Origin of the sequence: Caballeronia sp. dw_19, from assembly GCF_018449515.1 — a bacterium.
Lineage (GTDB): Bacteria > Pseudomonadota > Gammaproteobacteria > Burkholderiales > Burkholderiaceae > Caballeronia.
Window position 1 is genome coordinate 114,826 of the sequence record NZ_JAAVUQ010000012.1, and the last position, 57,671, is coordinate 172,496.

The following is a 57,671-nucleotide window of genomic DNA, read 5'->3' on the forward strand; positions in this document are numbered from 1 at the left end:
TAGGTTACGAGGCATGGCGAGCGGTTTTCGAAGAAGTCCACAGGCCTGACGATTCGATACGCCGCATGGTCCGTCCCTGTGGATAACTCGCGCCGCGGTTGCATTTGGCGTTAGAATCTCCGCTCAATCCGACGTAACCGCACGTTGTCCCGGTCCGCTGTACCGCCTGCAAAAGCATGGTGGACAAGGCTCTGGGGCACGCTTGCCCGCGCGCACCGGGCCTTGTCGCCGAGTGGCGGCGAGGGCGGCGGCAGGACTCGCGGTAAACCCTAACGACTGCATTCGATGAACGATTTTTGGCAACACTGTTCCGCATTGCTGGAGCGCGAACTTACGCCACAGCAGTACGTCACATGGATCAAACCGCTGGCCCTCGTCGACTTCGATGCCGATGCGAGCACGCTGCGCATCGCCGCGCCCAACCGGTTCAAGCTCGACTGGGTGAAGAGCCAGTTTTCCGGGCGTATCGCCGATATGGCCCGGGATTTCTGGCACGCACCCGTAGATATCCAGTTTGTTCTGGACCCCAAAGCCACCGCGCGCAAGGCGATGGGCGGCGCGCCTGCGCCGTCCGCTGCATCCATGCCCGCTGGCGCGCCGGCTTCCCAGCCCATGCAGCGCCCGGCGCCGCAGCCCGCCGAAAGAAGCAACGGCGGACACGCGAACGCGAGCGCCCACATCAACGCGCTCGCGGCGGAAGCCGCGCAGCACGCGCAATCGCTGCAACATAACGACCAGGCCGACAACGGCGATCTCGACCTGCCGAGCCTCGACGCCAACGAAGCTGCCGCAGCGCGCCGGACCTGGCGGCCGGGCGGCACGGCGTCGTCGAATGGGGAAAACGATTCGGCTTACGAGCGTTCGAAGCTCAATCCCGTCCTCACCTTCGATAACTTCGTCACCGGTAAAGCGAATCAACTCGCCCGTGCCGCCGCGATCCAGGTCGCCGATAACCCCGGCATTTCGTACAACCCGCTGTTCCTGTACGGCGGCGTGGGTCTGGGCAAGACCCACCTGATTCACGCAATCGGCAACCAGTTGCTGCAGGACAAGGCCGGCGCGCGCATTCGCTACATCCATGCGGAGCAATACGTGTCGGACGTGGTGAAGGCCTACCAGCGCAAGGCTTTCGATGACTTCAAGCGTTACTACCATTCGCTCGACCTGCTGCTGATCGACGATATCCAATTCTTCTCGGGCAAATCGCGGACGCAGGAAGAGTTTTTCTACGCGTTCGAGGCGCTGGTGGCGAACAAGGCGCAAGTGATCATCACGAGCGATACGTATCCGAAGGAGATTTCGGGTATCGATGACCGGCTGATTTCACGCTTCGACTCCGGCCTGACGGTCGCCATCGAACCGCCGGAGCTTGAAATGCGCGTGGCCATCCTGATGCGCAAGGCGCAATCGGAAGGCGTGAGTTTGTCGGAGGATGTGGCATTTTTCGTCGCCAAGCATTTGCGCTCGAACGTGCGTGAACTCGAAGGCGCGTTGCGCAAGATCCTGGCGTTCTCCCGGTTCCACGGCCGCGAGATCTCGATCGAGTTGACCAAGGAAGCGCTGAAAGACCTGCTAACGGTGCAGAACCGGCAGATATCGGTGGAAAACATCCAGAAGACAGCGGCGGATTTCTACAACATCAAAGTCGCCGACATGTATTCCAAGAAGCGGCCGGCGAACATCGCGCGGCCGCGTCAGATCGCCATGTATCTGGCGAAGGAGCTTACGCAGAAGAGTCTGCCGGAAATCGGCGAACTGTTCGGCGGCCGTGACCACACCACGGTGCTGCACGCCGTGCGGAAAATTTCGGCGGAACGCGGCACGGACGCCCAGTTGAACCACGAACTGCACGTGCTCGAGCAAACGCTGAAAGGTTGAGCGTTCTGCGCACCGCACGATGCAAAAGACACTAAAGGTGCGGGAAAATGGCGGCTGTACGTGGGCGCCGGCGATGAACAGCCAGAAACCAACGCCGAATCAAAGCACCACGGTGCGGCCGGCGAAAACGCCTGGAACGGCCGCTGATGATCGTGCACTCGTCCGTTTGTCGCCTGCGCCGAAAAGCGCCACAAAAAGCGTCAAACAATGGGCCTGTTTATTGACGAAATTGCCCCCATTTTCAGGGAGCGGTCAGGTTTTGAGGCACAATACGGGTTTGACCGTCCAGCGGCGCTGGGCGGCGTTTTGGCGCAAGCCTGGCACGTGCGAGCGGTAATCGCCGCAAGCGCGTGACACGAGACCGTCCGAAGGTCATCCATGCGGTGGCAAACGCTTCTCAAAAAGCGGAGGCAAAAGTGGTGACGAATGCGGTGACACTCGCGGCGGGCGGCCGTCACATCAACGAAGGAACTCTATGCAACTGGTCAAGACCGAACGAGATAATCTCCTAAGGCCGCTGCAAACCGTGAGCGGAATCGTCGAACGCCGTCATACGTTGCCGATCCTCGCCAATTTGCTGATCACGAAGACTGGCGCCGACGTGTCGTTCCTCTCGACCGATCTCGAACTTCAGATCACCACGCGTGCCGACTTCGGCACGGGCAGCGATCAGGTCGCCACCACGGTCGCCGCGCGCAAGCTGCTTGACATCCTGCGCGCCATGCCGCCGGGTGAAGTGTCGCTCGATCTCACCGACAAGAAGCTGACGGTACGCTCCGGCAAAAGCCGCTTCGCGCTCCAGACGCTTGCTGCCGATGAGTTCCCGACCGTCAACCAAGCTACAGAGTTCGGCGCGAGCCTGTCGGTTCCGCAAAAGACCTTCCGGCAATTGCTCGGCATGGTCCACTTCGCCATGGCGCAGCAGGACATCCGCTATTACCTGAACGGCATGCTGCTGGTCGTCGACGGCGACCAGTTGATGGCAGTTGCAACGGACGGCCACCGGCTCGCGTTTTCATCGATGAAAATCGAGGGATCGTTCGCGCGCCAGGAAGTGATCATCCCGCGCAAGACCATCCTTGAATTGCAGCGCCTGCTGGAAGACATTGACGACGCGCTGGTTATCGACATTGCCGCGAGCCAGGTCAAGTTCACGTTTGGTCAGGTGGAACTCGTATCCAAGCTGGTGGAAGGCAAGTTCCCGGACTTCCAGCGCGTGATCCCGAAGTCGCACAAGAACACGTTCCTGATCGGCCGTGAAGAATTGCAGCGTTCGCTGCAGCGTGCGGCCATTTTGACGTCGGACAAGTTCAAGGGCGTGCGTTGCCTGATCGAGCCGGGCCAGTTGAAGATCATGTCGACCAACGCCGACCAGGAAGAAGCACAGGAAGAGCTGGAAATCGCGTATCAAGGCGACAGCGTGGACATCGGTTTCAACGTCACGTATCTGCTCGACGTGCTCGCGAACCTGAAGATCGACATGCTGCAAGTGAGTCTCGGCGACGCTAGCTCAAGCGCCTTGATCACGATTCCCGAGAACGACGAATTCAAATATGTGGTGATGCCAATGCGCATCTGACGCGGCCAAAACTAAAAACTTTCCAAGGGGCGCATTGCCCCTTTGGCATTTTTAAGGTGTTTCGAAAAGTCTCATGCAGCGACCGCGCAGCAACCCCGCAGTGACCCAGTAGCGACCCCGTAGTGACGCAGAACCGGAAAAAAACCCATGACTGAAAACCCAATTTCGCAACCCGACAATGCTTATGGCGCATCCTCCATTCAGATCCTTGAGGGTCTGGAGGCGGTCCGCAAGAGGCCGGGTATGTATATCGGCGATACGTCGGATGGCACGGGTCTGCACCACCTCGTTTTCGAAGTGCTGGACAACTCGATCGACGAAGCGCTCGCCGGACATTGCAACGACATCCACGTCACCATTCACGCTGACAACTCCATCTCCGTGACCGACAACGGCCGTGGCGTGCCGACCGGCCTGAAGCTCGACGACAAGCACGATCCGAAGCGCAGCGCCGCCGAAATCGTGATGACCGAGTTGCACGCCGGCGGCAAGTTCGACCAGAACAGCTACAAGGTGTCGGGCGGCTTGCACGGCGTGGGTGTGTCGTGCGTGAACGGCCTGTCCGAATGGCTGCGCCTCACCGTGCGCCGCGACGGCAAGAAGCACTTCATGGAGTTTCATCGTGGCGTGGTGCAGAACCGTGAGCTCGTGACCGAAGACGGCATCACGTACTCGCCTATGCCCGTGGTTGGAGATACCGAAAACCGCGGCACCGAAGTCCATTTCATGCCCGACATCACCATTTTCGGCAACGTGGAATTTCACTACGACATCCTCGCCAAGCGTATGCGCGAATTGTCGTTCCTGAATAACGGCGTGCGGATTCGCCTGACCGACCAGCGTGACGGCAAGGAAGACGATTTCGCGTTTATCGGCGGCGTGAAAGGTTTTGTTGAATACATCAACAAAGCGAAGCAAGTGCTGCATCCGAACGTGTTTCACGCGATTGGCGAGAAGGACAACGTCACGGTCGAAGTGGCCATGCAGTGGAACGACAGCTACAACGAAAGCGTGCTGTGCTTCACGAACAACATTCCGCAGCGCGACGGCGGGACGCACCTGACCGGCCTGCGCGCGGCCATGACGCGGGTGCTGAACAAGTACATCACCGATCACGATATCGCGAAGAAAGCGAAGATCGAGACGAGCGGCGACGACATGCGTGAAGGTTTGTCGTGCGTGTTGTCCGTGAAGGTGCCCGAGCCGAAGTTCAGTTCGCAGACGAAGGACAAGCTGGTGTCGTCGGAAGTGCGCGCGCCGGTGGAAGACGTGGTTGCCAAGGCGCTCGAGGAGTTCCTGCAGGAAACGCCGAACGACGCGAAGATCATCACGAACAAGATTATCGATGCAGCGCGGGCTCGCGACGCCGCGCGTAAAGCGCGTGAAATGACGCGGCGTAAAGGCGTGCTCGACGGCGTTGGTTTGCCGGGCAAGCTGGCCGATTGTCAGGAGAAGGATCCGGCGAAGTCGGAGATTTACATCGTCGAGGGCGACTCGGCAGGCGGATCGGCGAAGCAAGGGCGTGACCGGAAGTTCCAGGCCATCCTGCCGTTGCGCGGCAAGGTGCTGAACGTGGAGCGCGCGCGTTTCGACAAGCTGATTTCATCGGAGCAGATCGTGACGCTGGTCACGGCGCTCGGGACCGGGTTGGGTAAGGACGACTACAACCTTGAGAAGCTGCGCTATCACCGCATCATCATCATGACCGACGCGGACGTGGACGGTGCGCACATCCGTACGCTGCTGTTGACGTTCTTTTATCGGCAGATGCCGGAGATTGTGGAACGCGGGTTTATTTATATCGCGCAACCGCCGCTTTACAAGATCAAGGCGGGTAAGGACGAGCGGTATCTGAAGGACACGCACGAGCTGAATCAGCATATGTTGAAGCTCGCATTGCAGGGCTCGGAGTTGACTGCTGCTGAGGGCGCGACACCGATTACCGGCGATGCCCTCGGTGAATTGGCGCGTGCCTATTTGCTCGCGCAAGCGGTGGTGGATCGTCTCAGCCGGTTTTACGACGTCAATGCGCTTGGCGCGGTGATGGATGGCATCGAGCTGGACTTGTCGACGCAAGAATCCACCGTTGCTTCGGCTGCCGCTTTGCAGGCGGCTTTGCGTGCCGATCCGTTGAAGCCGGAAGTGACGGTCGAGCCGGCTTACGACGCGGTGCGCGAGATCCGGTCGCTGCATATCAATCGCCGGCATCACGGGAACGTGAAGGTTTCGGTTATCGATGAAGACTTCCAACTGACTGCGGATTACAAGCAACTGCAGACGACCGCGAATACGTTCAAGGGTTTGATCGGACCGGGAGCGATGATCAAGCGCGGCGAGCGGTCGATGGCGGTGACTGACTTCAAGAGCGCGATGAAATGGTTGATCGCGGATGCGGAGCGTAACGTAACCAAGCAGCGGTATAAGGGCTTGGGCGAAATGAACCCGTCGCAGCTGTGGGAAACGACGATGGATCCGACCGTAAGGCGTTTGTTGCGCGTTCAGATTGAAGACGCAATTGCAGCCGATGGGATCTTTACGACGCTGATGGGCGATGACGTTGAACCGCGTCGCGCGTTTATTGAATCGAACGCGTTGCGGGCGGGGAATATTGACGTTTGAGATTGTGACTATCTTGAGATAGTCGGCAGGACAATCAACAACTCGCTTGAAAAAAGCCAGTCACATCTTTGGATGTGACTGGCTTTTGTTTGTGGGCCTCGGCATAGCCACGATCCCGGCAGTGCAGCGACGATATAGCCCCTCTTGCTTGTCGCCTCAGACAACGGCATTCCAGAAGTACCAAGGTACAGAAATATTGTCGATTTCTATGGATTCCGAACTTATTTCTTGCAAACGTTTATCTCGAAAATGAGAATGCCCCTTCATGGCGGTGCTTATCGCCAAATCATATGGGGACAATAAGGTGGATTTCATCGACGAAGTTAGAGCGCTCGCATCTCGTGTCGGACTCGCCAAAGATTTGTTACAAACTGAAGAGGCCACTAAGAATGCCATGGTGATGCCGTTTATTCAGCTGTTGGGGTACAACGTATTTGATCCGCTGGAGGTGACGCCGGAGCTTATTGCGGACGTCGGAACCAAAAAGGGTGAAAAGGTCGACTATGCAATCTTGAAGGATGGCCGACCCATCATGCTGTTTGAATGTAAGAAAAGCGGTGCTGACTTACATATCAACCACGCTAGTCAACTCTTTCGCTACTTCCATTCCACGGAAGCGCGATTCGGCGTATTGACCAACGGTACCGTGTATAAGTTTTTCACTGATCTCGAAAAACCGAACATGATGGACGACAAGCCGTTTTTTGAGTTCAACATTCTGGATTTTCGTGACCAGGACGTCGACGAGTTAAAGAAATTTGCCAAGACCATCTTCGATCTCGAAATCATACTCACCACTGCAAATCACCTGAAATACACCCGCTCTATTCAGAACACGTTGAGCACCTGGATGTTCAACCCACCTGAGGAGTTTGTTCGTCTCGCGTCGGCTGAGTTTTTGATTGGCAAGCACTTTAAAAATGCAGTCAAGGACCTGTTCACGGAAGTCACCAAGCAGGCATTTCAGCAACTCGTGAGTGACAAGATCAACGAGCGACTAAAAGGGGCCATGACTCCAGAGCTAAGTATCCCTTCAGCGGTACAGGTAAACATCACTGAGACTACCCCCGAGTCGGATCAGGTGTTCACTACCTCGGAGACAGAATTGGAAGCGTTCCAGATCATACGAGCCATCCTTCGCCCGGTCGTGAAGCCCGGCCGCATTTTCATACGCGTCTCGGCAAGCTATTGCGCAATCCTATTCGACGACAACAATCGCAAGCCGATCTGTCGACTAAGGTTCAACAACGAAAGCCGTCTAGTCGTGGGCTTTTTCAACGAAAACAAAGAGGAAGAAAGAGTTCCTATTGTCAATCTTGATCAGCTTTTCGACTTTGGCGAACGCCTCCAGGCGTGCGTCGGGGCTTACTTGAAGTCAGCACCGGTCAAAGAAAACGTTAGTGACGTAGTGGCTGTTTGAAAGAACGTTGTCTCATTCGAACGGCTTGACGAAGGGCAGACTGCCAAGCCGTCAAGCCGGTTGAATGACATTGATGGGTTGTGTCCCATAGAGTTGTCTGCGCCCTGCCGGTACTCCGGACGCATGATGGGTAGAACGAGAGAGACGTTGATTAGCCCGGCCAGTAAGCCCTTCAAGTGAGGAGAGGGCGCTTTCGCAATGACTCACAGGGAAGAGTTCCCCATCCGCGGGGTGTCTTCGGACCCGACCTCAAGCACCGCTTTCGTTGCCTTCTCGATAGCCTCGAACACAGCCTCCGGTACGATTCCGACGAACTGTTTGCGGCGGTTTTTCGAGACCACGCCGCCGTTGTCCAGACACATCATCACGAGCGTCGAGAGCGTACTGCCGCGTACATCGAAGCGGTCATTCACGGCGCGCAACACCGTGTCGTAGTGACGAAGAAACTGCGTCTCGCGCCGCAACTCGACTTCAAGGGCTTCATCTGCCATTCGCAGGACGAATTCAACAGCCGACGTGGCGTCCCAGTACCGGTACATGGAAGGATCGCCAAGAAACTCGAACTCAAAGTTTGCGTCGTCGATCCAGAGGACTCGCCAATGCTCGCGCAGAGGCTTGGAAAAACCCTGGAGTGCTTCCAGGTACGCCAGCTCATGACGCTTCATCGCGATCGAAACGGGGAGCAACAGTCCGTGTTGAAGTTTCGTGGACGAGCACAACGCTTGATGAATGAGAAAGCGTGAAAGCCTGCCGTTGCCATCCATGAAGGGATGGAGGAACACGAAGCCGAATGAAGAAATACTTGCCGCAACGATTGGATCAATCTGAGTCGGAGCGGCATTCGCAAACGCCATCCATTCGTCCATCAGTTCAGGCAGCATCTCGGGAGGAGGAGGGACGTACGTCACCCCGGCCGCACCTCGCAGGCCGTTTTGCAGATGATTCTGCTGGCTCCGATATCCCGCGGCCTGTTCGAGCGGATTGGTGACGCAGATATTCTGCAACTCGACCAGATACTCCTCATTCAACGGGTGGCGTTCATGAGCCTGCCGCAAAAGCGCCACGAAGCGGCGCGCCTTGTCTTCGGAGGGGGATTCTTTCTCAATGGCGAACGAATCCTGCGTCTCGTGAAGATAGGCCCAGTTGATAGCCCGATCCATCATCTCGGCCGGCAGTGACGCCATGAATTCTTGGGCGCGACCAAGAATGTCTGAATCCAGCAGACTAACGATCGCAGGTGTTTGTTCGACCGTTGCGCAATAGCGTAACGACCCGAGTCCGTTGAAATCGACGCGCCAACGTGCATTGCGGACCGAAGGGCCAGTTATGTAGCGCTCCGAGTCGAAGAGTCCGACGGCTGCGCCGCCAACCGCGGGGGCGTCGGGTAGCCGCTCGCCAGTGAACGCCTCCCAGAGAAAGCAGGCTTTTCGGATAAAAATGCCGTTTGGCGCACGCTTTAGTTCCGCGATCAGAATGTCTGCGCTAATCGTCGGCAATGCTTGCGCGAGAATACCTAAGTTGGTGCCCTCGTGTTTCAGCGCGAACAGGACATGCTCAAGGTAGGCGTCGTCAGGCGGCGCAATATGCCGCGGTACCGCCAGGCATCCGTTGATCTCCGTCAAACGGGTAACTGGCTTGATGAGCGCAGGCCGTCGCGGCGCTTGCGCGCCTGCGGCCAGCTTCTGGTGTAAGTATTGATAGCCAACGGCCGTCATCCTGGCTCCATAAAAAATTTGCAAACACAGGGGCGCGTGCAGATTTTCTTATCCGAACACAGATTTTCTTACGAATCGGCCCTCCGTGCCATTTTTTCTTACGAAGGCAGCTCAAAACCCGCAAAATCCAGTGGCGCCGCAGATTTTCTTATCCGCACACAGATTTTTTTACGATTCGCCATCCTTTCTCAGATTTTCTTATGACGGGCGAGGCTCGCTAGCCGGCCGCTTCAGTGCGCATAGGATTCGTGTGGATTAGCTAAAGCCAAGTCACGTGCGAGTCCCGCGGCTACCGGCACCCGTTGATTACACGCCGCGAAATTGTGAAAAACGATCTCAAGCGTCGGCAATGGGCATCGCTCCATATAAAGTCCACGGTTACCTCCGAGCAGTTCGGCGCTGCGGCACAAGCGCGCGTACGAACAATGCCCGTTCGCTAATAACCGATAAGACTTCATGGCCCGACCTAATTTTCAACAAACGAAACAATCCGTCAGCGCGCGCCAGAACAATGCGGCCGCCCAGGCGCGGCTTGTCAGCATCGCAGAGAAATTTCGCGCGGCTTATTCAATCGGCGATTTTCAAAGCGGCGCGAAATTCGCGGAAGAAGCGCTTCAGATCACGCCCGGCAACATGTCTATCCTGCCGGACTACGCCTTGTGCCTGATGCGTACCCAAGCTTTTGATCACGCGTACCAGGTCTATATGAGCATCCACAATGCACCGGCGAGCCAGCGCAAGCTGGCGTCGGCGACGTGGCTCGATGGCTTGGTGGAAGTGTGCGGCTGGCTAGGCAAAGCCGACGAAATGCGCGAGTACGGACTACGCTCGTTACGCGCTTCCGACGCTAAATGCGGCGCTAATCCGAGCGAGCCGATTCCCGATTCCCCACCGCCCGCATTCAACCCCGCGAACCCCGCAGCAAACGTGATCGCCTACTCGCTGTTCGGATCGAATCCGCGATACTGCGAGCCCGCTGTCATGAACGCCGAGATAACGCGCGACGTGTTCGAGGGCTGGACGTGTCGCGTTTATCTCGATGCAACGGTGCCCGAACACGTTCAACGCAGGCTGAAAGACGCCGGCGCCGAAGTCGTTTTCATGGAGCGCGACTCGGGCGTTCATCCGCTGATGTGGCGCTTTCTCGTGATCGATGATTCGAGCGTGAAACGCTTCCTTCTCCGCGATGCCGACGCGCTGCTGTCCGAGCGCGAATATGCAGCGGTACAGGAATGGGTGAATAGTCCGTATTACTTCCACATCATCCGCGATTACTTCACCCACACGGAATTGATTCTCGCGGGTTTGTGGGGCGGATGTGCAGGCATCCTGCATAACGCGGTCGGCTCGATGCAGCAATTCGTTGCGAAGAACACGGAGAGCGGGCGCTTCATCGACCAGCATTATCTGCGCGAGAACGTGTGGCCAACGTTACGTAAAAGCGTACTGTCTCACGACGACCTGTTCGGCTTCCACGATGCCAAACCGTTCCCACCGCACGCGCCAAACAGATGGAACACGGAAAAATTCCATGTCGGCAGCAATACGAGCTATCAGGCGATCGGCGGCAAAAGCATGCTGCTCGAAGGCACCGAGCAACGGCTGATTTTCAGTTCGGCAGATGGCAAGCCATTGTTCGATTACCATGCAACCGTTCGGAATGGCGAATGGCGTCTGGACATGCCGTTCTTCGTGGTTGAGAAGATTGCGTCGCAGGAAATCGTGCTCAGCCTCGACAAATAAGCCACTAATAGGCGCTTCTCATGCGCCCACCACTTCCACTGTCGAAAAGCCGATTCCCACGCTTTTCGTCACTCTGATCTGCAACGGAATGCGCTCTTTGAGCGCTTCCACGTGACTGATCACACCGATCATCTTGCCGCTTGCGTTCAACGAATCGAGTGCGTTGAGCGCAATCTCCAGCGTCTCGCCGTCGAGCGTGCCGAAACCTTCATCGAGGAACAGCGAATCGATGGAAGTCTTGAAACTCACCAGATCCGATAAAGCCAGCGCCAGCGCAAGACTCACCAGGAAGCTTTCACCGCCCGATAACGTGCGCGTGTCGCGCGCAATATCGCCTTGCCACATATCGAGCACTTCCATTTCCAGATCGCCCGCAAGTTTGCGGTTCAACTGGTAACGCCCATGCAGTTGCGTGAGTTGCCGATTCGCAAGGTAGATCAAGTGATCGAGCGTCAGGCCCTGCGCAAACTTTCGATACTTCGCGCCATCGGCGGAACCGATCAGACTGCTCAAGCGTTGCCACAAGTCGTAACGCGTGCGTTGAGCATCGATCTGTTCAAATAAAGCCTGCTTTTCCACACGCAGCCGATCGTCGTTCTTGAGCGTTGCGCGAAGTTCGCCTTGCTTTTCGCTGAGTGTCTTTAACGTTGCAAGCAGTTCATCAACCGTGCGTTGCAATGCTTCTGCATCTTGTTCGGTCTTCGGCTCTTTCAGCAATTCCGCACGATGATTTTCCGCGTTCGTGCGCAGCGTGCGCACCGTCGTCAACAGATCATCGAGTTCGCGTTTCAGCGTTTGCAAGCGCTCGCGTTCTTCGTTCGGCAGCAGCGCTTCGGTGAACGCTTGTTCATCGGCGAATACGCTTTTGGCTAACGCACTCGTCCATGCCGCCGATGTTTTCTCCGCCCGTTCGATGTCTTCGCTCAGACGTATCGTCAGCGTTTGCAGCGTGCCTTCGAGCGCGCTGGTTTTATCGCGTGCGATTTCGTAGCGCTGTATTGCCGATGAAAACGCTGCATCGGGATCACTGGTCGCTGCAACAACCTCAGTCTGCAATTCGATAAAATCCGCTTCGCAAGCGGTCCATCGCGTGGACCATTTTTCTGCTTCAGATGCCGCCGCTTCAAGCGCCTGCCGCGCGCGATCGGCTTGCTGTGCCAACACGCGATTTTTATCCGATGCCGTCTGCCACGCCTTCCATTCAGCGTCGCGATCCGTGAGCCACGTTTGCCATGAAGTCCACGAATCGGGACGCGCGTAACCAACGGAAGTGACCGATTCATCGAGCATTTGTTCTCGTTTAACCAGCGCGTTCTGCAGCGACGCCGAGTGATCCGCGGTTTCCTTAAGCGATTTTTCCGCAGAGCTTTGTTTCTCTTCAAGCAGCTTGAGATCGTGTTGATGCTGGAGCGACTTCCGCTCCGCCGCATTCGCGGCGTTCGCGTGCTGCTCGATCACCGTCTTCTGTCGATCCACCGCAGCAAGCGTTTCCTGCGCCTGCTTCAACTTGGTCGCGTGTTCGTGCGCATGGGTATCGAGCGCGTTTTGCTCAATCGCTTCCAGTTCAAGTTCGGCGCATAACTGCGTCCAACTTGCGGCGTGCAAACCGGCGTCGATGAGCCATGTATCGATACGTTTTCCGAGTTGTTCAATCGCCACGCGCAATCCCGCGATTCCGACATCGATCGCCAACGCTTCCTTGCGTTTGCTATCCAACGCGAGTTGCTTTTCTTTCAACGCTTGCCCGGTCGCAGAGACGTCGAGCGCTTCATACGCGCTGATCGACGGGTGTTCTATCGAACCGCACAAAGGACAGGCTTCTCCAGGCTGTAACGCCGCGCGATGACCGGCGAGATCAAGAATGCGCTGTTCCTGAAGCAGTAATTTGCGTTTGTCCTCGATCTGCTCAACGAGCGTTTCAATCTCTTTGGCGAGACGATCGCGGTGTTCCGGCAGAGGCTTGAACGATGCGTTTTTCTGCGCAAGTTCTTCGCGATCCAGCGCGAGTTGCCTGGTCCCGCGAGCAATCGTTTCGCCGATATGCGCAAGCTTGCCGAACACTTGATGTTGATCCTGAAGCCGCTGACATCGCGTCTTCAAAGCAGTTTCATGCTCACCGTTCAACAGCGTCAAAAGCTTCGCGCGCTGCTCGGCTTCGCCTTTGCGCGCGGACTCGGCTGCGGTCGTTGCGTCGCGTACGGCAATACGCTGAGCATCGATCGCCTGGGCTTGCTTACCGATCGTGAGCACTAACTCGTCGCGCCTTTTGCCGGTCGCTTCGATGTCGCTCAGCGTCTGCTGGCGCACCGTGAACTGCTGCTGCCACAACACAATCTGCTCGCCCAGTTTGCCTCGATGCGGATGTTCATCGAGTGCGGACTGAATGGCTTTTGCGTCGGCCAGAATCTCGCTTAGTGTGCGTTGTCGAAGCTCGACAATCCTTCCACTTATCACCGATGCCAGACGTAAACCACGCGCCGCATCGAGCGATGCAGCCTGCTTGTCCGCCTTGGCGCTCGCAAGCTGACCAGACGTTGCCACATGCCTGTCGCGTGCTGCGAGCATAGCCATATGATCAGCGCGCAGCTTTTCGGCAGGCTCGCTTGCGGCGAGACGATCGAGCGAAGGCTTGGCATCGGCGATCTTCAATTCAGCTTGCCGTTGGTTCGTCAACGCCTGCTCAAGCTGCAGGTCCGCCGCCGATAACGCCGCTCGCCAAGCCAGCATCGCGCGCGTTGTATCGAGTTGCTTGCCGAGTGCCGATTCCTGTTCGCCAACCGCGGTCTGTTCCTGCTGCAAGGCGCTCCGCTGTTCCTCAGTCAGCAACTGAACACCGTCAGCACGCGCCAACAACGTATCCAGCGCAAGCTTCTCGTTGCGCGTCCGCTCGAATACATTCTGCGAGATCGTGCCGTAGATATCGGTGCCGGTGAGCTCTTCGAGCAACTCGGCGCGCTCGTTCGCCTTCGCTTCGAGGAACGCGGCGAAGCCACCTTGTGCGAGCATCATGGACTTCGTGAAGCGGCCGAAATCGAGTCCCGTGATGCTCTCGACGAGCCGCAGTTTATCCACGATACGCTCGGTCATGATCGTGCCATCCAGACGCGCGAGCTCCACCTTGGGCGCTTGCAGATTCCCGTCGGTTTTGTCGCGTGCGCGACGCTGGCTCCAGAACGCCCGATACCCTTCGCCCTTCACTTCGAACTCCACTTCCGCGAGGCATTCAAACGTGTGCCGCGTCATCAGCTCGTTCGTCCCTTGCGAGACGGTGTCCATGCGCGGCGTGCGGTGATAGAGCGCAAGGCAGATTGCATCGAGCAAGGTGGTCTTGCCCGCGCCGGTCGGGCCGGTGATCGCGAACAAGCCGTTATCGCGAAACGGCGGCTGGCTGAAGTCGATCTTCCACTCGCCCTTCAGCGAGTTCAGATTCCGCAAACGCAACGACAAGATCTTCATGCTGCATCCGCCTCGTCAATCTCAGCGACGACCTGGCGATACATCGATAAAAGCTGCAAGCGCGTCTCCTCATCGATGGTTTCCGTTTGCAGGCGGCGCGCGAATACATCGTCGGGCGTGAGCTCGTTCAAGGTTTCCTTTGCTTGCGATTGCAATGCGGCGGAGACAGAAGAACGCTCGCGGCGAATGCGCAGCACTTCAACCGGCAGGTCTGCGGTGATCTTCTGGATGCGCGACTGGAGATCGCTGAGGTAGTCATCGGCGGAGACTACGATTTCGAGCCACACGGTCTCGCCTTCAACAGCCTGAGACGCAGCAGCGGAGACCGCAGCCTCAAGCTCTTTCAACGATCCTTTCACCGACAACAACGGCTGAAAGCACGGCACGTTGAGCACGGTCACGCGTTCAAGGCCGTTCGTCGATACATCCACAAGCAGCATCTCTTTCTGTTGCCGCGCTTCGTCGAAGCTCAATGGGATCGGCGATCCGCTATAGCGAATGTGATCCAGCCCGCCCACTTTCTGCGGCCGATGAATATGCCCGAGCGCGATGTAATCGGCTGCCGGAAACGCGCTTGTCGGAAAGGCTTCCAGCGCGCCCACATAAATCTCCCGCACCGATTCACTCGCGCTCGCACCAACCGTCGTTAAGTGCCCGGTCGCGATAATCGGCAAATGCGCGCCAAGCGTCGCGCGCTTCTGCTCAGCGAGCGCGAACAGCGCCTGATAATGCGCATGAATCGCGTCTTGCAGCGACTCCTGTTTATCGCGTGCGCTCTGTCCCGCGATGCTCTGCAGCACATCACGCGGACGGATGAACGGGATGGCGCAGACGATCGCGCCGGGCTTGCCGTCGCGCGTGGTGAGCACACGAACCTGTTCGTCGGGATCGTCCTGCACGGAAGGAATGACGACGGTATTCAACGCCGTCAGCAAATTGCGCGACTCTTCGAGCACGGCGACGGAATCGTGATTTCCCGCCAGCAGCGTCAAGCCGACGCCCGCGTCGCGCAACGCGAGAATCAGCGTGTAGTAGAGCTCGCGGGCGTAGCTGGGCGGCGCGCCGGTATCGAAGATATCGCCGGCTATCAGCACCGAATCGACCGCGTGCAGCCGCGTCTGCTCGACCAGCCACGCAATCAGCTTTTGATGTTCGGCCTGGCGTGAATGCCCAAGAAAGTACTGGCCGAGGTGCCAGTCCGAGGTGTGCAGGATTCGCATCGGGGAGTAGGGTGGAAGGCGTTGCCGCGCATCGTTTTAGTGGCTGCCAGTTTAGCCGATCGACCCGCCCCAAGCCGCGAAACGGACCGGTAGGACCCCGGAAAACGCCGTAAAACGAGGCAATCGCGCCGTGTACGCGTACACTTCGGCTTCTAATTGCGCGGAAACAGTACGCGCTGGCCTCGCCGGCGCCCTTTTCACGCCGCAACCCCATCAATTACGCTCAAATCAATCATGTTTATCTGCCGAAACCAGCCGTGCGGCGCCGAATGGCAACTCGCCGACGTGCTCATCAAGAACGAAGGCCAGGGCCTGATGTTCCGCTGCCCCATGTGCGGCGCGCGCAACAAGGTGCTGCGCCACGACGCGCCCGACGGCACGATCACCTACGAGCAGGACAATTCGGTCCCGCCGAAACCTGCCGCAAAGTAACAACATAAGCTCATGACCACCCCAACTTCATTTAGCGCCCTGCCGCTTTCGCCGGCGATGCTGGCGAACCTCGAACAACTCGGTTATCTGACGATGACCCCGATCCAGGCCGCCAGCCTGCCGATCGCGCTCGCAGGCCACGATCTCATCGCGCAGGCCAAGACGGGTAGCGGCAAGACGGCCGCGTTCGCGTTGCCGCTGCTCGCGAAGATCGATCCGCGGCTTTTCTCGGTGCAGGCGCTTGTGCTGTGCCCGACGCGCGAACTCGCCGATCAAGTCACGCAGGAAATCCGCCGCATCGCGCGCGCGGAGGACAACATCAAGATCCTGACGCTATGCGGCGGCTCGCCCATGCGCCCGCAGATCGCGAGCCTTGAACATGGCTGCCATATTGCCGTGGGAACGCCCGGGCGGATCATGGATCATCTGGAGCGCGGCACGCTGCCGTTGACCGCGCTGAAAACGCTGGTCCTCGATGAAGCCGACCGCATGCTCGACATGGGTTTTTTCGACGACATCGTCGCGGTCGTCAAACAATGTCCGAAGGATCGTCAGACGCTGCTGTTCTCCGCGACGTATCCGGATGGCATCGCGAAACTGAGCCAGCAATTCCTGCGCAAGCCGCAGGAAGTCAAACTCACCGAGCAGCACACGAATTCGAAGATCAAGCAGCGTTTCTACGAAGTCCACGACAACGAACGTCTCCATGCCGTGGGTCAGTTGCTCGATCACTATCAGCCGGTCAGTACCCTCGCGTTTTGCAATACAAAACAGCAATGCCGCGACTTGCTCGATGTTTTAGTCGCGCAAGGTTTTAACGCACTCGCGCTGCACGGCGAACTCGAACAACGCGAACGCGATCAGGTGCTCGTCCAGTTCGCCAATCGTAGTTGCTCGGTGCTGGTCGCGACCGACGTGGCCGCGCGTGGGCTCGATATCACGCAACTGGAAGCGGTGATCAACGTCGATGTCACGCAGGATCCCGAGATCCATGTTCACCGTATTGGCCGCACCGGCCGCGCGGATCAGGAAGGCTGGGCGCTGAGCCTCGCGAGCATGAATGAAATGGCGCGCGTGAGCTCGATCGAACAGGCGCAGAAAAAGGAAGTGGAATGGCACAAGCTGAGCGAACTGACGCCGGCGACGCCGGGTCATCTTCAGCCGCCCATGGCCACGTTGCAGATCCTCGGCGGCCGCAAGGAAAAGATTCGTCCCGGCGACGTACTGGGCGCGCTGACCGGTGACGCGGGTTTCGAAGGCTCGCAGATCGGCAAGATCAATGTGACGGACATGGTCACGTACGTGGCGGTCGCGCGGGATATTGCGGATCAAGCGGTGAAGAAGTTATCGGCGGGGAAGGTGAAGGGCAAGAAGGTAAAGGTGCGACGTATTTAAGCGCATTTACATTGGCGCACCGGGCCTGCAATTTGCACTCGTGAATCAATGAAACCAGTCAGGGCGGATATGCGTATGCACGCATATCCGCCCGCCGATCCGCGAAACGCATAACTTCAAATGAAGAAACAAGGGATAGGAGCAATCTGATAGCTGGACGGGAAGGCAGCGCTTAGCATCGAGAGGTTATCCACTTTGATGAATACGCCCGCCATGAATCAACCTCCCGCACAGCTCGCCGTCGCTTTAGATCTCCATCAGGCAGGCCGTATGGCCGAAGCGGAAAGTGGTTATCGCGCGATTCTCAAGGAACATCCCGATCACGTCGAAGCATTGCATTACCTCGGTGTGTTGCTGCATCAACGCGGCGACAACGAAGACGCCGCGACGTTGCTGGATCGCGCGCTTGGCCTTGCCCCCGATGTGTCCGCGTGCTGGAGCAATCGCGGGCTGGTGGCGGTGGCGCTAGGCGATCTTCCCCATGCTGTGGAGTGTCACGAGCGCGCCCTCGCTATCGACCCGGCGTTCATCAACGCGCGTAACAACCTTGGCACAGCGCTGCAAAAACAAGGCCGCTTCGACGAATCCATCAAACAGTACGAGATGTTGCTCGCGCAAGATCCCGATCTAATCGACGCCCGTTTGAACCTCGGCTCGACACTCGCTTCCGCGAAGCGCTACGACCAAGCGCTGGCGGTATATCGCGAGACGCTTGCACGGAGCCCGGGCAACTTCTACGCGCATTTCGGCGAAGGCAACGCGCTGCGCGAACTGAAACAATTCGACGAAGCTGTCGCCAGTTTGCATCGAGCACTGGCGCTCAGGCCGGACCACTTCGAGGCGCACGTGAATCTCGGCACGACGCTCGGGCTTTCCGGGAAATTCGTGGAGGCGGAGGCGCAGTATCGGCGGGCGTTGACCTTGCGCGACGATCCGCAGATTCACGTCTGCGTAGGTGCGGCTATCGGCTCGCAAGGTCGTTTCGAGGAGGAGGAACCGCATTATCGGCACGCACTGACACTCGTCCCCGATCACGCCGACGCGCTGCACAATCTCGCGTTGCTGCAGTTAAGGCGCGGCAGGTTCAAGGAAGGCTGGGCGCTGCACGAAGTGCGCTGGCGCTCGAGCAAGTACAAGCCGATGAACGTTCCCGGGGTGCCGGAATGGCGCGGGGAGTCACTGCAAGGCAAGACACTGCTGGTCGCCGGCGAGCAGGGGCACGGCGACATGATCCAGTTCGCGCGTTATTTGCCGGTGCTTGAAGGGATGGGTGCCACCGTCGATGTGTGGGTGCCGGCGAACATCGTGGAACTGGTTCAGAGCGTGCGCGGCGTGCGGCGGGCGCTGCCCATTTGTCCGACGAAGGAATACGACTATTGGACGCCATCGATGAGCGTGCCGCATCGCGTGGCCCATCTCGTTCCTGGCGTCCTCGCCGACACGCCTTATATGAGCGTAAGCGCCGAGCGGATCGGCTCGTGGCCGGCGCGCGTGAAAAAACTGGCGGGCACGCGCAGGAAGATTGGCATCGTGTGGGCGGGCAGTCCGACGTTCGGCAACGATCAATTCCGCTCGATGCCGTTCGCCGCGTGGTCACCGTTCGCGGAGGTGGCGAACACCGAGTGGTTTTCGCTGCAGAAGGGCGCGGCGCGCGACCAGCTCGCGCAACCCGGTTGCGCGTTGAAACCCCACGATCTGACGGACGACATCCACGATTTCGCCGATACCGCCGCGCTGATCGAACAGCTCGATCTGGTGATGACGGTGGATACGTCGGTTGCCCATCTGGCTGGTGCGCTCGGCAAGCCTGTGTGGGTGTTCCTGCCGGCGAATTACGATTGGCGCTGGATGCTCGATCGCGACGACAGCCCGTGGTATCCAGGCATGCGTTTGTTCAAGCAGACTACGCTTGGAGACTGGACTGAGCCGGTGGCGCGGGCGAAAGCGGCGCTGATGGCGAGGTGAATGTTTTTGCGCTCGCAAGATGCGGCGGACGGTTACCTGATCTGCAACTGCTTCTCGCGTGCGCCTACGGCGTGTGATGCAGCAGAGCGCTGCGTCGTCCGGCCGGCTCGGCGATTCGCGTTAGTGCGTCTTGCGCTGCGCGACGCCGCCATAGCGTAATCGCGGCTTACTTCTCCGCTGTCTGCATTGCTTCAACGGGTTTATCGCGGGTAATCAGCCGCAATCCGCTTGCAATGCTCGCCGCGCCTGCGAATCCCGCGCCAATTGCCAGCGCCAGTGTCGGCCCATGATGCCCGGCAATGCCAAAGCTCAGTGCGACCAGCGCCGCGCCGGTCGCCTGGCCGATCAGCCGAGCGGTTGCCACCACGCCGCTTGCGCCGCCGCTGCGCTCGCGCGGCGCGCTCGCCATGAGCGCCTTCAGATTGGGCGACTGGAAGAATCCAAAACCCGCGCCGCATATGCCCATGCGAATACAGATATCGAGTGCATGGGGATGAGCCGGCAGCAACGCCAGCGACGCCATGCCCGCGCACATGATCGCGAGGCCGACGCCGCCCAGCAGCCCCGGTTGGTATCGATCCGATAAGCGTCCGGCGACCGGCGCCAGCAAGGCCACCATCACCGACCACGGCGTCATCAGGAAGCCAGTTTCCACCTGGCTGCGCCCAAGCACGCTTTCGAAATAAAACGGCAGCGACACGAACGCCAGCCCTTGCGCGGCGAACGAACACACGGCGGTTGCCGTCGATAACGCGAACATCGGCCGCTTGAAGAGATCGACGGGGAGCATCGGCGCCGGATGACCGCGTTCCCGACGCAGCATCAATCCGCCCGCCACGACCGTCACCGCGAGCGCGATCAGCACGATATGCGTGGGCGCTTGCTGAGCCGCTTCGCCAAGCGCGAAGACCAGCGCGGCGAACGTGATCACGTTCAGTCCGGCCGCCACGCGGTCGAAGCCGTGCGTGGCGCGCGGCGTTTGCGGCAACGCCGTCCAGCCGATGGCCAACGCCACCAGCCCAATCGGCAGGTTCACCGCGAACAGCCACGGCCAGGGCCCGAGCGAGAGCACGATCGACGCGACCGTCGGCCCGACTGCGAACGATATCCCCACCACCAGCGCGTTTAGCCCGAACCCGCGTCCGAGCCGGTGATGCGGATAGATTGCTCCGATCAGCGCCGTGTTCACGCTCATCACCGCGCTCCCGCCAATGCCCTGCAACAGCCGCGCCGCGGTGAGCGACGGCAGCGACCACGACAGCGCGCAGGTCAGCGACCCCACGAGAAACAGGATCAGGCCGCCCAGATAGATCTTCCTATGTCCGACGATACCGCCCAGCGCCGCGAACGGCAGCAGCGTGGCGACCATCGCGAGCTGATACGCGTTGATGATCCAGACGGACGCGGCCGGCGTTGCGTGGAGATCGGCGGCGATGGCGGGGAGCGCGGTATTCGCGATGGCGGTATCGAGCGTGGCGAGCGAAACGGCGAGCAGCATGGCCGCCATGCCGCGACGCTGGAGCGCGGTCATGGGACCGTCGGCAGGAAGAGGGGTCTGGTCTGACACAGTTTTTTAGGATTGGACGTGATCGGCAATAGTCCGACACGATACGGGATCGCGACGAAGCTCGCCGAGCACCCCCGCAGGAGCTTTCAAACAGGTGTCAGTACCGCCTCGCCGGCGAAGTGCCGGGTGGCGTTATCGACGAACATCTGGACCGACGCCGCCACCGCCTCCGGTGAGCGCCCGCCCACGTGCGGCGTCAGCACGACACGCTCGGAGCCTGTCAGCAACGCGGGCGGCGTGGGCTCGCCTTCGTAGACATCGAGTCCCGCGCCGGCTATCACGCCGCGTTCGAGCGCGTCCGCCAGAGCGGCGGTATCCACAACACTGCCGCGCGCCACGTTCACCACGTAGCCTTTTGAGCCGAGTGCGGCGAGCACGCCGGCGTCGATCAGATGTTTCGTCGATGCGCCGCCCGGCGTGGCGACCACGAGGTAATCGGCCCATTCGGCCAGCGCGATCACTGAGTCGAAGTACGTATACGCCGAGTCCGGTTGCGGCCGGCGATTGTGATAACCGATCTCGATATCGAAGCCTTGCGCTCTTTTAGCCACCTTCCTGCCGATATTGCCCAAGCCGATCACGCCTAGTTTCTTGCCCGAGAAGTTCGGCTGGAACGGGAGGTCATCGCGCCAGGCGCCCGCACGGCACGCGCGGTCGAGCACGGGGATCTGGCGAACCACCCCGAGAAGCAGCGCGAAGGCGTGATCGGCGACGCAATCGTCGTTGGTCCCCGCGCCGTTCACCACGACGATGCCGCGCGCCTGCGCCGCATCGCGCGCGATGTTTTCGTAACCCGCGCCCAATGCGCCGATCAGCTCGACGTTCGGCAGTTTCGCGATGGACGCTCCGTCGATGCCGATGGTGCCGTTTGTCAGGACAGCGCGGATTTCGTCGGCGTGGTCGGTGAGCGCTCGATCGATCGCGGATTGATCGAGCGCTGTAATGACGTTGAAGGCGTTGGCGACGGTGATTTGGTTTTCGGGTCGAAGCGGAACCAGGACGAGGACGGTGAGGAGCATGGGCGCGAGGCGTTGAAGGAGCGAAGGGCCAAGTTTCGCATTTTTTTGAGATGACGGCGGGAGGGGGCCCGGCACGTTCGTTCAAGCCGCTGCGTCGTTGCGCATATCCGATAAAAAATGTGCGCTCGCAGCATTTTTAGGAATTGTCGTGTAGGCGACGCGCGAAGGCCGATCCACAATCCGGCCGTTGCAATGCAATGGGGCGGAATCTTACTTACGCGCTGCCCCATCGTTTTTCAGAAAACCGGAAAGCGGCTTTTGGCGAAGCTAAGAGAAGCCTGAATTGAGGTTACATGACGATGACCAATATCAAACGATTTTTGTGCCAGCTGTTCGTTGAGTCTGCTCAGGACCCAAGCCGGCCTCCTCACAATCGACGTGCTTGGTCGCTTTGAGTAGCTCGAGATCATGAGAGCACTTGCCGCAGCTCGGCTTAAGGCCGGTTGGTCAGAACTGCAAAGCGTCTTTTCGCGACTGATCGACGTCGCGTTGATCGTGCTCGGTGCCGCCGTCGCTATGCTGCTCCGGCCAGCGGGCGAAGGGTATTCACTGGGCGACGGTACATTTGTTGCAATATCCGTGGCCTTCGCGCTCCTGCTGTTTCCGTTGTTCGGCGTGTATCAGTCGTGGCGCGGCCGTTCAAAACGCAGGCTTGTGGGTCATATTTCACTGGCATGGTTTGTGGCGCAAGCTTGTGCTGTGGCCTTGATGTTCGCGTTGCACAGGACGGCTTCCGTCTCGCGCCTGTGGGTTGCATGCTGGGTGCTCAACACGGGCGTGGCGCTTGTGGCATCGCGGTTCATCGTTTATACGATCCGCTCGCGGATGCGGCATGCAGGATACGACTTGCGCACCGTGGGCGTTACCGGTATTGGCGCGCACTGCGAAAACGTGATGGCGAAGATCGCAGCGTCGCCCGCATCGGGTTTTCGCGTGGTCGCCAGTTTCATCTCCCAGCCAACGACCCGGCTCGACATATCGGGCATCTCGGTCTGTCGTGATCTCAAGGCTTTTGCCGTTGCCATCCGCGCGGAAAAGGTACCCGAAGTATGGGTGGCGCTGCCTATGTCCGAGGAAGAGGCGCTACGTGATGTTCTCGAAGAGTTCAGCGGCGACCTGGTCAACATCCGGTTCATCCCTGACGTGCGAAGTCTCGCGATGTTCGACGGCGAGATGGTCGAATTGATGGGCGCACCGGCAATCAATATGGTTGCGCCGCCATTGTCGGGCGCGGCGCTTTTGCAAAAGGCAATTTTTGACAGGTTGTTCGCCACTTTCACGCTGATCCTCATTGCGCCGCTGATGGTTGCTATTGCCATGGCGGTGAAGCTGTCGTCGCGGGGGCCGGTATTTTTCAGGCAAACGCGCAAAGGCGCGGACGGAAAGACCTTCAAGATATTCAAGTTTCGCACTATGCGTGCGCACATCGAAAAAGCGGGCGTGGTGCAGCAAGCTACGCGAAACGATCCGCGAATCACCCCATTGGGCGCTTTCCTGCGCCGCACGAGTCTGGACGAACTACCTCAGTTCCTTAACGTGCTGCGCGGAGAGATGTCGGTGGTCGGACCGCGGCCGCACGCAACGGCGCACGACGATTACTACCAGAAGATTGTCGACGGATATATCCACCGCTATCGCATCAAACCGGGGATTACCGGCTGGGCGCAAGTCAATGGCTTTCGCGGTGAGACCGATCGCCTTGAAAAGATGCAAGGCCGTGTTGAGTACGATATGTACTACTTAAGAAATTGGTCACTCAAGCTGGACATACGGATTGTGATCGCTACGTTTATGAAAGGAATGGTGCACCGGAACGCATATTGATGCGCTGTTGACCAAAGCAAGTAACGGATTAACTAACAGGCAGTATGAACACAAACAGAAGTTGGATGAATTGGCCCACTGCCGCCGATGCCGCAAGCATTGCGCAAGACGCGACGCACTCGGAAGACAGGTTGAACAACATGGTGATGCTGGTTCGAAAGCACGCAGGCGTTCTCCTTGCTCCCCTTATGGCGACAACGGCCGTGTTGTTATCCGCATGCACCTTGCCGGGCATGCACATGGACCACGCGCCTGTCATTCCGGTTACCAGTGCTGGCGACCAGGCCGCGACTGACTGGTTTGCTCTTTCTGCCAGTACGCCGCTTGCCGCACCCGACAGCGATGTCCGGATTGGCGCGCCTATTGGTAATACTGCTACGGCCACCGGCAACACCGAGCTTACCGTACCTATCAGCGACATCAACATTGCGTTGATCCAGCGATTGCGCCAGGACGAAGTGCGGCAGAGCTCGATGGATCAGCCACGGTTGTTCGCCGCGCCTGCCCCCTACACACTGGGTGCAGGCGATGTGTTGCAGATCACCGTCTGGGACCATCCGGAACTCACGGCAGCCATGGGCACGCAGAGCCAGAGCCAGGTGCGTCCTTCGGATGCGCCGGCGGGTTTCGTCGTCGACCAGATGGGGAACATTGCGTTCCCGTATGCGGGCGTTTTCAACGTAATGGGCCTCAGAACCGATCAAGTTCAGGCGCAGCTATATCGCCGGCTCACGAAGGTCTATCGCGAGCCTCAGATCACGGTGCGGATCGGATCGTTCCGCGCGAAGAAAGTCTATATAGACGGCGAAGTTCATGCGCCGGGTGTACAGCCGATCAACGACGTGCCAATGACGCTCTACGAAGCAATTTCCCGTGCGGGCGGCTTTACGTCGGCTGCGGACCAGAGCCGCATGGAACTGTTGCGGGACAACGTGTCGTATCCGGTCAACTTGTCGCAGATGATCGACAACCACTCGAATCCGTCGAATATCTTGCTGAAGGACGGCGATCTTCTGCACGTGGTGTCGCGCGATGAAAACGGCGTGTTCGTGATGGGTGAGATCAACAAGCCGATGACAGCCCTCCCTATGCGCACCGGCAAGCTGACGCTCAGCGACGCCTTGTCTCAAGCCGGCAGCGTCAACATGATGACCGCCGACGCGACACAAATGTACGTGATCCGCGGTGGGGACGGCAAGCAGCCGCATGTGTACCACCTGGACGGGCAGTCGCCGGTATCAATGGTGTTGGCTAATCAGTTCGAATTGCAGCCGAAGGACGTTGTGTACGTGGACAGCACCGGGCTCGCGCGCTTTAGCCGCGTTCTTGGCCAGTTGTTGCCGGCCATCAATGCAGGTTTGACCGCGGCGATTGTTACCAGGTGACTTGTCACGTACTCATGGTTTGCGAAGGCAACATTTGTCGCAGTCCGATCGCTGTGGCGTTTCTCCAGAGAGACATGCCGCTCGTCGGTGTGATGTCCGCCGGGACGCGCGCCTTGGTTGGACAAGGGGCGAATTCCGTCGCGGTGCAACTCATGGATGACCGGGGATTGAACATTCGCTCGCACGTTTCAACTCTGCTGACGCCCGAGCACGTGCGTAACGCGCACCTCGTGCTGACCATGACGCGGGCGCAGCGCGACTTGATTGAAATGAACTATCCCTACGCCAGGGGGAAGACCTATCGCCTTGGAGATCACGACGATCTTGACGTAGTCGACCCGTACCAGCGCGGCCCCTTTATTTTTGAATTGGCGGTGGCACAGATCGAGCAAGGCGTATCACGCTGGCTCGACACCATCGCACGACTATCGCACTGATCAATGAGTCTCCACACTACCAACCCTCGCTCCGCGTCGAACGCCGACGATGAGATCGATCTGTCTGCGATCGCTGTGACCCTCCGGGAGAACAAGCTTCTCATTTCGTTGGTTGCTGCCGCCACGCTCGCGTTGGGTATTGGCTACGCGATTTTTTCCACGCCGGTGTTCCGCGCGGACGCAATGGTTCAGGTCGACGACAACTCGGGTGCGATGAACGACAAGCTGGGTGATCTGGCCGAGTTGTTCGGCGGCAAGGCCACGGCCGATGCCGAAATTGAGCTGATCCGTTCGCGCGAGTTGATTGATGCAACCGTTCGCAGTCTTCACCTCGATATTGATGCGAAGCCGCGCTATTTTCCGTTGATTGGTTCATGGATCGCACGCAGCGCTGCTACGGATCAACTCGCGGCGCCTTTGTGGGGACTGAGTAGCTATGCGTGGGGTGGAGAGCAATTGGAAGTGACTCAATTCGACGTGCCTCCCGTCCTGTACGACGAGAAATTCAAGCTGGTCGCCGGTTCCAATCAGACGTTCGAGCTTAGAGGCCCGGATGGCGATGTCGTTCTCAAAGGGCGTCTCGGCGAACCTGTGGTTGGCAAGACCCAATACGGGCCTGTGAGTCTGACGGTCAGCAGATTCGTGGCGCGGGCTGGCACTGTGTTCAAGCTGAAACGTTCGTCAACACAGCTTGTGACCGAGAAGTTGCAGAAAGATCTTGATATCAGTGAGAAGGTCAAGCAGTCGGGCATTGTCGGGGTTCGGCTGGATGGGATCGACAGCGCACGCACCGCCGATACGGTCAATGCGATCGTGCGTGGCTACGTGCAGCGCAACGTTGGTTTGAAGTCCGGTCAAGCCGCGCAGATGCTGGGTTTCCTTGACAATCAACTTCCGGAGTTGAAGTCGGGCCTCGATAACTCGGAGCAGCGTTACAACACGTTCCGAAACAAGACCGGCACGGTCGACCTCGTAGAGGAAAGCCGGCTGTTGCTGCAGTCGATCGTCGACGGAAAGACGCGTATCACCGCGCTGGAGCAACAGCGGGCGGACCTGTTGCAGCGCTTTACGCCGAACCATCCTTCTGTTGCGGCCATCGACGCCCAACTGGCGGACTTGCAACGCGAACAGAATCAACTCACCGCGAAGGTCTCGTCCCTCCCGGACACGCAGCAAGCCGCAGTGCGGTTGATGCGTGACGTGAATGTCAATACAGGTCTCTATATGAACCTGATGACCAGCGCGCAGCAGCTCCAGGTCCTCAAGGCGGGACAACAGGGCAATGTTCGCGTAGTTGACTACGCCGTGGTTGCGGAACAACCGGTCAAGCCCAAGAAACTCATTGTCATTGGCGCCGCGGGTGTTCTCGGTTTGCTGCTGGGCGTCGGCGCGGCGCTGCTCCGGCGCTCTTTGAATCGCGGCATGGAAGACACGCTGGAGATAGAGGAAGCCGCGGGCGTGCCGGTCTACGCAGTCATCCTGCACAGCGAACGTCAAATCGTGCTGCAGCGATCGGCGCGGCGCGGAGACCGGGGGCAGCATGTTCTCGCGTCCTCGTCGTCGGGAGACATCGCGGTGGAAGGTATCCGGAGTCTGCGCACCGCGCTGCTGTTTCGCATGGCAAAGGCAACCAACAACGTCGTGATGGTGGCGGGCCCTCGCCCTGATATTGGTAAGTCGTTCTTATCAGTGAATCTGGCTGCTGTGCTGGCGTCCGCCGGCAAGCGCGTGTTGCTCATAGACGCCGATCTGCGTCGCGGGAACCTTCACGCTTACTTCGGAAAATTCCGTGATCCAGGACTTCAGGATGCCATGACCGGGGCAGCGATTGATACGGTCGTGCGCCGGCACGTGCTCCCCAATCTGGATCTGCTTACACGCGGCGCGCTTTCGCCGAGCCCGTCGGAAGTGCTGATGAGCGATCGGCTCGGAAAAATTATCGAGCACTTGTCGCATGCCTATGACCTCGTGATCGTGGATACGCCACCGATTCTTGCGGCAACCGATTCGTCGGTGATCGGCAAGCATGCGGGAACGACGTTGCTTGTGATGCGCCATGGCCGGCATTCGGAAACCGAGCTTCGGGAGTCGATGAGATTGCTCGGCGGCGCGGGCGTTGAAGTCAAGGGCATTGTGCTCACTGACGTGCCGCAACGGAGCGCCGCACATGGTACTTACGCGGCGTACGAAAGCGCCACGTAATAAGTGTTCAAAGACTGCAACGCATTACCCCTGATACGCATGTTGCGTATTCTGGAAAACGTGTCGATCCAGGACTTTTTATGAATAAAAAAGTACTACTTACATTTGGGACACGTCCGGAAGCCATTAAGATGGCTCCGCTTGTCAAGCTTCTGAAAGACACTGAGGGGATTGACTGCTACGTCTGCGTGACCGGCCAGCATCGGCAAATGCTCGATCAGGTGCTTGAACTATTTCAGATCCGGCCGCATTTTGACCTCAACGTCATGAAGCGCAGCCAGGATCTGTATGACATGACGACCGCGATCGTACTCGGCATGCGCGACGTCATAAAAGACTGCAAGCCCGATATCGTGCTGGTCCACGGCGATACCACGACCACGATGGCGGCGAGTCTGGCAGCGTTTTATCAGCGCGTTCCGGTGGGGCATGTGGAAGCGGGGCTAAGGACCGGAAACCTGCTTTCGCCGTGGCCTGAGGAGGGCAACCGCAAGTTGACCGGCTCTCTCGCGGCAGTGCATTTCGCCCCGACTGACCGGGCGCGCCACAACCTGCTCGCGGAGAACGTCCCGGATGAACGAATCGTAGTCACGGGCAACACAGTGATCGATGCACTGCTTCATGTTCGCCGCCTGCTCGAGATCGATCCGCAATTACGCGCGAACGCCGAGCGGCATCTGCCTCGGCTCGCTCCGGGGCGGCGCATGCTCCTCGTCACGGGACATCGGCGTGAGAGTTTCGGTTCTGGCTTCGAGCGCATTTGTGCGGCACTCGCCGAGATTGCGCATGCGCGTCCCGACATTGACGTGGTCTACCCGGTGCATTTGAACCCGTTGGTCCAGGAGCCCGTCACGCGGCTGCTTACGGGCATTCCCAATATCCATTTGATCGAACCGCTTGACTATGTTCCCTTCGTGCTCCTGATGGATAGAGCGCATTTGATACTTACCGATTCCGGCGGGGTTCAGGAGGAAGCGCCATCGCTCGGCAAGCCGGTGTTGGTGATGCGTGATACGACAGAACGTCAGGAAGCAGTCGATGCTGGCGTTGTCAGACTGGTCGGTACGGAAGTGCGGGCGATTGTGGATGGGGTGTCGGAACTGCTGGACGACTCCGCGGCGTATCGCTCAATGAGCAGTGGAGAAAATCCTTACGGCGATGGGCACGCGTGTGAACGGATCGTGAATGCGCTCAGGCCTGCGTGGGTAGCCAAGAAGGGCAACCTCGACACGACAGTTGAACAACTAGAAACCTCTACATAAAGACAAAAGGTAAAGATCATGGAATTCGATGTGATTTCGGTCATCGGACTCGGCTATATCGGTTTGCCGACTGCGGCAGCCTTCGCTGCGCGGCGCAAAAAAGTGATTGGTGTCGACGTTAACCAGCGTACGGTCGACACCATCAACAAGGGCGCAATTCATATTGTTGAGCCCGAACTCGACATGCTCGTTCACGCGGCTGTCACGCAGGGGTATCTGCGCGCGACTGTTACGCCGGAGCCGGCCGATGCGTTTCTTATTGCGGTGCCGACGCCTTTTCTTGAAGGGTTCAAGCCGGACTTGAGCTACATCGAGGCCGCGAGTCGGGCGATTGCGCCGGTGCTGAAAGCGGGCAATCTGGTCGTGCTCGAATCAACGTCGCCCGTGGGTGCGACGGAGCAGATGGCGGTGTGGATGGCCGCGCTTCGTCCTGATCTGACTTTTCCACAGCAGGCCGGTGAGAGTTCCGATATTCGCATTGCGCATTGTCCCGAGCGCGTGTTGCCGGGGCATGTGATTCGTGAGCTTGTCGAGAACGACAGGGTGATCGGCGGAGCGACGCCCAGATGCAGTGAAGTGGCGCGCGAGTTGTATCAAATTTTCGTGCAGGGAGAATGCATTCTTACCGATGCCCGCACTGCCGAGATGTGCAAGCTCACCGAGAATTCTTTCCGCGACGTGAACATTGCGTTCGCTAATGAGTTGTCCGTGATATGCGACGAACTCGATATCAACGTATGGGAACTGATCCGGCTTGCGAACCGTCATCCGCGCGTGAGTATTCTTCAGCCTGGGCCGGGTGTTGGCGGGCATTGTATTGCGGTCGACCCGTGGTTCATTGTCGATTCCGCGCCCGAACTGGCTCGCCTGATTCGCATGGCGCGAATCGTCAACGACGATAAACCGCGTTATGTCATCGATCGTATCGAGCGCGCAGCCAAGAGGTTCAAGGAACCCGTGATCGCCTGTCTCGGGCTGGCTTTCAAGGCGAATATCGACGATCTGCGGGAGAGTCCGGCGCTGGATATCGCGCGCGAGATCGGTTTGCGGTTTGGTGGGCAGGTGATGGTTGTCGAGCCGAATATCAGGAAGTTGCCGGAATCGCTTGAGGGGATTGTGCGGTTTTGTGAATTGAATGAGGCACTGAACGAAGCGGATGTGATCGTGATTCTTGTTGATCATACGCAGTTCAAGCGGGTCGATCCGGTCAGGCTGCAAGCGAAGGTCGTGATTGATACGCGAGGGTTGTTGTCTCGTGGCTAGTATTGCGACCTGTTGCGAATTAGGTTTCGCAACGTCCAACTTGCATCTTGATGCGGGGCGAACGCGTCCCGGCTTCCCCGAGAATATGTCGGGCATTCGCGCTTCCACGGAAGTTCGCACCGAGCGCCCGCAGTGCTATCGCCTCGCGCAGTCGAGCACTGCTTTTTCAAGTTCTGTAGATGGGGCGAGGGAGCGCCCGTGAGTGACCAGGCTGGCGTCGAAAACTCAACGCGGCGGGCACCAAGGGCCGCTGCTGGTCTTGGCAGGAACTTTGTCGCGATGCTCGTTTGGCAGATCGGCAATTACCTGGTACCGCTTGCTACTTTCCCGTATCTCACGCGGATCCTCGGGCCGACCGGGTTCGGTGTGTTGGGATACGTTATGGCGATAGCGATCTATGGGACTGTGCTTACTGAATGGGGATTCAACCTGAGCGGCCCTCAGGCGGTAGTTGCGTTGAGGGGACGCTCCGGTGAGCTTAACGAACTCATTTGGTCGACGATTGGCGCAAAAGCATGCCTTTGTGTGGTTTCGTTCTGTGCCCTTCTCGCAGTGCTTCACTTTGATCACCAAGCAGCGGCCGCGCGCACCGCGATCCTGTTGTCGTGGTTGGTCGTCGTAAGCAATGTCTTTACCCTAAACTGGCTTTTGCAGGGTCTTGAGCGATTCTCGCTGTTTGCGACCGTTTCGCTGGCTGGCCGTTTTATCACGTTGCCGCTGACATTTCTGCTGGTTCGTCAATCCAGCGATATCGCCATCGCCGTCGGAATTCAGGCGACAGCCCCGGTCTTTACTGCGATCTTCTCGATGGTCGCTGCTCAGCGGCTCGGGGTATTGCGTAGCCCTAGGCTTTCTTGGAATTCAGTCCGATCGCGTCTGGCACAAAGCACGCAAATGTTCGTCTCGTCGGCATCGGTAACGCTCTTTGGCGCGACCAATACCATCATTCTGGCCTCGCTGGCCGGACCGTATCAGGTGGGATTGTATGTTGCCGCCGATAAGTTAAAGACCGTCGGAAACATGGTCCCCGCTCAGATAAATACCATCCTTTATCCCCGCATATCCGCGCTGATGGTCGACGCACCTCGCGCAGCGGCCAAGCTGACGGTGATCGGCCTGATTGCAACAGCGGCGACCACGATGCTTGGTGTGCTGGCGATTACGTTTCTATCCGGACACGTCACCAGCCTGATATTAGGAAGTGCTTTTCACGATTCTGCGACGGTGCTTCAGTTGCTTTGCCTGGCGACGTTATTTGGGAACCTGGCGTATTTCCTCGGGCTGCAAGTACTGGTTCCTTTCGCTGACAGCCGTAGACGCTCAATAGTTATGCTCGCGGCCGGTTGCCTGAGCATTGCGTTATCGCTGGTCCTGGTTCCGCGCTACGGCGCGGACGGTGCGGCTGGATCATTCCTGATCGCTGAGATAGCGATCCTTAGTACGTATCTCGTCATCATCATGCGCTCGACTCCGATGCGTGCGCATTTCAAGCAAGTAATGAATTGGTAAATGTCCATCATGTTTAACGTGCACGTTATATCTTTGAAGCGCTCGGATAGACGCGAATCCATCGGGAAGGTGCTGACTGATCAAAATGTTCCCTTCACTTTTGAAGATGCGTTTGATGCGCGTGTCATATCCGACTCTGAATTCGGCATGCTTTATGACGACGATTCCGCGCGCAGTCGCTATGGTCGCTCCTTGAGCCGTGCAGAGGTGGCATGTTTTATAAGTCACAGGGAAGTCTGGAAGAAAATCGCGGAGTCGGGGCACGGCGCGGTGGTGCTTGAGGATGACGCACTACTAGAGTCGGCGTTCTTCGAACGGGTGCTGCTTGTCTCGGACGAGCAGCTCGCGTCAATCACGGAGGTTGTATTACTTGGGCGCTCAAAGTTGCGCCGCGCGTCGGCTACGCGGACCTATTTTTATGAGCCGCTAAAGCGGGTCGATGTAGTCGACAGTATGCGCATCGGTGTTCCGTTCAAGCAGTGGACTTCCGGCGCGGTCGGATACTGGATATCGGCACGCGGTGCCCGTCTTGCATTGGCACATACGAACGGTAGGGTAAAGGCTCTGCTCGACGACTGGCCGTGGCATCGCGACCATGGCGGTATGCGTGTAAAGGAGCTGCGTCCCTATGCGGTGTGGGAGGGCTTCGAGATCATGGAAAGCAGCATTGAGGCTGATCGGCGAGCGCTCACGTCACTTCGCGCCAGCTGGCATGAAATCCTGCTGAAGCCGTTGCGCATATGCAGAACCTGTGTCCGATGGATGGTCATCTTCATGCTCAGCGTAGTAGCACGTCGATCTACATCGCATATGCGCGCGGCCAAGTATGAGTGATTTCGGCGCATATAAGACTTGGGCCGGCAGTCCAGGTATGGGCGACGGTACTGTGTATTTCACAAGGCCATTGGTATGGGGTTTGCTGGTAGCTGGATTTGCGTTATCTCCGCTAGGCGACTTTCTATCTGTGTTTGCGCTGAAAGGCGGTGTCGGCGGTGACTTTGGCGCGCGGTACTCGCTTTTCCTGCGAGGAATTGTGCTCGTTGGGCTGTTGGCCATGATGTCATTTCGCGGCAGGGTACAGCTTTCAAGCTTGCGGATCATGCTTCTTGTGGTCGTGGCTGTTGGAGCGTCATCTATCTCCTATGCGCTCGCTGGAATGACCAGCGGAGAATATGTCGAGGAGGTCATCGCCATCCTCAAGGTATTTTCGTTCTTCGTATACGTCGCCGCATTGTCTGGATTGAGCGATCGGCAATTGGCGAAGCTCGAACCCGTTGTTCGAGCGGCTCTGATCATTTATGCGTTGTCGATCGTTGCAGGGGCAACTTTTTCGATCGACATGTTCCGGAGCTATCGTGGTGATACGCAGATTCGCGCCGGTTACAAGGGAATCATTTATGCGCAGAACGAGACCTCGGCTCTGATGATGATTGGATTATCATATGCATACCTGAGGATTTTGCACCGTGGGTGGACTTTCCTTGACGCGATTTTTGTCGGATTACTACTTGTAGCATCGATGCTCGTCGGCACAAAGGGTGCGATGGTGGGGGCGCTAGGCGTTATATGTGCCTACTTCTATGCCCGGTATGGGATTCTCAAGGCGACGCTGCGAGCAGCGTCAGTAGCGATGTTGTTGATTGGAACCGCGATCGTGGTCTATGTGTCAGTGCCTGCGGTGCAGCAAGCGGTCGATCTTAGTCTCAACTATTTTGCCTACCAAAGAGATCGTACAACCGATGATCAGTTGCTCACGATCGTGATGTCTGGACGAAACGTAAAACTCGCTAATGTGTGGAGTGAGCTTAGCCGACAAGACTATGTCGCACTATTGACCGGCGGCTACCCCACGGTACGTTATCCGATTGAGATTGATGGCCCGGACCTAGTGTTAGCACTAGGCTTCCCGGTGTTCTCGCTCTACCTTTTTGATCTCGGACGAACTTTCATTCATCGACGGGGTGGTTCCGTGGTCCGATTTGGAAAATTGTTCTTCGTCGTACTGATGGTGATTGCCTGCACAGCAGGACATGTACTCGTATCCGCGATCGTAGGTCCATTTCTCGCTGTCATCGCGGTACTTGTGAATCGCGCTGCCATATCGAGTAACTCGCCTTCCTCTAAGCGTGGATTTCACAATGACTGAAGCTGAAATTAGTCCCGCAACCAATGTGCCGTTGTTGCGACCTCTGAAGGTACTCCACGTTGGACCCGGCTTCGGACAACGTGGAGGAGTCGCATCTGTTTTAGGCGAGCTTGCCGCAAGCGCGGTGCTTTTTGGAGACGAGGGTATTTCGTTTTCTTTCTTCGAAACGCGCGGGTTTAAAAGGCCGATCAATCTGTTGCTGTTCGGACTTGTCGATATCCCCCGTTTTGTTATTGCCATGTGCCAAAAAGTGGATGCTGTTCATTTTCACGTGTCGGCAGACGGATCGTTCTACAGAAAGTTCGTGCTCTATTTAATCGCTCGGTCCAGAGGGAAAAGGACGTTATTTCATTGGCATGCGAACAACCTCAAGGCGTTTCGCTCTAGCGCCGGTTGGATGGTCGCCCGCGCAGTAACTAACTTTGTTAGAGGCTCCGACGCGGCAATTGGTGTATCTAGGGAGATGAGCCAGGACCTAGAAGACGAAAGAGGGACGCGGGATAGAATTTATACGATTGGGAACAGCGCATACGCGGCTGAGACAGCCACTAAAGACGGTGAGAAGACCGCCAGAAGTGACTGTCTCCCGTATCTTGCATTCGCTGCTCGTTTCGTGCCGGAGAAAGGAATCGCAGATTTATTTGCTGCCATCGCACTACTTAAGGGTGAAGGATGTTTCGCTCGTCTCAAACTCGCCGGCACCGGCGACATTCGCCCCTGGGAGCAAATGATTGAGAACCTCCAAATTAGCGATCGCGTTACGTTCGTAGGATGGCTCAGCGGTGAGGAGAAGTTGCAGTTCTACCGCGACGCACGGGCTTTCTGTTTGCCCAGCTATCGGGAGCCTTTTGGCATCGTGACGCTTGAAGCCATGTTCTGCGGCGTCGCGGTCATCGGCACGAATAGAGGGGGATTTCTTGATCTCGTTGAAGAGGGTGTGACAGGTTATTTGGTTGCGCCGCGTGATCCTAAAGCGCTGGCTGGAAGTATTCGATCGTTGATAGAAAGTCCAGAGAGCGCTCGGCAGATGGGACTTGCCGGTCGTGATAGGGCCCGGCGACTTTATTCGACTGAGGCCATCGTCGGTCAATATGTCCAGTGCTATCGAGATGTCGCAATGAAAAGAACAGGAAGGCAATGAATACGAAATGCCTTAGTGCCGCTAGGCTGTTTCTGTCGTTGAGCGCCTGGAGACGGGAACCGAAAAGCATGGATTTGTATGCAGTCGAGAGTCGATGCAACGCAATCCATTCGGCGAACGTTGGAGACTGGCAACCTGCCGCAATGATGGTTGCGGAACCTCATTCGGATGAGAGGAGGGCTGTCGAAGATTCGCTGTCGCCCGGACTCTACACAGGTCTTTTCCACATTGAATGCTGCCGCGAGGTTGCCGCACGAATTGGAGCGGTAATGCACGAAAAAAAGACAAGCCTGTTCAGGCATCTCGTTGGGGCCGCTGCGCTGGTTGGCTGCAGCATTGCCGGAGCACAGACTCCTGTGGTGACTTGGAACGATCCCACGACTCAGGCGTGGGCGGACACTTATGAGTCTCTCTACTCCGCAGAATGGCAGGATGGCATAAACGCGCAGATCGGCGTTCAGGCTAACCCCGGTGACATCTCCGTGGTAGCCGATCCGGTCGTTTCTGGGCGCAGTGCTCTGCGAGTAAGTATTAGCCGAAACGAGAACTTCGCAAACGTCGCGAATGGTGTGCCACGCGCGGAGTTGCTGTTTCCCGCACCTGTCACGTTCATACAAGGTAAGGATTATTTGATCCGGTGGAGCACGTTTCTCCCTGTCGGATTTGCGTTTGACACCAAGCAACTTGTAATCATTACACAGATTCATCAATCGCTAGCCTCGGGTTCGCCGACGATCGCACTCACTTTACTTGGAAATCAGTACACGATTTCCGAACGCGGCGGACAGAATCCGACAACTGTATCCGGCGGAAAGTCGCTATGTTGTGCCGATGCAGACACGGGGAAATGGGTGAATTGGGCTTTGCGATACATACCTGATGAAACAGGAGCCCATTCTTCGGTTGAATTATACAAGGACGGTCAGTCGGTTTATGCCGTGCAAGGTGTGCCAAATGCGTATCTGGACGATCAAAGTGCCTACCTGAAAATAGGACTGTATAAGTCGAGCTGGGTAACCCAGCCGTCAGATGTTAGCCAGATCACAATGTTCTTCGGGCCGGTGTACGTGTCTCAGCGATGATCGTCTCTGAGGAACGGTTCAAACTAGTTCGGAGTTGCGGCGGGCTTGATGCGCTGGATTTAGCGCGGACCGTATGTCCGCTCATTTGATCTCGTGGAATTTATCCTTTAGCCGCATCAACCACTTGCACTGGGCTCAAGCGCAGGCGTTCCGCGCGTTGAGCCTTTATGCAGCACAGACACCCAACGTGTCGGATAAACGCAATGAAACGCATTGAACTGTTTTCTTGTCCGGTAGACGTCGCGACAATGGACGAGACCGTGGAATGTATCGGCTCGCGAGTTGAGGAAAAGCAGTTCACTCAGCACGTCGTCGTCAATGTCGCGAAGCTTGTCCATATGCAGAAAGACCCGGAGTTGGCAGCGTCGATTCGTGCTTGCGACATTGTCAATATCGACGGGATGGGCGTTGTTTGGGGGGCAAGACTCTTAGGTTTCGATGTGCCTGAGCGGGTCGCAGGCGTTGATTTATTCGAGCGCCTCCTGCAGATGGCAGCAGAACGTGGTTTTCCTGTATTTCTGCTGGGAGCAACGGATGCCGTGGTCAGCCGCGCAGCGCAGGTTGTGTCTGCACGTTATCCAGAGCTACAGATCGCCGGCTGCCATCATGGTTATTTTTGGGACGATGAAGAGCATGTGGTTGATCTGATTCGCCGCTCGGGCGCGAGGCTACTATTTGTAGCGATTACGTCTCCGAAAAAGGAAAACTTTATCAACCGCTGGAAGGATCGTCTCGGTGTTGATTTCGTCATGGGGGTGGGCGGTACCTTCGACGTGGTTGCTGGCAAGGTGCGCAGGGCGCCTGGATGGATGCAACGCAGCGGACTGGAATGGGCATTTCGCGTTGCGCAAGAACCTCGACGGATGTGGACGCGCTATTTCATAACCAACAATAAGTTCGCGCTGATGCTGCTCAAATCGCGCATCGCTTCGGTTGTTAGTGGCAGCCAGAGTAGCAAATAGGTTGGACCGTTTTGGCAGCTCATTTGATGCTGCTGACACGATTGCATTGTCGGCGTGTGATCCAGCTCCCGGCAGATAACGGACGGCTGGAATGTGCCTGGCGCGGTGTCGTTGACCGGTTGATTTTCAGAATGATCGCGGGGTGGTTCTCAGCCGAAAGTTTCTTATTCCAGGAAAGTCTTTCGTGAATCCCATTGCCAAGGAGCGTGGAGCGTGTCGCCGTCGCCTTACGAGACGATAAAACCGTGCTGACGAAAAGTAACCGCATCTACGTGCCCACGCATCGCAACGCGCGGCAGTCGGTGTCGCTCAAACGGTGATTCAGTCGCGGCAAATCCGGCCACAAATTCACTCACCTCCCCCGCCAACAGCAGCCTCCACCACCAAACCCGATCCCTACGCCAACTGTCGGCGCCGCGTAATACCCCGGTGCGTATGCGTATCCATATCCCGGCGCCGGGGCGTACCCATAAGGCGGCGCGACGATGCATCCTGAAAGGCCGATCGCGAGTCCTACGACAAGAAAGAGCCTGATCATGATTTTTCTCCCTATTTGAGGTTAGAGAGATCGAACCGGGCGATTGTTCGGGTGGAATTGTGTCGTGCGTCGCGAGTTGGTTTCGGAAAATTACAGGCAGCGCCGAGTCGGGTATCCGCCCTCAAAACATCCATAGGGTTTACACCTAAAACAACAATAATCTCTTGCGCGCATCGCGCTTAATTTTCAGAAACGGCGTACCTACACTGGAATCAGAGAACGCGAACAGGGTTGTTCGCGACAAACAAAGATTCGGAGGTAAGTATCATGAAGTCGCTCATTCAAGCCGTTGTAGTTGCCGCAGTGCTCGCCGTCCCGGCCGTTTCGTTTGCTCAGTCGAATCAACAACCGTTGACGCGCGCCGAAGTGAAGGCGCAATTGGTCCAGATTGAGAAAGCCGGCTATAACCCGGCAACATCGAACGATTACGACTACCCAGCCAACATTCAAGCTGCAGAAGCACGCGTCGCGGCCCAAAATAGCGGTACCAGTAGCTATGGCGGCGTGGCTAATGGTTCGTCGGATTCCGGGGCCGCTGTGCAATCCTCATCCGGCGACAACGTGCGCTCGATATATATGGGCCATTAATCACATTAATCATCACGCGGTATGACAAGACGCCGGCGACTAAGCGAATGTGAGTCGCCAGGCAACGCGGTCCCGGGCGAGCAGGATGTTTGCGCCACAGACCTTTAAAAGGCTGAATCCGCAGCTTCTTCAACGGGTTTAATCGCGGTGGAATAGCCCAGCTTCGCTGTCTGGGCTTTTTTGCGTCTTTCGACGGTACATAAAAAGGCCGCTTCTGAACGTGCAACAAAGACAGCGCTTGCACGCGGCAAGATTCGCATTTCAAAATGTGTGACCTAAAATATAAGCAAGCTGTGACGCATCAAGGAGGCGGCCATGACTGAGTCGATGATCGGTTTTGTGGTGGGCCTTGCGGTCCTGATAGTTATTGCTGCCATATTGGGCCGCCGGTACCGACGCGAGCACCCGGAGGATGGCAGCGGACGGCTACGTATGCGTGAGTGGCTCGATACGCATCACATGAGCTGGATGCATCACAAGCATTAATGCGTCGCTAAAAAGCAAAAAGCCCACTCGCGACTTGCAGTGGGCAAAGAAGACGTGAGTGACGAACTTCATGGCGCAGGGGTGGAGGCGCGCGGAGTAATTGTGCGGCTCGCTCCCAGTTCAGTTTCGACAGGTGACTTCACCGCTCGCGGATCCCTCCGCCCGTCAACCTCAGCTTTTCCATATTCGATAGCAAACCGGCAGGCGTCGGCCGCTTCCGGGAAGTGGCCGAGTACGCCCGATGCCCAACGCGTGCCACCCGGCTTGGTGACAATGACCATCGACGCAAAGCTGCCGCGCTCGCCGGCTGCAAGGGGCACCAAAACGTGATCGTTATAGTTGAGTGGAATGGCGTGCATTCGGCCTCCTCGTTAAACGAGATTTTCGATTGGTGATTTTCCCGTGTCGGAGTAAACGTGGTTGTTAGTAATTGAAAAAAACGGAAACAACGCGTGCAAAAAGGCTGGAATGCGCTGGGTAGGGTCTGTGAATCTCAAGCTTTCGACTCGGGCAGGTGTTTGCACGCCCCAAAATACAATGCACATGGGGAACAATTACGCTTCAATAATCCTCCATTAGCGACCATAAGGCTGGTAGGGTTTTCGGGAAGATTTTTACGGAAAAATAAGGATTGCGCCAACTTTGATAGATGCATTGTTATTGGTGGGGCGGTTTAGCGCCGCCGAATCTTCTGCTGTCGTTTCATAGATCATAGACAAGATGCGTATTGGCGCCATCGGACCATTCACGCCATTTACCATCGCCGAGCATGTAACGCCACGCTACCCGCATCCGGGATCGCTTGCTCCGCCGGCGACTGCCGCCCGCTCATATCTTCATGCTGCCCATGTTCCGCTCCCGGTTGACGTCTACCGATTCATATACAAAGTTTAACTTTGTAGTTTGACTTGGTATCTGCTAACGTACGGTCATGAACACGAACGAGAAAACGCAACACACGGATCCGGAAGTCGCGCATGCGCACGCTGTCGCGGGGGAATTGCGCGTGGTGCTTGGCAAGCTGAAGCGGCGGTTGCGCGAAGAAGCCAATCTGGGAGAGTTCACCTTGTCCCAGATGTCGGCCCTTAGCCGTCTGGAGCGCGAGGGTCCCGCGACCGTAACCACGCTTGCGCGCGCCGAAGGTGTGCGCCCGCAATCCATGGGCGCCACCGTGTCTGCTCTCGAGGCGGCCGGGTTTGTGACCGGCACGCCGGATCCGGCCGATGGACGTCAGACCATTTTGTCCCTCACTGATGCATGCCGCGAGTGGATCAAGGCGAGCCGTGCGGCCCGGGAAGACTGGTTGTTCCGTGCGATCCGAACCAAGCTGACGTCTGCGGAACAAGAAGAGCTCGTCACCACTGTGGCGCTGCTCAACCGGCTCGTCGATTCCTGATTGACCCTAGCTCGCGTGGCAGAAGTCGTGCCATCGGCTCTCACCTATCCCCTTTGCCGCGCCTCAATCCGGGCGCGTCGCAGTCCAACTCGCAGGAAGGAAACACCATGGCAATCACCACGCTCGACCCGAAGACGGCTCTTGTAGTCATCGATTTGCAGAAGGGCATTGTTGCGCTTCCCACCGTGCATCCCGTCAATGAAGTCGTGAAGCACGCAAGCGACTTGCTTGACGCGTTCCGTAGCCGCGGATTGCCCGTCGTGCTCGTCAACGTTGCCGGCGGCGCGCCGGGCCGGTCGGAGCAGGCTCGCAGCCTTGCCGGACTGCCCGCCGATTGGGCCGATCTTGTCCCCGAGTTGAAGCAACAGCCGGAAGATCACATCGTCACGAAGCGGACGTGGGGCGCGTTCACGAATACCGGTCTCGATGAACATCTGAAGAAGCTGGGCGTCACGCAAGTCGTTATTGCCGGGGTGGCGACCAGCATTGGTGTCGAGTCGACCGCACGTTATGCGCACGAGCACGGGTTCAACGTGACGCTCGCCGTCGATGCGATGACCGACATGAACGCCGATGCCCACACCAACAGCATCACGCGGATCTTCCCAAGGCTGGGCGAGACCGGTACGAGCAAGGAGATCATCGAACTGCTCGGCAGCACCCGCGCGTGAGCTCTTTCAGCGCGGAGATAGCCGCCTCGGGAGCGGTCCGGTGAAAGGCACCTTCCGCTCGCTGAACAGCTTCAACTATCGGGTCTGGGCCGGTGGTGCGATCGTCTCCAATATCGGAACGTGGATGCAGCGCACGGCCCAGGATTGGCTCGTGCTCACGCAGCTGACCCGCCACAATGGGACCGCGGTCGGTGTAGTCATGGCGCTCCAGTTTGGTCCGCATCTTCTCTTGCTGCCTTTTACCGGTTTTGCGGCCGATCATCTCGATCGCCGCAAACTCCTGATCGGCACTCAGGCGGCTTTGGGAACCCTCGCGCTTGGGCTGGGTATTCTCACCGTCGCTGGATGGGTCCAGTTATGGCACGTGTACGTGTTTGCGTTTTTGCTCGGCTGCGTCAGTGCGTTCGATGCCCCCGCGCGTCAGACCTTCGTCTCCGAGCTGGTCGGTGAAACCGATCTGTCGAACGCAGTCGCGTTGAACTCCACGTCGTTCAATGCCGCGCGGATGATCGGTCCTGCCATTGCCGGTGTGCTGATTGCATCGGTGGGGACCGGGTGGGTGTTCTTGATCAACGCGGCATCGTTTGTCGCGGTGCTTTGCTCGCTGGGGTTTCTTCGGGTTGGTGAATTTCACGTGAGCAAGCGGGCCGTCCGTGCGCGGGGGAGCCTGGCAGAAGGGTTTCGTTATGTCTGGAAGCGGCCGGATCTGAAAGCGGTGCTGCTCATGCTGTTTCTGATCGGTACGTTCGGGCTCAATTTCCCGATTTTCATCTCCACGATGTCCGTCACCGTCTTTCATGCCGGAGCGAGTCAATACGGGCTCTTGTCGTCGATCATGGCGATCGGGACTGTCGCGGGCGCGCTGCTCGCCGCGAGGCGGGCGAAGCCGCGTATTGGTGTGTTGTTCGCTAGTACCGCGGTCTTCGGGGCCGGCTGTGTGCTGGCGGCGATCGCGCCGAGTTATGGGTTCTTTGGTCTTGCGCTTGTGGTCATTGGCGTGTCCGCGCAAACCATCACCACGACGACAAACAGCACGATGCAGCTATCCACCGAGCCTGCGATGCGCGGACGTGTGATGGCGATCTTTTTGGCGATTGCGTTGGGCGGCACGCCTTTGGGTGCGCCGGTTGTCGGTTGGGTAGCCGATACGTTCGGCCCGCGTTGGGCACTTGGCGTTGCCGCGGCGGCGGGTTTTGCGGCAGCGATGGTCGGGGTACGGTATTTGGTGAAGTATCGGCAGTTGCGAGTGTTTATCGATGCAGGGAGGCTGCGGTTTAGTATCGATGATGGGGATGCGGTGGTTTGAGGGGGGCTTCGATGCGCGAGCGGTATACGGCAATGTCTAGCTCGTTTCATCACGCTCGAGGAGCGACGCCGGTGATTGACTCGGCGCCGTTGGTCATCGATAGCTGGACTCTCGCGAGTGCGCCGGTTAATTCCAGAGAGCGAGGTCACGCCATGATTCCGGAAACCCCATTGCGTCTAAAGTGGCAACCCCTTCGACCCTCGGGAATTCTTCGATGAGCGTTACAAAAGCTTGCTTCCACGTAGAGTCAAAACCCATCGCGATCAAAAGGAATTGAATAATCGCGAAGGCTCCGTACACGTGTTGGCGCAAGAACAAGTTGCGTTCTCCGGAGAGATGCTCGAGCAAAGGAACTTCATTTCTGGCTGGTGGTTTGGGGCTGTCCACCATGCTGCGGTTCCATAAGCGGCTGTGGTGTGCACAAATATTGCGCAAGTGACTAATCGTGCGAAGCCAGCTTGCCATCAGAACGTGGCGAGGTATCCCTAACTCCGAAGCAATTAACTGCTTATCTTTGTCTCTTAACCCAGCAAAGTAGTGCGACAGCAAGCCGAAGTCCCAAACTTCAATCGACACCCACAGCGGGATGGGCGGGTCGTAAGTGGTTTTGAAATGCTGAATGAAATCTTCGCGGGAGCGAGCGACCAACTTGTCGTGTTGCTGTACCCAAGTCGCGAAATTTGACGGTCTCCGCGCTTCGCCGACTTTTTCGGCAGGGGTAGCGCAAAACTTCTGATTGACCAAATCTGAGTTCAGATGCGCGCAAGGATCGAGGCCGCCCATGTGGTAAGCAACTTTCGCTCTCAGCGCGACCTCCAATTTCTCCACGGCGCCCATCGCAAGGAGTCGTAGCGCTTGGTCAAACTTGTACAGTTTCGAAATGTGCGAGAAAGAGGTGCCCTCGACAAAGTTAGATTCGCGCTTGGGTTGCGAGCCCATGTTCGGAGGCAGGACGCGGAACGGATAGAAGTAGCCGCTGAGGCGGTAGTAGCCGAGCTTTTCTATGTGCCACAAAGCACTATCTTCGTCGTCGACAATAAGGCCGCGTGCCTTGATCTGTTCTAGCTGCGCGCGATAGGTGAGGTGAGGCTTCGTGTACGGGGTGGTCATTTTTGTTGCCGTTTCGCCGCCCTTTTGTCGCCCCGTTAACGAGAAAACCCGGTCGTGCAAACTACGCAGAGGGCCGGGTCGTATTGCTTACAATTATTAAGTATCCTGATCGCTAAGTCAACAGGCGCAGACGTGTGGCCGAACATGTCGATGCTTTATGCAGCGCTCGGGCCAATGAATTTGCACCGACGTCGCTTTATCCCGAACGTTGCCGGACCGGTGCATTGATCCATGACAGTACGCAATTCACAAAGCAAAAAGCCCAGTCGCGATGACTGGGCTTTTTGCATGAATCTTTGGTGGGGCGTGACAGATTCGAACTGTCGACCTACGGATTAAGAGTCCGCTGCTCTACCAGCTGAGCTAACGCCCCGAAAAACTGAATCCGAATTATAGCGACGTTTTCGCCGATTGCGCAACTGTCTGCAACGCAAAACCCTAAAATACCGTCTCGCAGACGGCTGAAAGCCGCGTCATACATAGCGCGGACGCTTATCGGCCATCCCAAAAAAGCCTGGCTTCGGGCAATTGTCACGAGCCGTTATCATGACGGACGGATGAAACACGCACTCGTTGCGGCATCGGCAACCGCACGAAAGCAGCTACAAAAACAGCCGCGAGACCACCATCAATAAACCCAAATCCATGGACGAATCCGCCATCCGTGTTCTGCTCGACACTACCTTCGCGCCGTGGATCCGCGACTTGGGCCTGACGCCGTCAAGCTCCACCGATACCAGCGTCACCCTGCGTCTGCCCCACGCGGACAAACTTCGCCACATGGGCGGCGTGATTTGCGGCCAGGTGTTCATGGCCGCCGCCGACACCGCCATGATCGTCGCCATCGCCCACGCGCTAGGCGGTTTCCAGCCGATGACCACCGTCTCGCTCACAACAAGCTTCCTGCGCCCGGTCAAAACCGGCGACGTCCTCGTTACGGCCAAAATCCTGCGCCGCGGCCGCAACCTGATTTTCGGCGGAATCGAACTCCACGATGAAACCGGCGCTCTCGCCGCTCACGCGACCACCACGGTCATGCTGCTCACATAAAAAGAAAACCATGTTCGATCAAGTCGTATTCGCCGGCGGTGGCAACCGCTGCTGGTGGCAAGCCGGTTTCTGGGACGTCGTCCAGCCGGAACTCAAGCTGCGCCCGCGCGTGATTACCAGCATCTCGGCCGGCGCGGCCACGGCCTGCATGCTGTACATGAACCGCTCCGAGTGGGTGATGGACTACTACGCGCACGTGCTGCGCGACAATTCGAAAAACGCGTATTGGGGCAATTTGCTGCGTGGTGAATCGGTGTTCCCGCACTATCGGATCTACCGCCAGGCTTTACTCGATATCTACGGCGCGGAGTTTCCATCGCTGCAAAATGCGCCGGAGATTCGTATCGGCGTATCGCATTTGCCGCGTTGGCTCGGCGCACGAAGCGCGGTGGCCGCGGGGCTGATCGCCTATAACATCGAAAAGTACGTGCGCAAGAAGTTGCATCCCACGCTCGGTCAGTCCCTGGGTTTCCATCCGGAATTTGTGAAGGCGCAAGAGTGCGCGACCGTCGATGACCTCGCGGACCTGATCCTGCAATCGTCGTGTACGCCGCCGTTCACGCCGGTCATGCATCGAAACGGGCGGCCCGTGCTCGACGGCGGCATGGTCGACAATGTGCCGGTCGGCGCGCTGGATGCATCGCCGGGACTCGTTCTGGTGATGGTGACGCGCGTGTATCCGCGACCGCAGATGTTTGTCGTGGAGCACGGCGCGAACCGCGACCACCGTCGCGTTTATGTGCAGCCTTCACGCAAGGTGCCGATTTCGGCATGGGATTACACGAGCCCGTCGTTGATGCGGCCCGCGTACGACCTGGGCCGTACCGACGGTGAGCAATTCCTGACGCGCTTGCCCGATCTGCTCGGCGCAGCGGCACATCTCTAAAAAGGAGTGTTGAATCGATGACCAAACACCACAAATACACGCTGCAAGTCGTCTGGACGGGCGATCAGGGCTCCGGCACCTCGCGCTACGATGGGTACTCCCGCGATCACCTCGTGCGTGCGGCGAACAAGCCGGCCATCGAGGCATCGAGCGATCCGGCGTTTCGCGGCAACGCCACGCGCCACAACCCGGAAGAGCTGTTCGTCGCGTCGCTTTCGTCGTGCCACATGCTCTGGTACCTGCACCTTTGCGCGGTGAATGGCATCGTGGTGACGGGTTACGTGGATGACCCCGTGGGCACAATGGAGGAATCGACGCAAGGAAGCGGCCACTTCACCGACGTCCTCCTGCGCCCGCAAGTGACTATTGGCGCGGGCGGTGACGTGAAGCTGGCCGGCCGTTTGCACGAGGAAGCGCACAAGTTCTGCTTTATCGCGAACTCGGTCAACTTCCCCGTCCGATGCGAGCCGTCCACGGACGTTTCGACCATCTGACTATCGCCGGCGTCCACCCACCAGCGCTTCCGGATTGGCGACGCTCGATGTGTCGCCGGCATCGAAGGCGAGAATGTTCTTGAACGCCGCCGTGAAATAGAGCTCGTAGCTCTCCCTCTCCACATACCCGATGTGCGGCGTGCAAATGACGTTTTCCATGCGCAGCAGGCTATATCCCTGCAGGATCGGCTCGCTTTCGAATACGTCGATAGCAACCATCCCCGGCCGGTTGTGATGCAGCGCGTTGAGCAGCGCGTTTTCTTCGAGCAATTCGGCGCGGCTGGTATTCACAAACAGCGCGGTGGGCTTCATGCGCATCAGGTCGGCGGTGGTGACAATGCCGCGCGTTTCGTCGTTCAGCCGCAGATGTAGCGACAGCACATCGCTCTGTTCGAACAGCGCTTCCCGGCTCTCGGCGACATTCACGCCGTCCGCACGCGCGGCCGCCTGCGAGTGCTCCCGGCCCCAGACCACCACTTTCATGCCAAACGCCTTGCCGTAACCGGCGAGCAACTGGCCTATTTTCCCGTATCCCCAGATCCCGAGCGTCTGGCCGCGAAGCACTTGGCCCAGGCCGAAATTCGGCGGCAAAGCGGAGGTCTTCAGGCCGGACTGCTGCCACGCACCCTGCTTCAGGTTCGCGACGTACTGCGGAATCCGGCGTTGCGCGGCCATGATCAGCGCCCAGGTCAGTTCTGCTGGCGCGATCGGCGAACCGGTACCTTCCAGCACGGCAATTCCGCGCTCGGTACAGGCATCGAGTTCTATATGGCCGCCCGCCTTGCCGGTCTGGCTGATCATGCGCAGCCGCGGCAGTTTGTCGAGCAGTTGCGAGCTGATCCGGGTGCGTTCGCGGATCAAAACGAGCGCTTCTACTTCCGAGAGTCTGCTAGCCAACTGTCCGAGTCCGCGCACCGTGTTATTGAAGACTTTCACCTCGTGATCGGCGAGCAGACTGAAGCAATCGAGCTTGCGAACGGCGTCTTGGTAGTCGTCCAGGATGGCAATTTTGATTGGCATGGATTGGCTTTTGATAGGCATCAAACGTACTGCAGAAATTCGAGGATGGACAGGAATCAACGTGCTAAGTTCGGGTAATTACGGATAAATCGGGTAATCACGTATAAATTCGCCGAAATACGGGCATCGCGTCGCGTTAAGCTGCTGGTGTAACCCGACGAATTTACGGGTCGCCGGATGGGTGTTTAAAGAATTCGAATGTGGAATACGGCAGTTTAGCCATTCACGCGTCGCTAGCGCCGGAAAACCGGCAATGATGGAGACAACCCCTATCCCTTTTTAACAGTTTGTTCCGTGCCGACGCAAGCCGCGATTCAGACGGCAGTCGCCACCAGACTAGAACAACTCCCCGACGCATGCCTTGTTTTTGTGTCGCCGTCTGCCACGTGAGTACCTCCGTGCAAGCAAACCGGTGACTCAAAATGCGCCTCTCGCGAGCAGCGCCGGCGGGTTGCAAACCGTTTTCTCATCTAAGAACGGAGTGTGCTCGATGAACCAGCCCGCAGTGGTAGATCAAAACGTGGTCGCCGACGGCGACGTACCGGCGTACGTGAAGAACCGGAAACTCATCGACTGGGTGCAGCAGGTCGCGGCTTTGACGAAACCGGACCGGATCGAATGGTGTGACGGGTCGGCGGAGGAATACGACCGCCTGTCGCAACAAATGGTCGATGCCGGCACGCTCAAACGTCTCAATCCCGCCAAACGGCCTAATTCCTACCTTGCATGCTCGGACCCGTCCGACGTCGCGCGGGTGGAAGACCGGACGTTCATCTGCTCGGCGCGCCCGGAACAGGCCGGTCCGACGAACAACTGGATCGATCCTGCTGAAATGCGCCTCACGCTGGACGGTCTCTTCGACGGCTGCATGAACGGCCGTACGATGTTCGTTGTCCCATTTTCGATGGGCCCGCTCGGCTCGCCGATCGCCCATATCGGCGTGGAACTGACGGACAGTCCGTACGTGGTGACGAATATGCGCATCATGACGCGCATGGGCCGCGCGGTGTACGACGTGCTGGGCGCCAGCGGTGAGTTCGTGCCCTGCGTGCATTCGGTGGGTGCGCCTTTGCAGCAGGGACAGAAAGACGTTCCCTGGCCGTGCAACGACACGAAATACATCGTTCATTTTCCGGAAAGCCGCGAGATCTGGAGTTTCGGTTCGGGTTATGGCGGCAACGCGCTGCTCGGCAAGAAATGTTTCGCGCTGCGGATTGCATCGACGATGGGACGCGACGAAGGCTGGCTTGCCGAACACATGCTCATTCTCGGTGTGACGTCGCCGGAAGGGCGCAAGTATCACGTCGCGGCGGCGTTTCCGTCGGCGTGCGGCAAAACCAACTTCGCCATGCTGATTCCGCCGCAGGACATGGCGGGCTGGAAGGTTTCCACCATCGGCGATGACATCGCCTGGATCAAGCCGGGCCGCGACGGCCGGCTGTACGCGATCAACCCCGAAGCGGGCTATTTTGGCGTGGCGCCGGGCACGAGCGAAAAGACCAACTTCAACGCCATGGCCACGCTCAAGGAGAACGTGATCTTCACGAACGTAGCGCTTACCGATGACGGCGATGTCTGGTGGGAAGGCATGACAGACATGCCGCCGGCGCATCTGATCGATTGGCAGGGTAATGACTGGACACCCGAGTCGGGCGGAAAGGCAGCGCATCCGAACGCGCGTTTCACGGCGCCGGCTGCGCAATGTCCGTCTATCGACGCCGACTGGGAGAATCCCGCCGGCGTGGCAATCGATGCGTTTATCTTCGGCGGCCGCCGTTCAGACACCGTGCCGCTCGTCACTGAAGCGCGCAGCTGGAACGAAGGTGTCTACATGGCCGCGACAATGGGCTCCGAAACCACCGCCGCCGCAGCCGGCCAGCAGGGCGTGGTCAGGCTCGACCCGTTCGCCATGCTGCCGTTCTGCGGTTACAACATGAGCGACTATTTCGGCCACTGGCTGAAAGTGGGCGAACGACTGGAGCAACTCGACGCCAAACTGCCGAAGTTCTTCTGTGTGAACTGGTTCCGCAAGGACGCGGACGGCAAGTTCGTGTGGCCGGGTTTCGGCGACAACATGCGCGTGCTGAGTTGGATGATCGGCCGTATTGAAGGCACCGCTCACGGCGATGAACACGCGTTCGGTCTCTCGCCGCGCTTTGAGGACATTGGCTGGGGCACGCTCGATTTCACTCGCGAGCAGTTCGAACGCGTTATCTCCGTGCAGGACTCGGCATGGCGGGCTGAGCTCGAACTACACGATGAGTTGTTCGCGAAACTCGCCCAGGGAATGCCGGCCGAGCTTGCGGAGACGAAAGCCGCGTTCGGAAAGAGGGTTTCGGCCTGACTTTCTGTTAGAACCCGATTAATGCGATTGGTGACGGAAATCGATATAATCGGTCAAATAAGGGCCGCATTAGCGGCCCTTTCTCATTTTCCGCTATACCGCGTCAAAATTGCATCTGCGAGCTTTTCAGAATGATGTCGGCTCTCGCTGGATAGCTGCATCGTTCCGAATTCAGCAACAATACGCTGCCTTTCACCTTACTGAACGGTAAAGCCGAAATCTTTTGTCAGAAAAAGTCACATTTAAGGCAACTTCTGCACGAAAACGAGAGTCCTAGGATAATTCCGAATTGCTTCTCTGGAATTTAAAAGAGGCCGTCTAGCAGCAGGAGTTGTCTCATGGATCATTTGCAGTCGATGAAAGTATTCGTCCGAGTGGCGGATCTCGGCAGTTTTGCACGCGCGGCCGGCGCAATGGATATCTCGAATGCCGTGGCGACCCGTCATATTGCTGACCTCGAAGGGCGTCTGGGCACCCGCCTGCTCAACCGCACCACGCGCAGCCTGTCGCTGACCGAGTCCGGCCAGGTGTACCTGGAACGCGCCCGCCAGATCCTCGACGAACTCGAGGACGTCGAACAAATGGTCGTTGCGCGTAACCACGAGCCGGTTGGGTCGCTACGAATTGTCGCACCCGTGGTGTTTGGCCTGCACAATCTCGCGCCCGTGCTGCAGACCTACACAGAACGTTATCCGAAGGTTGTGCCAGACGTCACGCTGGTCGACCGGCAAGTCGATCTGGTGGAAGAGGGCTTCGACGTGGGCATTGTGATCGCGCGCCAGATGCGCAGCGCAAGCATTGTCACGCGACGCCTCACGACGGGCTGCCTGACCGTGTGCGCGACGCCCGGGTATCTCGAAAAGCATGGCGTGCCGACGCGGCCGGAAGACCTGTCCGAACATCCGTCGCTGAGTTTGCCGTCCGAATATTTCGGCGATGAGCGTGTGTTCACCGGCCCGGAAGGCGAAGTGCGCGTGCGGCCGACGAACGTGATCGTCGCGAACAATACCGAGATGCTGCGCCAGTTCGCGCTGCTCGGCATGGGCATCGCGATCCTGCCGAGTTACCTGATCGGCAACGACACCACGCGCGGCAAGCTGGTGCGCCTGCTGAGCGACTACCAGCTTCCGCAAGTCGAGATCAACGTGGCGTATCCGAGCCGGCGCCATTTGCCCGCGAAGGTGCGCACGTTCATCGATCACCTTGTCGAGCATTTCAGCCAGATGCCGAATCATCAGCTTGGCGAGCAGTGGGTGAAGGACGGGATCGTCAAGCCGGGGGCGCCAGCAATCGATGAGCGCGATTCCGAGCCGTTGGTCGCGCACGCGGCCTATGCGGAAGCGGAAGGCGGTGCACGATTTGAAGCCGAAACGCCTCCCGCCGATGACAACAGACTCAGTGGCAAGCCTGCGAAATCGCGCTCGCGTGCGACGCCGGCCATGCCCTCGCCGTTCTGACGGAGGCCGCCGTGCTGGGATTTGTTGAGTGGTTAAGCGTTGTCCAGCGCGATGAACAAAAAAAGCCCGCGAATGATTCGCGGGCTTTTTTTATGCTGCCGGGCCTAACCCACCGGCCCTGAAAACTAACCCGCTTTGCGAGCCGGCGTCTTCTTGGCCGCGACCTTCTTTGCCGGCGCTTTCTTTGCCGCAGGCTTCACAGCGGACTTCACGGCCGTCTTTTTAGCTACCACGGCGACGTCGCCGTCACCTTCGTCTTCCGCTTCGGTCGCTGCTACCGCGCCGCGCTTGACGGCCGTTTTCGCACCCGGTTTCGGCTCTTTCTTCTCGAATTCGAAGCCGATCTTGCCGTCTGGCTGCTTCACGAGGAATGCCTTGAAGTTGCGTCCCGTGCGCGACGACTTGAAGCCCGTCAGCAAGTCCGTCCGTCCTTCCTCAAGCAACTTCGACATCTGCTCGCGCGACATTTCCTGTTGCAGGATCACCTTGCCCGAACGGAAATCGCAGGTCTTCGGATTTGCCACCGAGTTTTCGCAGACGTAACTCATGCCGTGCTCGTAGACCCGCGACTGGCATTTCGGGCACGCGCCAACCGGCGTTTGCTCCGAAAAATCCACCGGCTCGCCGTCTTCGCCGCCTGAATCCTGACCAAAGTCGAACTCGAGCTTCCAGTTCTTGATTTCGTCGTCGAAGGACAGCTTCAGGATTGCGGAGAACGGCCGGCCCATCTTGCTGCGGAAACCCGACAGCGGCCCGATGGTCTTGTCCTTGATCAACTGCTCGACTTCCGGAATTTCAAACTGACGTCCGCCAGGAATCTTCGAGATCGAGAACTCACATTTCGTACAAGCGAACCGCCGATAATTCTCCTTCACCTGGCTACCGCAATTCGGACACGGTGTTTCGAGCGTCGAATAATCGCCGGGGATGGTGTCGGAGTCGTATTCCTTCGCGCGCTTCACGATGGTCTGCGTCATGCGCGCGATTTCCTGCATGAACTCGTCGCGCGGGAGCTTGCCGCGTTCCATCTGCGACAGCTTGTGCTCCCACTCGCCGGTCAGTTCCGGCGCCGTCAATTCCTCGACGCCGAGGCCACGCAGCAAGGTCATCAACTGGAACGCCTTCGCCGTGGGGATCAGCTCACGGCCTTCGCGCACCATGTACTTCTCACCCAGCAGCCCTTCGATAACTGCCGCACGCGTAGCCGGCGTGCCCAGACCCTTCGCGGCCATCGCCTCGCGCAATTCCTCGTCTTCAATGAGCTTGCCCGCGCCTTCCATGGCCGAGAGCAACGACGCTTCGTTGTAGCGCGCAGGCGGCTTCGTGACGAGACCGACTGCCGCGACCTTCTCGACGTCGACCTTCTCGTCCTTCTGAACCTGTACGAGATTGGCTTCTTCGCCGCCCACTTCCTTGCCGTAGACCTGCAGCCAACCCGGCTCGACAAGCACCTTGCCTTCGGTCTTGAAATGATGACCGGAGACTTCGGTGATTCGCGTGGTGACCAGATATTCGGCCGCCGGGAAAAACACCGCAAGGAAGCGCTTCACGACCAGGTCGTACAGCTTCTGCTCCGGCTCGGACAACGCCTTGGGCGCTTGCAAGGTCGGGATGATGGCGAAGTGATCGCTGATCTTCGAGTTGTCGAAGATGCGCTTGTTCGGCTTCACCCAGCCCTTGTCCAACACCTGCTTCGCATGCGGCAAGTAGTTGTTGCTCTCCTTGAGCATCGCGAGCGTGTCTTTCACCGTCGGGATGTAATCCTCGGGCAATGCGCGGGCGTCGGTACGCGGGTACGTCAGCACCTTGTGCTTTTCATACAACGCCTGAGCCAGTCCGAGCGTGTTCTTGGCCGAAAAGCCGAACCGGCCGTTGGCTTCGCGCTGCAAGCTGGTCAGGTCGAACAGCAACGGCGACATCTGCGTGGTCGGCTTCGCTTCTTCCGTTACCGTGCCAGTCTTGCCGCGACAAGCCGCGACAATGGTTTCAGCAGCCGGCAAGCTCCAGAGCCGCGAGTCGCGCTGCTCCGGGTCGCCCTCGACGCGCTTGAATTTCGGGTCGAACCAGCGGCCTTCGTACATGCCCTTCGCGGCGATGAATTCCGCACGCACTTCCCAATAATCGCGCGACACGAACCGGCGAATCTTTTCCTCGCGTTCCACGACGATAGACAACGTTGGCGTCTGAACACGGCCAACGGTCGTCAGGAAGAAACCACCGCCCTTGCTGTTGAACGCGGTCATGGCGCGCGTGCCGTTGATGCCGACGAGCCAGTCGGCTTCAGAGCGGCAACGGGCGGCGTCCGCCAGCGGCTGCATGTCGGCGTCGCTGCGCAGGTTCGCGAAACCGTCGCGGATGGAACCGGCGGTCATCGACTGGAGCCAGAGACGCTGCACCGGTTGCTTGGCCTTTGCGTGCTGTGCGATCAGGCGAAAAATCAGCTCGCCTTCGCGCCCCGCGTCGCAGGCGTTGATCAGGCGGTCGATGTCCTTGCGCTTGAGCAGTTTCGTCAGCACTTTGAGCCGTGATTCGGTTTTCGCGATCGGATTCAGGTCGAAATGCGGCGGAATAACGGGCAAATTGGCGAAACTCCACTTGCCGCGCTTGACCTCGAATTCCTCGGGAGCGGCAATTTCGAGCAAGTGGCCGACAGCCGACGACAGCACGTAGTCTTCGCTTTCGTAATATTCGTCATGCTTGGTGAAGCCGCCCAAAGCGCGCGCGATGTCGTTCGCGACAGAAGGCTTTTCAGCGATGATCAGGGCTTTGGACATGACTCGATTCTAGTTAGGGACTGGCATGAGGCCGGGTTTCGGGGGCTTGCGCCGCCGCGGTTCGGACCCGTTAACGTCCGCTTTATAGCATATGGCGTGCGGCGCGCGGTCTGGCATTTGGTGAAACGCGGGATGCCGAACGGTGAATGTGGGTGCTTTGTGATGCAAGCGCGAAAGCCGTTTCAGCTTACGAGCGCGCCTGGTTGCGCATAGTGGTCTTGCCGGTTGATTTGATTCACGAGTCGATTCACCGCCGATTCACGCAGCGACCAGCGCGGGGCGGATCTTCGGCGCGCCCACCACACCCGGCAATGCGCTCAAGTCCGTCAACATGCGCGCGACAATGGACGTTTGCGGCAGCACCGTTCCGAAAAAACGGGTTGTCACGGCGTCCTCGATCAAGATGGTCGGAAAATTTTCCACATCGAGGTCATCGAAGCGATCCGCCTGGTTTTCGATGTCGATCCACGCAAAGCAGATCTCTGGATGAGCATCGGCGAGCAGGTTGAAACTCTCGCGATAATCGCGGCACGTCCCGCACCATTCGGCGCACAGGCAGGCGACGAGCAGCGTGCCGGCGCTAGCCATGCGCTGGGCAATCTGATCGGCGTCGGTGTCGAGATTCAACGCGGGCATGGTTCCTTGCAGTCCTTTTCGTAAGTAATTTGTCTGGCGGTGCAGGCAGCGGATTTTGTCGCGAATGTAGCATGGTGCCGAAAAATCAGCGTTCAAGCCGGGTAAAGCGTCCCCCAGGCAAGGCGCCAATCCGCCCCGACAGTTCGAGCTGCAGCAGCAGGCTTTGCAACGCCGCGCCATCCATTTCGGTCCGTTCAGCAAGAATTTCAAGCGTCGCAGGCGAATGTCCGAGTGCATCGAGCAGGCGTTCGGCTTCGGGATTGGCAGGTTTTAGAGATGCCGACGCCCAGGACGCGCTCGCCGGTTTGCCTCGAGCGGCGGAGCCTGAGCCCGACGCGTCCTGAAGCGCCAGCGCGAATTCGCTGGTAGCCGCTTCGGTGCTGGTGTCCTCCGCAGGACGCATTTTCCCGCGCCTTTGCGGCTTCGAAACGGGAGCCGCAGCCGCTTCGCTCTGAACTGTAAAACCAAACTCTTCGAGAATGTCTTCCGGCGTTTCCGCGAGTTTCGCTCCCTGCTTGATCATCCGATGACACCCGCGCGACAGCGGCGCGTGGATCGAGCCGGGAATAGCAAAAACGTCGCGGCCCATTTCGTTGGCGAGCCGGGCAGTAATCAGCGACCCCGAGCGCATGGCCGCTTCGACAATCAGCACGCCGCTCGCCAGCCCCGCGATCAACCGGTTACGCTGCGGAAAATTTGCCGGCCGGGCCGGCGTGCCGAGTGGCCATTCCGACACGATCGTGCCGTTCGACGCAATCTCGTGCGCCAGCGTGTGGTGCAGCGGCGGATAGACGAGATCCGCACCCGTTCCGATGACCGCAATTGTGCCGCCGGGACCGCTGAGTCCTCCGCGATGCGCCGCGCCATCTATACCCAGCGCGAGCCCCGACACAATCGCGAGTCCCGCTTCTGAAAGGGCTTGCGCGAAGCGGCGGGCGTCGTCGATACCTTGCGGCGTTGCGCTCCGGCTGCCGACAATCGCGACCGCCCGGGCCTGGAGCAGGTCCAGCCGTCCTTTTATATATAGCAGCGGTGGCGGATCGGGCATGGTCAGGAGCGCCGGCGGGTACGCGGAATCCGCAAGCGTGACAATTCTGTTGCCGGGAACCGACGCCCACTCAAGCGTGCGCGCAAGGCATTCGTCGAATGAGCCGAGTTCCGAGCGCGGCGCGGAGCCAAGCACGGCACCCGCGGCTTTCTCCCCGGCGATTGCCGCGAGCGCGTGGAACGGCTGGTTCAACACCGCTTGCGGCCCGCCGAATTCGGCAAGCAACGCACGTAACGCGATGGGCGGCAAACCACTCGCATTCGCCAGCCGCAGCCAGGCTGAAACGTCCTGCAAATCGGTTTCTCCCAGACAGGGCTTGGCTTCGGTTGGCGGCAACAGGAAAGGCGTCATGTTAAAATTTTCATATTCCGAAATACGAAAGGATTGTCGAACGGCCTTGTTCCTGGCCGTTCGGACAACGCGTCGCCGCTCCACGAGCGGCACTGAAACGACGTTGAAGCGCTGCGTTTCGGCCCAATCATCTTCTCGATACCGGCACTCTTTTACAACCTGGCCGAATGGCCGACTATCGCGCGCTGCGGCGTGCGTCGATAATCTGAATCATGGCTCTGCTCAACATACTCAAGTACCCGGACAAGCGGCTGCACAAGGTCGCAAAGCCCGTAGAGGTCGTCAATGACCGGATTCGCAGGCTCGTTGCCGACATGGCTGAAACCATGTATGCGGCGCCCGGCGTCGGCCTTGCCGCGACCCAGGTGGACGCGCATGAACGCGTGATCGTGATCGACACGTCGGACACGCACGATCAGCTTCAGGTTTTCATCAATCCGGAGATCATCTGGTCGAGCGACGAGAAGAAGGATCACGAGGAAGGCTGCTTGTCGGTGCCGGGCATTTATGACTTCGTCGAGCGGCCGGAAAAGGTGCGCGTGCGGGCGCTGAACGAAAAGGGCGAGACGTTCGAAATCGACTGCGACGAGTTGCTTGCCGTGTGCATCCAGCATGAGATGGATCATTTGATGGGGCGCGTGTTCGTCGAATACCTGTCGTCGCTGAAACAGACCCGAATTCGCGGCAAGATGAGAAAGCTCGAAAAGGCGCTGTGACGCGTCGATTCACTAAGACGGATGCTGGAATTTGCAGGTTGCTGAATCGATGACTCAATCGCTGCGTGTCGTATTTGCTGGAACACCTGAATTTGCCGCTGTCGCGCTGGCCGCCATTCATGCGGCCGGTTTTCATGTGCCGCTCGTGTTGACGCAGCCGGACAGACCCGCCGGGCGCGGGTTGAAACTGGCCGCGGGGCCGGTGAAGCGGTTCGCGGTCGAGCACGGCTTGCCGGTGGCGCAGCCGACCTCATTGCGGCGTAATGGCAAGTATCCCGAGGAAGCCGCCGCCGCTATCGAGCGGTTGTTGGCCACGCCGCACGACGTCATGGTGGTCGCGGCGTACGGGCTGATCCTGCCGCAGGAAGTGCTCGACATCCCGCCGCTGGGTGCAATCAATATCCACGGCTCGCTGTTGCCCCGCTGGCGCGGTGCAGCCCCGATACATCGTGCAATTGAAGCCGGTGACGACGAGACGGGCATCACATTGATGCAGATGGATGCAGGGCTCGACACCGGCGCGATGATCGTCAAAGGCCACATCTCGATCACGTCCACCGACACCACCGCCACGCTGCACGACCGGATGGCGCAGCTCGGCGCTGATCTGATCGTCGAAGCATTGCGGGATCTCGAGCGCGACGGCGCTTTGCCCGCTACGCCGCAGCCGCAGGACGGCGCAACCTACGCGGAGAAGATCGCCAAGCACGAAGCGGCGCTCGACTGGCGTCGTCCGGCGAGCGTGCTCGCGCGTCAGGTTCGCGCCTTCGATCCGTTCCCCGGTGCGTTCGGAACGCTTGATGGCGTGGTCGTGAAGATATGGGCCGCCGAGCCGGTGGAACTGACGGGTAATGCCGAGGCCGGCGTGATTGTGGAAAGCGGCGCGGAGGGGGTCGTGGTTGCGTGCGGTCAGGGCGGCTTGCGTGTTACGCAGTTGCAAAAGCCCGGCGGCAAACGACTCCCCGTGCGCGAATTTCTCGCTGGATCGCCTATTGTTAAAGGGCAACGATTCGAACTTCGGGAAGTCGCGCCGGGCGCCTGAAACGGTGTCCGTGTATTTTCCGCAGCGTCGCTGCGGCGGCTAAAGCCAGCCAAAAAACAAAGGTCCCGCAATGCTTGGAATTACCGGTTTCACGCTATTTATCGTCGCCGTCATGCTGCTTAGCGTTACGCCGGGGCCGGATACGGCGTACATCGTCGGCCGCAGCGTTGCGCAAGGACGCGGCGCGGGCGTAGTGTCGGCGCTGGGCATCGCGCTCGGCTGCATCGTGCATACGCTGGCCTGCGCGTTTGGGCTGACGGCGTTGCTGGCTGCATCGGTGACGGCATTCACTATCGTCAAATTCGCGGGCGCGATTTATCTGATCTATCTTGGTGTGCGGCTGATTTTCGCGAAACCGGTCGCCGCGAAAATTGGCAGCGAGCCGAGCGAAATCGAAGCAACCCGCGTTCGCGCCGCGCCGAAATCGCTGCAGCAACTCTTCACGCAAGGTTTCTTCACCAATGTGCTGAATCCAAAAGTGGTGTTGTTTTTTGTCTCGTTCATCCCGCAATTCGTTGCTGTCGACAGCGCGCACAA

The 57,671-nt window shown here is 58.4% G+C and carries 45 protein-coding genes and 1 tRNA gene (1 of these 46 running past the window's edge); 33 read left to right on the top strand and 13 right to left on the bottom strand.

Translation table 11 applies throughout. From position 1 onward, the window contains the following. Positions 1-285 precede the first annotated feature (285 nt). The 4 genes from dnaA to HB376_RS18310 all read left to right on the top strand — a co-directional run bounded on the left by dnaA (position 286) and on the right by HB376_RS18310 (position 7,496). A complete protein-coding gene (gene dnaA, locus HB376_RS18295; protein WP_213765074.1) occupies positions 286-1,878 on the top strand; it encodes a chromosomal replication initiator protein DnaA in 1,593 nt (530 codons plus the stop codon). A 475-nt stretch (positions 1,879-2,353) separates the two neighbouring features. Then, positions 2,354-3,457 carry a DNA polymerase III subunit beta gene (dnaN, locus tag HB376_RS18300; protein WP_158935897.1) on the top strand — a complete coding sequence of 368 codons (1,104 nt, stop codon included), beginning with the start codon at positions 2,354-2,356 and terminating at the stop codon, positions 3,455-3,457. A gap of 147 nt (positions 3,458-3,604) precedes the next feature. Then, on the top strand, positions 3,605-6,076 hold the full coding sequence (gene gyrB, locus HB376_RS18305; protein ID WP_213765075.1) for a DNA topoisomerase (ATP-hydrolyzing) subunit B: 2,472 nt from the start codon (positions 3,605-3,607) through the stop codon (positions 6,074-6,076). Between the two features lie 265 nt (positions 6,077-6,341). Beyond that, positions 6,342-7,496, top strand: coding sequence for a type I restriction endonuclease (locus tag HB376_RS18310; RefSeq protein ID WP_218627298.1), 1,155 nt, complete (start codon positions 6,342-6,344; stop codon positions 7,494-7,496). Positions 7,497-7,699: 203 nt separating this feature from the next. On the opposite strand, the gene HB376_RS18315 is transcribed toward HB376_RS18310, so the two are convergent. Continuing rightward, positions 7,700-9,211 carry a Fic family protein gene (locus HB376_RS18315; RefSeq protein ID WP_213765076.1) on the bottom strand — a complete coding sequence of 504 codons (1,512 nt, stop codon included), beginning with the start codon at positions 9,209-9,211 and terminating at the stop codon, positions 7,700-7,702. 456 nt (positions 9,212-9,667) lie between these two features. Between HB376_RS18315 and HB376_RS18320 the strand changes: the two genes are divergently transcribed. After that, a complete protein-coding gene (locus HB376_RS18320; protein ID WP_213765077.1) occupies positions 9,668-10,954 on the top strand; it encodes a tetratricopeptide repeat protein in 1,287 nt (428 codons plus the stop codon). Between the two features lie 18 nt (positions 10,955-10,972). Here the strand turns inward: HB376_RS18320 and HB376_RS18325 are convergent, their stop codons facing one another. Together HB376_RS18325 and sbcD are read right to left on the bottom strand one after the other, a co-directional pair. After that, a complete protein-coding gene (locus HB376_RS18325) occupies positions 10,973-14,410 on the bottom strand; it encodes an AAA family ATPase (RefSeq protein ID WP_213765078.1) in 3,438 nt (1,145 codons plus the stop codon). Beyond that, positions 14,407-15,630: an exonuclease subunit SbcD gene (gene sbcD / locus HB376_RS18330; protein WP_213765079.1), complete on the bottom strand. Its 1,224-nt coding sequence runs from the start codon at positions 15,628-15,630 to the stop codon at positions 14,407-14,409. The genes HB376_RS18325 and sbcD overlap by 4 nt, the downstream gene beginning before the upstream one ends. Positions 15,631-15,864: 234 nt before the next feature. On the opposite strand from sbcD, the gene HB376_RS18335 reads away from it, so the two are divergent. The 3 genes from HB376_RS18335 (at position 15,865) to HB376_RS18345 (ending at position 19,422) form a co-directional block, all read left to right on the top strand. Then, positions 15,865-16,062, top strand: a complete 198-nt coding sequence (locus HB376_RS18335; RefSeq protein WP_047895277.1) for a hypothetical protein — start codon at positions 15,865-15,867, stop codon at positions 16,060-16,062. Between the two features lie 12 nt (positions 16,063-16,074). After that, complete coding sequence (gene dbpA, locus HB376_RS18340) at positions 16,075-17,457, top strand: ATP-dependent RNA helicase DbpA (RefSeq protein ID WP_213765080.1); 1,383 nt, start codon at positions 16,075-16,077, stop codon at positions 17,455-17,457. Positions 17,458-17,670: 213 nt separating this feature from the next. Next, positions 17,671-19,422, top strand: coding sequence for a tetratricopeptide repeat protein (locus tag HB376_RS18345; RefSeq protein WP_213765081.1), 1,752 nt, complete (start codon positions 17,671-17,673; stop codon positions 19,420-19,422). Positions 19,423-19,588: 166 nt separating this feature from the next. Here the strand turns inward: HB376_RS18345 and HB376_RS18350 are convergent, their stop codons facing one another. Next, complete coding sequence (locus tag HB376_RS18350; RefSeq protein WP_213765082.1) at positions 19,589-20,953, bottom strand: MFS transporter; 1,365 nt, start codon at positions 20,951-20,953, stop codon at positions 19,589-19,591. A gap of 122 nt (positions 20,954-21,075) precedes the next feature. Continuing rightward, the gene (locus HB376_RS18355; protein ID WP_213765083.1) at positions 21,076-22,008 is read right to left on the bottom strand and encodes a 2-hydroxyacid dehydrogenase; all 933 of its coding nucleotides are present in this window, start codon (positions 22,006-22,008) and stop codon (positions 21,076-21,078) included. 408 nt (positions 22,009-22,416) lie between these two features. On the opposite strand from HB376_RS18355, the gene HB376_RS18360 reads away from it, so the two are divergent. The 12 genes from HB376_RS18360 (at position 22,417) to HB376_RS18415 (ending at position 37,221) form a co-directional block, all read left to right on the top strand. After that, entirely contained in the window at positions 22,417-23,832 is a 1,416-nt protein-coding gene (locus tag HB376_RS18360; protein WP_213765084.1) for an undecaprenyl-phosphate glucose phosphotransferase, read from the top strand. 65 nt (positions 23,833-23,897) lie between these two features. Then, the gene (locus HB376_RS18365) at positions 23,898-25,217 is read left to right on the top strand and encodes a polysaccharide biosynthesis/export family protein (RefSeq protein WP_346730522.1); all 1,320 of its coding nucleotides are present in this window, start codon (positions 23,898-23,900) and stop codon (positions 25,215-25,217) included. A 14-nt stretch (positions 25,218-25,231) separates the two neighbouring features. Next, positions 25,232-25,654 carry a low molecular weight phosphotyrosine protein phosphatase gene (locus HB376_RS18370; RefSeq protein WP_213765135.1) on the top strand — a complete coding sequence of 141 codons (423 nt, stop codon included), beginning with the start codon at positions 25,232-25,234 and terminating at the stop codon, positions 25,652-25,654. A 3-nt stretch (positions 25,655-25,657) separates the two neighbouring features. Beyond that, on the top strand, positions 25,658-27,856 hold the full coding sequence (locus HB376_RS18375) for a polysaccharide biosynthesis tyrosine autokinase (RefSeq protein ID WP_213765085.1): 2,199 nt from the start codon (positions 25,658-25,660) through the stop codon (positions 27,854-27,856). Between the two features lie 80 nt (positions 27,857-27,936). Next, positions 27,937-29,118, top strand: a complete 1,182-nt coding sequence (gene wecB / locus HB376_RS18380) for a UDP-N-acetylglucosamine 2-epimerase (non-hydrolyzing) (RefSeq protein WP_213765086.1) — start codon at positions 27,937-27,939, stop codon at positions 29,116-29,118. Positions 29,119-29,136: 18 nt separating this feature from the next. After that, a complete protein-coding gene (wecC, locus tag HB376_RS18385; protein ID WP_213765087.1) occupies positions 29,137-30,381 on the top strand; it encodes a UDP-N-acetyl-D-mannosamine dehydrogenase in 1,245 nt (414 codons plus the stop codon). Positions 30,382-30,579: 198 nt separating this feature from the next. Continuing rightward, positions 30,580-31,890: a flippase gene (locus HB376_RS18390; protein WP_346730523.1), complete on the top strand. Its 1,311-nt coding sequence runs from the start codon at positions 30,580-30,582 to the stop codon at positions 31,888-31,890. Beyond that, a complete protein-coding gene (locus HB376_RS18395; RefSeq protein WP_213765088.1) occupies positions 31,891-32,724 on the top strand; it encodes a glycosyltransferase family 25 protein in 834 nt (277 codons plus the stop codon). Continuing rightward, a complete protein-coding gene (locus tag HB376_RS18400; protein WP_255631418.1) occupies positions 32,717-34,036 on the top strand; it encodes an O-antigen ligase family protein in 1,320 nt (439 codons plus the stop codon). Before HB376_RS18395 ends, HB376_RS18400 begins: the two co-directional genes overlap by 8 nt. Continuing rightward, complete coding sequence (locus HB376_RS18405; RefSeq protein ID WP_213765089.1) at positions 34,029-35,177, top strand: glycosyltransferase family 4 protein; 1,149 nt, start codon at positions 34,029-34,031, stop codon at positions 35,175-35,177. The genes HB376_RS18400 and HB376_RS18405 overlap by 8 nt, the downstream gene beginning before the upstream one ends. A 68-nt stretch (positions 35,178-35,245) precedes the next feature. Continuing rightward, the gene (locus HB376_RS18410; RefSeq protein ID WP_255631419.1) at positions 35,246-36,259 is read left to right on the top strand and encodes a polysaccharide lyase; all 1,014 of its coding nucleotides are present in this window, start codon (positions 35,246-35,248) and stop codon (positions 36,257-36,259) included. A 203-nt stretch (positions 36,260-36,462) separates the two neighbouring features. Further along, positions 36,463-37,221 (top strand): WecB/TagA/CpsF family glycosyltransferase, encoded by a 759-nt coding sequence (locus HB376_RS18415; RefSeq protein ID WP_213765090.1) that lies wholly within the window; start codon positions 36,463-36,465, stop codon positions 37,219-37,221. A gap of 352 nt (positions 37,222-37,573) precedes the next feature. Here the strand turns inward: HB376_RS18415 and HB376_RS41050 are convergent, their stop codons facing one another. Further along, a complete protein-coding gene (locus tag HB376_RS41050; protein WP_255631420.1) occupies positions 37,574-37,759 on the bottom strand; it encodes a hypothetical protein in 186 nt (61 codons plus the stop codon). Between the two features lie 267 nt (positions 37,760-38,026). On the opposite strand from HB376_RS41050, the gene HB376_RS18420 reads away from it, so the two are divergent. Both HB376_RS18420 and HB376_RS18425 read left to right on the top strand, forming a co-directional pair. Continuing rightward, positions 38,027-38,347, top strand: coding sequence for a DUF4148 domain-containing protein (locus HB376_RS18420; protein WP_213765091.1), 321 nt, complete (start codon positions 38,027-38,029; stop codon positions 38,345-38,347). Between the two features lie 315 nt (positions 38,348-38,662). Next, positions 38,663-38,833 carry a hypothetical protein gene (locus HB376_RS18425; protein WP_213765092.1) on the top strand — a complete coding sequence of 57 codons (171 nt, stop codon included), beginning with the start codon at positions 38,663-38,665 and terminating at the stop codon, positions 38,831-38,833. Positions 38,834-38,901: 68 nt separating this feature from the next. On the opposite strand, the gene HB376_RS18430 is transcribed toward HB376_RS18425, so the two are convergent. Then, a complete protein-coding gene (locus HB376_RS18430) occupies positions 38,902-39,192 on the bottom strand; it encodes a hypothetical protein (protein WP_213765093.1) in 291 nt (96 codons plus the stop codon). Positions 39,193-39,764: 572 nt separating this feature from the next. Between HB376_RS18430 and HB376_RS18435 the strand changes: the two genes are divergently transcribed. The 3 genes from HB376_RS18435 to HB376_RS18445 all read left to right on the top strand — a co-directional run bounded on the left by HB376_RS18435 (position 39,765) and on the right by HB376_RS18445 (position 42,206). Further along, positions 39,765-40,229 (top strand): MarR family transcriptional regulator, encoded by a 465-nt coding sequence (locus HB376_RS18435; protein ID WP_213765094.1) that lies wholly within the window; start codon positions 39,765-39,767, stop codon positions 40,227-40,229. A gap of 107 nt (positions 40,230-40,336) precedes the next feature. Continuing rightward, the gene (locus tag HB376_RS18440) at positions 40,337-40,900 is read left to right on the top strand and encodes an isochorismatase family protein (RefSeq protein ID WP_213765095.1); all 564 of its coding nucleotides are present in this window, start codon (positions 40,337-40,339) and stop codon (positions 40,898-40,900) included. 40 nt (positions 40,901-40,940) lie between these two features. Continuing rightward, the gene (locus HB376_RS18445) at positions 40,941-42,206 is read left to right on the top strand and encodes an MFS transporter (protein WP_213765096.1); all 1,266 of its coding nucleotides are present in this window, start codon (positions 40,941-40,943) and stop codon (positions 42,204-42,206) included. Positions 42,207-42,332: 126 nt separating this feature from the next. On the opposite strand, the gene HB376_RS18450 is transcribed toward HB376_RS18445, so the two are convergent. Beyond that, the gene (locus HB376_RS18450) at positions 42,333-43,316 is read right to left on the bottom strand and encodes an Abi family protein (RefSeq protein ID WP_213765097.1); all 984 of its coding nucleotides are present in this window, start codon (positions 43,314-43,316) and stop codon (positions 42,333-42,335) included. Positions 43,317-43,613: 297 nt separating this feature from the next. After that, positions 43,614-43,689, bottom strand: a tRNA-Lys gene (locus tag HB376_RS18455). Positions 43,690-43,961: 272 nt separating this feature from the next. Here HB376_RS18455 and HB376_RS18460 point away from each other — a divergent pair. Genes HB376_RS18460 through HB376_RS18470 form a run of 3 tightly spaced genes read left to right on the top strand, consistent with a single transcriptional unit; the run spans position 43,962 to position 45,746 of the window. Continuing rightward, positions 43,962-44,366 (top strand): PaaI family thioesterase, encoded by a 405-nt coding sequence (locus HB376_RS18460; RefSeq protein WP_213765139.1) that lies wholly within the window; start codon positions 43,962-43,964, stop codon positions 44,364-44,366. Positions 44,367-44,376: 10 nt separating this feature from the next. Then, positions 44,377-45,252 (top strand): patatin-like phospholipase family protein, encoded by an 876-nt coding sequence (locus HB376_RS18465; protein WP_213765098.1) that lies wholly within the window; start codon positions 44,377-44,379, stop codon positions 45,250-45,252. A gap of 17 nt (positions 45,253-45,269) precedes the next feature. Next, the gene (locus HB376_RS18470) at positions 45,270-45,746 is read left to right on the top strand and encodes an OsmC family protein (protein WP_213765099.1); all 477 of its coding nucleotides are present in this window, start codon (positions 45,270-45,272) and stop codon (positions 45,744-45,746) included. On the opposite strand, the gene HB376_RS18475 is transcribed toward HB376_RS18470, so the two are convergent. Next, positions 45,747-46,760 (bottom strand): NAD(P)-dependent oxidoreductase, encoded by a 1,014-nt coding sequence (locus tag HB376_RS18475; protein ID WP_213765140.1) that lies wholly within the window; start codon positions 46,758-46,760, stop codon positions 45,747-45,749. 496 nt (positions 46,761-47,256) lie between these two features. Between HB376_RS18475 and HB376_RS18480 the strand changes: the two genes are divergently transcribed. After that, the gene (locus tag HB376_RS18480) at positions 47,257-49,110 is read left to right on the top strand and encodes a phosphoenolpyruvate carboxykinase (GTP) (protein ID WP_213765100.1); all 1,854 of its coding nucleotides are present in this window, start codon (positions 47,257-47,259) and stop codon (positions 49,108-49,110) included. A gap of 338 nt (positions 49,111-49,448) precedes the next feature. Further along, complete coding sequence (locus tag HB376_RS18485) at positions 49,449-50,567, top strand: LysR family transcriptional regulator (RefSeq protein ID WP_213765101.1); 1,119 nt, start codon at positions 49,449-49,451, stop codon at positions 50,565-50,567. 125 nt (positions 50,568-50,692) lie between these two features. Here the strand turns inward: HB376_RS18485 and HB376_RS18490 are convergent, their stop codons facing one another. The 3 genes from HB376_RS18490 to dprA form a co-directional block, all read right to left on the bottom strand. After that, positions 50,693-53,341: a DNA topoisomerase III gene (locus tag HB376_RS18490; protein ID WP_213765102.1), complete on the bottom strand. Its 2,649-nt coding sequence runs from the start codon at positions 53,339-53,341 to the stop codon at positions 50,693-50,695. Positions 53,342-53,599: 258 nt separating this feature from the next. After that, complete coding sequence (locus HB376_RS18495) at positions 53,600-53,977, bottom strand: thioredoxin family protein (RefSeq protein ID WP_213765103.1); 378 nt, start codon at positions 53,975-53,977, stop codon at positions 53,600-53,602. Positions 53,978-54,062: 85 nt separating this feature from the next. Next, positions 54,063-55,376: a DNA-processing protein DprA gene (gene dprA, locus HB376_RS18500; RefSeq protein ID WP_213765104.1), complete on the bottom strand. Its 1,314-nt coding sequence runs from the start codon at positions 55,374-55,376 to the stop codon at positions 54,063-54,065. Positions 55,377-55,588: 212 nt separating this feature from the next. Between dprA and def the strand changes: the two genes are divergently transcribed. The 3 genes from def to HB376_RS18515 all read left to right on the top strand — a co-directional run. Further along, positions 55,589-56,092 (top strand): peptide deformylase, encoded by a 504-nt coding sequence (gene def, locus HB376_RS18505; protein ID WP_213765105.1) that lies wholly within the window; start codon positions 55,589-55,591, stop codon positions 56,090-56,092. Positions 56,093-56,141: 49 nt separating this feature from the next. Next, positions 56,142-57,134: a methionyl-tRNA formyltransferase gene (fmt, locus tag HB376_RS18510; RefSeq protein ID WP_213765106.1), complete on the top strand. Its 993-nt coding sequence runs from the start codon at positions 56,142-56,144 to the stop codon at positions 57,132-57,134. A gap of 70 nt (positions 57,135-57,204) precedes the next feature. Continuing rightward, positions 57,205-57,671, top strand: partial view of a LysE family translocator gene (locus HB376_RS18515; RefSeq protein ID WP_213765107.1) — the 5' portion only. The gene runs 193 nt beyond the window's last position; the window shows 467 of its 660 coding nt (coding positions 1-467); its start codon is at positions 57,205-57,207; its stop codon lies beyond the right edge, outside the window.

Excerpts from the sequence above, each read along its gene's own strand:
- dnaA (WP_213765074.1), top strand. The coding sequence starts at position 286 with ATGAACGATTTTTGGCAACACTGTTCCGCATTGCTGGAGCGCGAACTT.
- dnaN (WP_158935897.1), top strand. The coding sequence starts at position 2,354 with ATGCAACTGGTCAAGACCGAACGAGATAATCTCCTAAGGCCGCTGCAA.
- gyrB (WP_213765075.1), top strand. The coding sequence starts at position 3,605 with ATGACTGAAAACCCAATTTCGCAACCCGACAATGCTTATGGCGCATCC.
- HB376_RS18310 (WP_218627298.1), top strand. The coding sequence starts at position 6,342 with ATGGCGGTGCTTATCGCCAAATCATATGGGGACAATAAGGTGGATTTC.
- HB376_RS18315 (WP_213765076.1), bottom strand. The coding sequence starts at position 9,211 with ATGACGGCCGTTGGCTATCAATACTTACACCAGAAGCTGGCCGCAGGC.
- HB376_RS18320 (WP_213765077.1), top strand. The coding sequence starts at position 9,668 with ATGGCCCGACCTAATTTTCAACAAACGAAACAATCCGTCAGCGCGCGC.
- HB376_RS18325 (WP_213765078.1), bottom strand. The coding sequence starts at position 14,410 with ATGAAGATCTTGTCGTTGCGTTTGCGGAATCTGAACTCGCTGAAGGGC.
- sbcD (WP_213765079.1), bottom strand. The coding sequence starts at position 15,630 with ATGCGAATCCTGCACACCTCGGACTGGCACCTCGGCCAGTACTTTCTT.
- HB376_RS18335 (WP_047895277.1), top strand. The coding sequence starts at position 15,865 with ATGTTTATCTGCCGAAACCAGCCGTGCGGCGCCGAATGGCAACTCGCC.
- dbpA (WP_213765080.1), top strand. The coding sequence starts at position 16,075 with ATGACCACCCCAACTTCATTTAGCGCCCTGCCGCTTTCGCCGGCGATG.
- HB376_RS18345 (WP_213765081.1), top strand. The coding sequence starts at position 17,671 with ATGAATCAACCTCCCGCACAGCTCGCCGTCGCTTTAGATCTCCATCAG.
- HB376_RS18350 (WP_213765082.1), bottom strand. The coding sequence starts at position 20,953 with ATGACCGCGCTCCAGCGTCGCGGCATGGCGGCCATGCTGCTCGCCGTT.
- HB376_RS18355 (WP_213765083.1), bottom strand. The coding sequence starts at position 22,008 with ATGCTCCTCACCGTCCTCGTCCTGGTTCCGCTTCGACCCGAAAACCAA.
- HB376_RS18360 (WP_213765084.1), top strand. The coding sequence starts at position 22,417 with ATGAGAGCACTTGCCGCAGCTCGGCTTAAGGCCGGTTGGTCAGAACTG.
- HB376_RS18365 (WP_346730522.1), top strand. The coding sequence starts at position 23,898 with ATGAATTGGCCCACTGCCGCCGATGCCGCAAGCATTGCGCAAGACGCG.
- HB376_RS18370 (WP_213765135.1), top strand. The coding sequence starts at position 25,232 with ATGGTTTGCGAAGGCAACATTTGTCGCAGTCCGATCGCTGTGGCGTTT.
- HB376_RS18375 (WP_213765085.1), top strand. The coding sequence starts at position 25,658 with ATGAGTCTCCACACTACCAACCCTCGCTCCGCGTCGAACGCCGACGAT.
- wecB (WP_213765086.1), top strand. The coding sequence starts at position 27,937 with ATGAATAAAAAAGTACTACTTACATTTGGGACACGTCCGGAAGCCATT.
- wecC (WP_213765087.1), top strand. The coding sequence starts at position 29,137 with ATGGAATTCGATGTGATTTCGGTCATCGGACTCGGCTATATCGGTTTG.
- HB376_RS18395 (WP_213765088.1), top strand. The coding sequence starts at position 31,891 with ATGTCCATCATGTTTAACGTGCACGTTATATCTTTGAAGCGCTCGGAT.
- HB376_RS18400 (WP_255631418.1), top strand. The coding sequence starts at position 32,717 with ATGAGTGATTTCGGCGCATATAAGACTTGGGCCGGCAGTCCAGGTATG.
- HB376_RS18405 (WP_213765089.1), top strand. The coding sequence starts at position 34,029 with ATGACTGAAGCTGAAATTAGTCCCGCAACCAATGTGCCGTTGTTGCGA.
- HB376_RS18410 (WP_255631419.1), top strand. The coding sequence starts at position 35,246 with ATGGATTTGTATGCAGTCGAGAGTCGATGCAACGCAATCCATTCGGCG.
- HB376_RS18415 (WP_213765090.1), top strand. The coding sequence starts at position 36,463 with ATGAAACGCATTGAACTGTTTTCTTGTCCGGTAGACGTCGCGACAATG.
- HB376_RS41050 (WP_255631420.1), bottom strand. The coding sequence starts at position 37,759 with ATGATCAGGCTCTTTCTTGTCGTAGGACTCGCGATCGGCCTTTCAGGA.
- HB376_RS18420 (WP_213765091.1), top strand. The coding sequence starts at position 38,027 with ATGAAGTCGCTCATTCAAGCCGTTGTAGTTGCCGCAGTGCTCGCCGTC.
- HB376_RS18425 (WP_213765092.1), top strand. The coding sequence starts at position 38,663 with ATGACTGAGTCGATGATCGGTTTTGTGGTGGGCCTTGCGGTCCTGATA.
- HB376_RS18430 (WP_213765093.1), bottom strand. The coding sequence starts at position 39,192 with ATGCACGCCATTCCACTCAACTATAACGATCACGTTTTGGTGCCCCTT.
- HB376_RS18435 (WP_213765094.1), top strand. The coding sequence starts at position 39,765 with ATGAACACGAACGAGAAAACGCAACACACGGATCCGGAAGTCGCGCAT.
- HB376_RS18440 (WP_213765095.1), top strand. The coding sequence starts at position 40,337 with ATGGCAATCACCACGCTCGACCCGAAGACGGCTCTTGTAGTCATCGAT.
- HB376_RS18450 (WP_213765097.1), bottom strand. The coding sequence starts at position 43,316 with ATGACCACCCCGTACACGAAGCCTCACCTCACCTATCGCGCGCAGCTA.
- HB376_RS18460 (WP_213765139.1), top strand. The coding sequence starts at position 43,962 with ATGGACGAATCCGCCATCCGTGTTCTGCTCGACACTACCTTCGCGCCG.
- HB376_RS18465 (WP_213765098.1), top strand. The coding sequence starts at position 44,377 with ATGTTCGATCAAGTCGTATTCGCCGGCGGTGGCAACCGCTGCTGGTGG.
- HB376_RS18470 (WP_213765099.1), top strand. The coding sequence starts at position 45,270 with ATGACCAAACACCACAAATACACGCTGCAAGTCGTCTGGACGGGCGAT.
- HB376_RS18480 (WP_213765100.1), top strand. The coding sequence starts at position 47,257 with ATGAACCAGCCCGCAGTGGTAGATCAAAACGTGGTCGCCGACGGCGAC.
- HB376_RS18485 (WP_213765101.1), top strand. The coding sequence starts at position 49,449 with ATGGATCATTTGCAGTCGATGAAAGTATTCGTCCGAGTGGCGGATCTC.
- HB376_RS18490 (WP_213765102.1), bottom strand. The coding sequence starts at position 53,341 with ATGTCCAAAGCCCTGATCATCGCTGAAAAGCCTTCTGTCGCGAACGAC.
- HB376_RS18495 (WP_213765103.1), bottom strand. The coding sequence starts at position 53,977 with ATGCCCGCGTTGAATCTCGACACCGACGCCGATCAGATTGCCCAGCGC.
- dprA (WP_213765104.1), bottom strand. The coding sequence starts at position 55,376 with ATGACGCCTTTCCTGTTGCCGCCAACCGAAGCCAAGCCCTGTCTGGGA.
- def (WP_213765105.1), top strand. The coding sequence starts at position 55,589 with ATGGCTCTGCTCAACATACTCAAGTACCCGGACAAGCGGCTGCACAAG.
- fmt (WP_213765106.1), top strand. The coding sequence starts at position 56,142 with ATGACTCAATCGCTGCGTGTCGTATTTGCTGGAACACCTGAATTTGCC.